At 46.2% G+C, this 57,671-nt stretch carries 36 protein-coding genes and 1 rRNA gene (1 of these 37 running past the window's edge); 16 read left to right on the top strand and 21 right to left on the bottom strand.

The window, feature by feature from the left end:
- Positions 1–1,657 carry the 5' portion of a SusC/RagA family TonB-linked outer membrane protein gene (locus FHS57_RS00190; protein WP_229601227.1) on the bottom strand. Its footprint begins 1,502 nt before the window's first position, so only the first 1,657 of its 3,159 coding nucleotides appear in the window; its start codon is at positions 1,655–1,657; its stop codon lies off the left edge, out of view.
- A 250-nt stretch (positions 1,658–1,907) separates the two neighbouring features.
- Positions 1,908–4,379: a glycoside hydrolase family 95 protein gene (locus FHS57_RS00185; protein ID WP_183970855.1), complete on the bottom strand. Its 2,472-nt coding sequence runs from the start codon at positions 4,377–4,379 to the stop codon at positions 1,908–1,910.
- A gap of 168 nt (positions 4,380–4,547) precedes the next feature.
- Between FHS57_RS00185 and FHS57_RS00180 the strand changes: the two genes are divergently transcribed.
- On the top strand, positions 4,548–5,420 hold the full coding sequence (locus FHS57_RS00180; RefSeq protein WP_183970854.1) for an AraC family transcriptional regulator: 873 nt from the start codon (positions 4,548–4,550) through the stop codon (positions 5,418–5,420).
- A gap of 49 nt (positions 5,421–5,469) precedes the next feature.
- On the opposite strand, the gene FHS57_RS00175 is transcribed toward FHS57_RS00180, so the two are convergent.
- The 6 genes from FHS57_RS00175 to FHS57_RS00150 form a co-directional block, all read right to left on the bottom strand.
- On the bottom strand, positions 5,470–6,579 hold the full coding sequence (locus FHS57_RS00175) for a porin family protein (protein WP_183970853.1): 1,110 nt from the start codon (positions 6,577–6,579) through the stop codon (positions 5,470–5,472).
- Positions 6,580–6,591: 12 nt separating this feature from the next.
- Positions 6,592–7,395 carry a hypothetical protein gene (locus FHS57_RS00170; RefSeq protein WP_183970852.1) on the bottom strand — a complete coding sequence of 268 codons (804 nt, stop codon included), beginning with the start codon at positions 7,393–7,395 and terminating at the stop codon, positions 6,592–6,594.
- A complete protein-coding gene (locus FHS57_RS00165; RefSeq protein WP_183970851.1) occupies positions 7,370–7,927 on the bottom strand; it encodes an RNA polymerase sigma factor in 558 nt (185 codons plus the stop codon). The genes FHS57_RS00170 and FHS57_RS00165 overlap by 26 nt, the downstream gene beginning before the upstream one ends.
- 99 nt (positions 7,928–8,026) lie before the next feature.
- Positions 8,027–9,478, bottom strand: a complete 1,452-nt coding sequence (locus tag FHS57_RS00160; protein ID WP_122934606.1) for a DUF1501 domain-containing protein — start codon at positions 9,476–9,478, stop codon at positions 8,027–8,029.
- A gap of 5 nt (positions 9,479–9,483) precedes the next feature.
- Complete coding sequence (locus tag FHS57_RS00155; RefSeq protein WP_183970850.1) at positions 9,484–12,738, bottom strand: DUF1553 domain-containing protein; 3,255 nt, start codon at positions 12,736–12,738, stop codon at positions 9,484–9,486.
- Positions 12,739–12,740: 2 nt separating this feature from the next.
- A complete protein-coding gene (locus FHS57_RS00150) occupies positions 12,741–14,210 on the bottom strand; it encodes a c-type cytochrome domain-containing protein (protein ID WP_229601226.1) in 1,470 nt (489 codons plus the stop codon).
- A 397-nt stretch (positions 14,211–14,607) separates the two neighbouring features.
- On the opposite strand from FHS57_RS00150, the gene FHS57_RS00145 reads away from it, so the two are divergent.
- Complete coding sequence (locus tag FHS57_RS00145; RefSeq protein ID WP_183970849.1) at positions 14,608–15,486, top strand: AraC family transcriptional regulator; 879 nt, start codon at positions 14,608–14,610, stop codon at positions 15,484–15,486.
- 245 nt (positions 15,487–15,731) lie between these two features.
- Here FHS57_RS00145 and FHS57_RS00140 read toward each other — a convergent pair whose 3' ends face one another.
- The 3 genes from FHS57_RS00140 to FHS57_RS00130 all read right to left on the bottom strand — a co-directional run bounded on the left by FHS57_RS00140 (position 15,732) and on the right by FHS57_RS00130 (position 18,921).
- Entirely contained in the window at positions 15,732–16,496 is a 765-nt protein-coding gene (locus FHS57_RS00140; RefSeq protein WP_183970848.1) for a LytR/AlgR family response regulator transcription factor, read from the bottom strand.
- Positions 16,493–17,611: a sensor histidine kinase gene (locus FHS57_RS00135; protein WP_183970847.1), complete on the bottom strand. Its 1,119-nt coding sequence runs from the start codon at positions 17,609–17,611 to the stop codon at positions 16,493–16,495. The genes FHS57_RS00140 and FHS57_RS00135 overlap by 4 nt, the downstream gene beginning before the upstream one ends.
- Before the next feature lie 104 nt (positions 17,612–17,715).
- Positions 17,716–18,921, bottom strand: coding sequence for a DUF6600 domain-containing protein (locus FHS57_RS00130; RefSeq protein WP_229601225.1), 1,206 nt, complete (start codon positions 18,919–18,921; stop codon positions 17,716–17,718).
- A 519-nt stretch (positions 18,922–19,440) separates the two neighbouring features.
- Here FHS57_RS00130 and FHS57_RS00120 point away from each other — a divergent pair.
- Positions 19,441–19,812: a BlaI/MecI/CopY family transcriptional regulator gene (locus FHS57_RS00120; RefSeq protein ID WP_183970845.1), complete on the top strand. Its 372-nt coding sequence runs from the start codon at positions 19,441–19,443 to the stop codon at positions 19,810–19,812.
- A complete protein-coding gene (locus tag FHS57_RS00115; RefSeq protein WP_183970844.1) occupies positions 19,809–21,293 on the top strand; it encodes a M56 family metallopeptidase in 1,485 nt (494 codons plus the stop codon). The genes FHS57_RS00120 and FHS57_RS00115 overlap by 4 nt, the downstream gene beginning before the upstream one ends.
- Positions 21,294–21,362: 69 nt before the next feature.
- On the opposite strand, the gene rhaT is transcribed toward FHS57_RS00115, so the two are convergent.
- Positions 21,363–22,415, bottom strand: coding sequence for an L-rhamnose/proton symporter RhaT (gene rhaT / locus FHS57_RS00110; RefSeq protein WP_183970843.1), 1,053 nt, complete (start codon positions 22,413–22,415; stop codon positions 21,363–21,365).
- Positions 22,416–22,682: 267 nt separating this feature from the next.
- Here rhaT and thrC point away from each other — a divergent pair, with 267 nt between their 5' ends.
- The 8 genes from thrC (at position 22,683) to FHS57_RS00070 (ending at position 29,517) form a co-directional block, all read left to right on the top strand.
- A complete protein-coding gene (thrC, locus tag FHS57_RS00105; RefSeq protein WP_183970842.1) occupies positions 22,683–23,984 on the top strand; it encodes a threonine synthase in 1,302 nt (433 codons plus the stop codon).
- 3 nt (positions 23,985–23,987) lie between these two features.
- Complete coding sequence (locus FHS57_RS00100; RefSeq protein ID WP_183970841.1) at positions 23,988–24,455, top strand: GNAT family N-acetyltransferase; 468 nt, start codon at positions 23,988–23,990, stop codon at positions 24,453–24,455.
- 162 nt (positions 24,456–24,617) lie between these two features.
- On the top strand, positions 24,618–25,211 hold the full coding sequence (locus tag FHS57_RS00095; protein WP_183970840.1) for a PspC domain-containing protein: 594 nt from the start codon (positions 24,618–24,620) through the stop codon (positions 25,209–25,211).
- A 57-nt stretch (positions 25,212–25,268) separates the two neighbouring features.
- Positions 25,269–25,439 carry a LiaI-LiaF-like domain-containing protein gene (locus FHS57_RS00090; protein WP_169731813.1) on the top strand — a complete coding sequence of 57 codons (171 nt, stop codon included), beginning with the start codon at positions 25,269–25,271 and terminating at the stop codon, positions 25,437–25,439.
- 12 nt (positions 25,440–25,451) lie between these two features.
- Positions 25,452–26,468: a toast rack family protein gene (locus tag FHS57_RS00085; protein ID WP_183970839.1), complete on the top strand. Its 1,017-nt coding sequence runs from the start codon at positions 25,452–25,454 to the stop codon at positions 26,466–26,468.
- Between the two features lie 145 nt (positions 26,469–26,613).
- Positions 26,614–27,732: a TlpA disulfide reductase family protein gene (locus tag FHS57_RS00080; protein WP_183970838.1), complete on the top strand. Its 1,119-nt coding sequence runs from the start codon at positions 26,614–26,616 to the stop codon at positions 27,730–27,732.
- Between the two features lie 126 nt (positions 27,733–27,858).
- Positions 27,859–28,755, top strand: coding sequence for an SMP-30/gluconolactonase/LRE family protein (locus FHS57_RS00075; protein ID WP_183970837.1), 897 nt, complete (start codon positions 27,859–27,861; stop codon positions 28,753–28,755).
- A gap of 18 nt (positions 28,756–28,773) precedes the next feature.
- The gene (locus tag FHS57_RS00070) at positions 28,774–29,517 is read left to right on the top strand and encodes a M23 family metallopeptidase (protein ID WP_183970836.1); all 744 of its coding nucleotides are present in this window, start codon (positions 28,774–28,776) and stop codon (positions 29,515–29,517) included.
- A 51-nt stretch (positions 29,518–29,568) separates the two neighbouring features.
- Here the strand turns inward: FHS57_RS00070 and FHS57_RS00065 are convergent, their stop codons facing one another.
- From FHS57_RS00065 to FHS57_RS00040, 6 genes are all read right to left on the bottom strand, one after another.
- On the bottom strand, positions 29,569–31,062 hold the full coding sequence (locus FHS57_RS00065; protein ID WP_183970835.1) for a TlpA family protein disulfide reductase: 1,494 nt from the start codon (positions 31,060–31,062) through the stop codon (positions 29,569–29,571).
- A 48-nt stretch (positions 31,063–31,110) separates the two neighbouring features.
- Positions 31,111–34,815 carry a DNA polymerase III subunit alpha gene (dnaE, locus tag FHS57_RS00060; RefSeq protein WP_183970834.1) on the bottom strand — a complete coding sequence of 1,235 codons (3,705 nt, stop codon included), beginning with the start codon at positions 34,813–34,815 and terminating at the stop codon, positions 31,111–31,113.
- Positions 34,816–34,826: 11 nt separating this feature from the next.
- Positions 34,827–35,270, bottom strand: coding sequence for a HepT-like ribonuclease domain-containing protein (locus FHS57_RS00055; RefSeq protein WP_122934001.1), 444 nt, complete (start codon positions 35,268–35,270; stop codon positions 34,827–34,829).
- The gene (locus FHS57_RS00050; RefSeq protein WP_183970833.1) at positions 35,254–35,541 is read right to left on the bottom strand and encodes a nucleotidyltransferase family protein; all 288 of its coding nucleotides are present in this window, start codon (positions 35,539–35,541) and stop codon (positions 35,254–35,256) included. The genes FHS57_RS00055 and FHS57_RS00050 overlap by 17 nt, the downstream gene beginning before the upstream one ends.
- Positions 35,542–35,679: 138 nt before the next feature.
- Positions 35,680–36,135 carry a hypothetical protein gene (locus tag FHS57_RS00045; protein ID WP_183970832.1) on the bottom strand — a complete coding sequence of 152 codons (456 nt, stop codon included), beginning with the start codon at positions 36,133–36,135 and terminating at the stop codon, positions 35,680–35,682.
- Positions 36,132–37,460: an AAA family ATPase gene (locus FHS57_RS00040; RefSeq protein WP_183970831.1), complete on the bottom strand. Its 1,329-nt coding sequence runs from the start codon at positions 37,458–37,460 to the stop codon at positions 36,132–36,134. Before FHS57_RS00040 ends, FHS57_RS00045 begins: the two co-directional genes overlap by 4 nt.
- A 263-nt stretch (positions 37,461–37,723) precedes the next feature.
- On the opposite strand from FHS57_RS00040, the gene FHS57_RS00035 reads away from it, so the two are divergent.
- The 4 genes from FHS57_RS00035 (at position 37,724) to FHS57_RS00020 (ending at position 55,953) form a co-directional block, all read left to right on the top strand.
- A complete protein-coding gene (locus FHS57_RS00035; RefSeq protein ID WP_183970830.1) occupies positions 37,724–38,713 on the top strand; it encodes a ScyD/ScyE family protein in 990 nt (329 codons plus the stop codon).
- A 22-nt stretch (positions 38,714–38,735) separates the two neighbouring features.
- On the top strand, positions 38,736–39,323 hold the full coding sequence (locus FHS57_RS00030; RefSeq protein WP_183970829.1) for a diheme cytochrome c-553: 588 nt from the start codon (positions 38,736–38,738) through the stop codon (positions 39,321–39,323).
- Positions 39,324–39,428: 105 nt separating this feature from the next.
- Positions 39,429–53,543: a BspA family leucine-rich repeat surface protein gene (locus FHS57_RS00025; RefSeq protein WP_183970828.1), complete on the top strand. Its 14,115-nt coding sequence runs from the start codon at positions 39,429–39,431 to the stop codon at positions 53,541–53,543.
- 181 nt (positions 53,544–53,724) lie between these two features.
- Positions 53,725–55,953 carry a sodium-translocating pyrophosphatase gene (locus FHS57_RS00020; RefSeq protein ID WP_183970827.1) on the top strand — a complete coding sequence of 743 codons (2,229 nt, stop codon included), beginning with the start codon at positions 53,725–53,727 and terminating at the stop codon, positions 55,951–55,953.
- Positions 55,954–56,114: 161 nt separating this feature from the next.
- On the opposite strand, the gene FHS57_RS00015 is transcribed toward FHS57_RS00020, so the two are convergent.
- The 3 genes from FHS57_RS00015 to rrf all read right to left on the bottom strand — a co-directional run.
- Complete coding sequence (locus FHS57_RS00015; protein WP_445508833.1) at positions 56,115–57,029, bottom strand: ISAon1 family transposase; 915 nt, start codon at positions 57,027–57,029, stop codon at positions 56,115–56,117.
- A gap of 10 nt (positions 57,030–57,039) precedes the next feature.
- A complete protein-coding gene (locus tag FHS57_RS00010; protein ID WP_183970825.1) occupies positions 57,040–57,402 on the bottom strand; it encodes an ISAon1 family transposase N-terminal region protein in 363 nt (120 codons plus the stop codon).
- Between the two features lie 179 nt (positions 57,403–57,581).
- A 5S ribosomal RNA gene (gene rrf / locus FHS57_RS00005) occupies positions 57,582–57,671 on the bottom strand; the annotation flags it as partial.

Below are 57,671 nucleotides of genomic sequence, written 5' to 3'. Positions count from 1 at the left end.
AAAAAGTCTTCGTAATGGCGCGGGTTTCATTTTGTCGAAGCCCGTTGAAGTCGGGGTTACCGTTGGCCACTTGCACGTAATTCCCTGACGCGTCGGGCTGGTAGGCAAACGACTGCGTTGGGTACTGACGGTTTTTGTATTGTTCATCAAAATACGTAATGGCTCCCTTACTCATCCATTTTAAGTTTTTCAAAATGCTTACTTCGGCAAACGCTTGGGCGTTGACGTTGTACGTTTTGGTGAATTGACCACCCGTTGCATACACTTCTTCTACGCTGCGGTTTCCCGTTCCGTTGGTCGTAAAATCGCGGTTAGTCGCTCTTCCACTTCCGTCGGGCAAAAACGGCATCATTGTCGGCGCTGAGGCATAGGCGAGCAGCAACAAGTTGTCGTTGGTCAACCAAGGTGCTTTTGCATCCTGAAACGACAAGTTGATGTTTGTACCCACGCGTACTCGCTTGTGCACTTGCGACGAAAAGTCAATTAACCCGTTGTATCGCTTGTACTTATACCCTTTGGTAATACTTTGTTGGTCTAAGTAATTGAAAGAAGCATTGTAAATTGTCTGTTCGTTTCCACCCGAAAACCCGATGTGGTGATTTTGAATCGGGCCTTTGCCTAGCACATGGTCCAACCAATTAAAATTGGGGTACTTGTCGCTGTTGGGGTTGTTTTTGTACAAATCAATTTGGGCTTGGGTATAAAGCGCAGGTTGTCCGCTGCGAAGGCGCGCCGAATTGTACATTTCCATGTACGTGGCAGAGTTGGTAATCAACTCAGGGTACTTCGTAGCTTCACTCACACCCATGCTTCCGTTGTATTCAATCTGGGTTTTGCCTGCTTTTCCTTTTTTGGTCGTAATCAAAATAACCCCATTGGCTGCCCTCGCTCCGTAGATAGACGCCGACGCGGCATCTTTCAAAACGGTCACGCTTTCAATGTCTTGCGGCGAAAGGTTTTTGATGGAAGCAATGACCCCATCCACCAAGACCAAAGGAGCCGACGACGCACCAAACGACCCAAATCCCCTGAGCTGGAAAGAGGCATCGTCGCGGCCTGGCTCGCCCGTACTTTGGATGATGTCCAAACCTGCTACTCGTCCTTGAAGTAAGTTTTGCATGTTAGGCACGGGGCGCTGCGTCAGTTCCACGCCCGAAACCGTGGCTACCGACCCCGACAAGTTTACTTTTTTCTGCGTGCCATAACCCACCACGACCACTTCCGAAAGAGCGGAGGCGTCGGCTTGGAGGGTTACATCATAAACGCTTCGGCTATCGGTCAATACTTCCTGCGAAATATACCCAATGTAGCTAAATACCAACGTGGCATTGTTGGCAGCTTGAACACTGTATTTGCCGTTGACGTCGGAGATGGTCCCTGTCACCGTGCCCTTTACTTTCACGCTCGTACCTGGCAGAGGCACGCCGCTGGCGTCAAAGACCGTCCCTGAGATTTGTCGGTTTTGTGCAAAAGCCCCTTGCACCATCCCTCCCAACAACATCACGAGCGCCAATACACTAGCCCTAAAGCCAATGCGCAACCGACGCGTTAGGGTAAAAAATTCTTGTTTGTTACTGTCTTGCGTTGCGTACATCACCCGTTTTTGGGGCAAAGGGGTGCCTGTACTCCTTTCAAAAGGCGTAGAATGAATTGCCATAAGTTAAAATGATTAAAGGTTAAAATTTGGTAAAAGGACAGATCTAAGGGTTGTTTTGCATAGGAAGATTCAGCGAATTGTTTAGACAAATTTAAGACCCACAGGGGAGCGAAAGAATGGAGAAAACCGTAAAATATTTGTACAAATCCGACTTATTTGCAGGCTATTTTTTGGGTTTTGGGCATAGTGATAGCAAAAGAGTTGCTATTTATTATCATAGCAACTCCTTATTTTTTTAATGCTTCGTGCATTATTTCACCGTCAGTAAATAGGTTTTATTTTTTTGCGTTTTTAACTGCAACACGTACCCATCAGCTGTCTTTACAGAAGTAGCAGTTGTTCCTTGAACGGTCACGGGTTTGTGGGTGAGCAGGCGCAATTCTTCGCCGTTGATTGACTTAACTTGGGCTTGAGTTAGGGTATTTTTGTCCCATTGCATTGACACTTCAAATCCTCCGCGCCCACGCAAACCACTGACTTTGCCCGATGGCCAACTGGTAGGTATCGCAGGCAATAAGTGCAATTTATCTTGGTGACTTTGAATGAGCATTTCGGCCATACCCGCCGTTCCTGCAAAGTTACCATCTATCTGGAAAGGTGGGTGAGCGTCGAATAAGTTAGGATACGTTCCTCCGCCACGGCTCATGATGGTTCCTGTTTCGTTGGTATATTTCAACAACTCCCGAATGAGCGTATAAGCGTGGTCACCGTCCAACAATCGGGTCCAAAAGTTAATTTTCCAGCCTTTGCTCCAGCCCGTTCCTTCGTCACCGCGTAGTTCCAAGGTCTTTCTAGCCGCGTTGAAAAAGGCAGGCGTTTCTTTCGTAATCTGACGCCCTGGGTGTAAACCAAACAAATGCGATACGTGGCGATGGTACGGGTCTGTCTCTTTGAAGTCTTTCGACCATTCCAACAATTGACCTTTGCTGCCAATCTGCAACGGCAACAGCTTATTTCGTTTGGCAATCAACAACTCTCTAAATTCTTTGTCTTGTCCAAGCACCGTTGAGGCATCAATGAGATTGGTAAACAAATCCCAGATAATCGACATGTCCATCGTAGTTCCTACCGATACCCCTTGCTGCTTGCCCGCCGCGTCAAAAAACTTATTTTCAGGCGTGGTAGAAGGGGCAGTTACGAGGTAGCCATCTTTGTTTGTCACCAACCAATCGAGGCTAAAAAGAGCGGCTTCTTTCATGACAGGGTACGCCTTTTCGGCCAAAAACTTTTTGTCGCCCGTAAACCGATAATGCTCCCACAAATGTTGACACAGCCAGTTGCCACCCATAGGCCAATTTGCCCAGACGGGGTCACCTGCCCCTACGTCGCCCACGGCATTGCTCAACGCCCAAATGTCGGAGTTATGGTTCGCTACCCATCCTTTGGCACGGTAGTAATCGTGGGCTGTTTCGTGACCTGTTTTGGCCAAATGCTGAATCCAATCAAGCAGTGGTTGGTGCATTTCCGAAAGGTTGGTCACTTCCGCAGGCCAGTAGTTCATTTCGGTATTGATATTGATGGTATAATTGGAACTCCACGGGGCACGAAGCTCTTTGTTCCAAATTCCTTGCAAGTTGGCAGGTGGCCCTCCTGGGCGCGACGACGAAATCAACAAATAGCGACCGTACTGAAAATAAAGCACTTCCAAGTCGGGATTGTAACGCCCCGCCGTATATGCCTTTAGCTGCTCGTCGGTTGGGACAGGGGTTGTATTGGCATTCAGGGTGTCTTTAATGGAAAGCTGACAACGGTTAAAATACGATTGATATTCGCTCTGATGTTGTTTCAATAAGGTCGCGTAAGGTTGCGCTAGGGCTTTGGTCAGGAAACCAGCCGCCAGTTGTTTTTCGTCTTTTCCGTCTTTGTCGGGGCATTTGTCGTAGCCGTTAAAACTGGTAGCAGCCACAATGTACAAAACTACTTCGCTGGCCTTCTCAATGTGGATACCTGCGGTGTCGGTTTTTACCGAACCATCTTTGGCAACCGCCTTGATTCGGTACTGAAAACGCATTCCATTGCAGCCTTCGGCATCTTCGTAAATGACAGGAGTACGGCCTTTGGGATTATAATAGGACGGGTCCACTTTCGCAGGGGCTTTGCCATTGACAACCAGTTCGGTGTTGCTCAACGGTTGTTTTTCAATCCGTAGTTTGGAACGCGTATTGATGTCAAGGTTGAGTTGTTTCGACTTATCAGCACTCAAACGTACCACAAACACATTGGCAGGTGCCGAAACGAAACCTTCCCGAACGTAAGTGACCCCGTCCACGGTGAAACGGGTGGTGGATATAGCTTTTGAAATGTCAAGGTCGCGGTAGTAAGCCGTTGGCGTGCCATTTGCCAAACGGTGCTTAATCATCAAATCGGCCAACGGCAAGTACGACTCCGTATAAAACCCTTGCATTTTTTTGGTGAGTTCGTTGGCTTTTGAATAATCTTCTTTTTCCAACAACGCCTCGCGAATGCCACTGAGGTATTGGTGCGCTTCGGGGTTGACGTTCTTTTTGAGTGGCCCACCCGACCACAGCGTTGATTCGTTCAACTGTATCAACTCTTCATTGACACCGCCAAACACCATCGCCCCAACGCGACCATTGCCCAATGGTAATGCTTCCACCCACCGTTCGGCGGGCTTGGCATACCATAGTTTTTGGCTCGATTGGCCAAAGGTTTGAAAATAACATAAAAAGAGGAAGGCAAAAGATTTCAATAAGTGCTTCATAATGTGTGTAGAGACTTATGGCGTTAAGGCTTTGATTAGAAATCGAACTATTGGTTTTACAAAGTACGTGTATTTCTAATCCAGTATAAATTTGGAAATTATCAAGATTATAAGTTATTTTAACTACAAAATAGACATAAACGAGTATTTTCTGCTAATTTTTCTACTATGAAACCCCAGCTTTTACAGGTTGCTATTAGCCCTAACCGCTCCTTTAGCCTTCGTCGAGATACGATTCCGAACATCAACAACCGTTGGCATTGCCATAAAGAGGTAGAATTGGTTTGGTTTCACCGAGGCAGCGGAACACAGTTTATTGGCGACAGTATCCGACGCTTTAAACCTGGCGATGTAGTACTGGTAGGGGCAAATTTGCCGCATTACTGGCACTTTGACCACGAAGAAAAAATAGAAAGCCCCAAAGGAAGTGAGTTTTATTCTTCCGTCATTCATTTTACGGAAGATTTCTGGGGAAGCCAATTTCTGCAACTTCCCGAGAATAAAATGCTTAAAAATGTGCTTGAAAAAGCCAAAAGGGGTATCTCATTTTCGGAAGAATTGAGCCAACAAATGGCACAACAAATGGAGTCCATTTTTGCCACGGAAGGCACTTACCAACTCATCGCCCTGATTCAGTGTTTGTTGCTCGCTCAGCACTGCGACGAAAATGATTTATTGTCTTCCCTTAGTTTTCAATACGACGCCTCCGACCTTGAGAATGAACGCCTTCATGGCATTTATAAATACACCCTCCAGAACTTTCACAACAAGATAAAACTGCAAGAAATTGCGTCGTTGGCTGGGCTAACACCCAACTCTTTTTGTCGGTATTTTAAGCACCGAACGGGTAAATCGTACTCTCAGTTTTTGCTCGAAATACGGGTAGGAAATGCCTGTAAGTTGCTCATTAACACGCCCATGACCATCAAGCAAATTTGTTTTGAAAGTGGTTTCAACAACTTCACTTGTTTTTATAAGCAGTTCAAGAATATTACAGGCATGAGTCCGTTTTCGTACCAAAAAGCCCACGCAGATAAGTAGAAGGGAATGACGAAGTACGAATGAGCGAATGACGCACGCTGGTTTAGGACTAACGGCCTATTTTTACCCCAAAATTGATAAATCCGAGCTTGCCACTTTGCTGATTGTAGTATTGGGCATTGCTGGTAGAGAACCTCGTCAAGCTAGGTGTAATTTGGGTAAATGAAGGCGTATAATTAAAAAAAAGCGACACGCCTCGGTAACCCACTTCTGCCATATAAGTGAAGTTTTTTAAGCCGTTTTCTTTGACAGCATAATACATATCTCTAGAAGCAATAACGGGGCCGCTAGTGGCCGTAACCCGACCTCCCAAAACTCCATCTGAATCTATGGAATACCCACCCCAGCCAATAAGCATACTGCCAGCATCCAATGGCTGTTTCATCCTACTAACATTGTAACGAACCCCTACGCCCAACGAAAATGTTTCTTTTCCTTTTTTGTTTTTGAGAAACACTTTGGGCATTAGTTGAAAATTATAACTGAACGCGCGGACATCGGTTTGTTCTGCCCTAAGCGCTAAAGTATTGGTGTAATAATCGTATTTGGCAGAAGATATTCGATTGTCGGAAAACAGTTCTGGATCCATTTTTTCAACATTAGAATATTGATACCTCAGCCCCAACGCTTCTATCCCTACTCCGTACCTAAATTTCATTCCCATTCGTTTTCCATTCCACCAATAAGCGTCGTGTACCAAACTCACCCCTACCACCGAACGGGTTCGTAACCAAAGCGAATTAAAAACCGTATATCTCTTGCTCGGTGGGTTGTCCATAAAAACTGAAGGGTCATTGAGTCTAAAGTATTCGTACCGACCAATGGGCTGGTTGAAAAAAGTGTAACTACCCATTCCCAGATGCAAATTAAAAAACGTGTTTTTCTTATACTCTTGCCAGTATTGTTGCCATTTGGGAAGTGGCTTGGCCGTTGCACGATAAGGCGCTGAACTCAGCTGAATGTGTCCCAACGTAGAGTCTTGGGTTTGGTTCAGGTCACGCAGAAGTTTGTTTAAATCCAACCGCTCAAGCTTTTGTAAGTCTGCGGGCGTTTTGCCGTAAAAAATAACGCGGCTTGCGGGGCCTGCATTCACAATGAGGGAGTCGGCAGCCCAGCTACAGTTCGCAGCAAGGAGACACATTAAGATGGTTGTTTTCATGGTTGTTATTGGTTATTTCGATTCTGGTACAACGAGGCTGTGCGCGACCAACGACCACACGCCTTTGCCTGCGCGGCGGTCCAATGCTCTTAAATCAAATTTTCGTTCTGTGCGCAAACGGCGCGTTTCTCGGCTAAAGCGTTCTAAAAAGGTGGTTCTTAGTAAATCTTGGGCGGGGGTTTTCTCGGGCAAGTCTGGTATGTCAATATCCACAATCAGCACTCGTTCCTTGGGTGTGACATTATCCCTTGAATCCCCTTCTTCTTTCTGGGAAAGGGGACTTTTGTGGGCTTCGCTCGCTTCTTTTTCAACACGGGGAAACGCTTCACCTTTCTCCAACAAGGCGAGGGGTTGGGGCTGGGGTGAAATGATTGCATCCGCTTGGACAACAACTTGCGAAAGCTTACTTGAATCTTCGGGTTCAACAGCCCACCTATCTTCTACAACGAGCATTTTTTCAACGTATCCGTAGCTTTTATTTTTCTTCACTAAAGCCTTTTCCTGTTGGGTAGCTGCTACTTTTAATGGCTCTACGAGAGGATTAGCAAGACTGCGTTGCGGAGTAACTTTGACCAAGCTTGGAGGTAGTTGAGTCGAAGAATGGGGGTTCAACAACCATTTACCCAACAATAGTATCCCAATGAAAGCGGCAGCCACCGCCGCCCATCTACTAAAAGCAAAACCACGGCGGGGCGAATTTCGCGTTTCGATGCGCTCCCACACGGCTTTTTTATCCCATTCAAAAGGGCTAACGTCCTCCGCTGTATCGTCGCTGAGCGTCTCTCGGATTTTATCGAACAATTTTTGATTGTACATAGTCTTTTTCTAGTTCAATGACCCTTTTTTGCAACAATGATTTTGCCTTACTCAATTGAGACTTGGAGGTTCCTTCCGAAATGTTCAGCATTTTGGCAATCTCGGCGTGGCTATACCCTTCGATTTCGTACAGGTTAAAAACGGTTCGGTAGCCAACAGGAAGCTGCGAGACAATTTCCCAAATCTGTGCGGCCGAAAGCCTCTCGATGGTGTTTTCGCTGACGGCTTCGATTTCAAACTCAGAATCTGACAACAAGTGAAAATTGGCGCGCTTGCGAAGCGATTTCAACGCCTCATTGACCGTGATACGTTTCAACCAAGCTTCAAAAAATGGCACACTCTGAAAAGTCGCCTTGCCTATATTTTCAAAAGCCAAGCAAAACGCTTCCGAAACTACGTCTTCGGCATCAGCCCGTTCGCGCAAATACCTGAAAGCCAAGCGATAGATGACATTACCGTACCCCTCAAAAAGCTGTTTTTGAGCCATTTTATCGCGGTGCTGGGCTTTTTGTATGGTGGCGAGTGTAATCAAATTAGGTGCGTTTTGGGCTTATAATAAGAAACGCAGGCGAAAGGTTGCCTGCGTTGTAAAAAAAAATAAAAAAACAGTCTGACGTCTCCGACGCAAGTTTTAACTCAAAATGCCCTTCACCAACTTCCCGTGCACGTCCGTAAGGCGAAAGCGACGGCCTTGGTATTTGTACGTCAACTGCTCGTGGTCAACGCCCATCAAATGCAGCAACGTCGCCTGAAAATCGTGCACGTGCACGGGGTCTTTGACGATATTGTAGCTAAAATCATCGGTTTGTCCGTACGAAAATCCTGACTTCACGCCTGCCCCTGCCATCCACATCGTAAAGCAACGCGGGTGGTGGTCGCGGCCGTAATCGTTGGCCGCTAATTTTCCTTGCGAATACACCGTTCGGCCAAATTCACCTCCCCACACAACCAAGGTATCTTCGAGCAACCCTCGGCGCTTGAGGTCAATCAACAGCCCCGCCGTGGCTTGGTCAATTTGTTTACACTGCTTCGCCATGCCTTTGGGCAACGACCCGTGGTGATCCCAACCTTGGTGATAGAGCTGCACAAAACGCACGTCTTTTTCCAACAGTTTACGCGCCAACAAACAATTGGCCGCATAGCTTCCTTTATCGCGGCTACCAGGGCCGTACAGGTCAAATACTTCGTCGGGTTCTTGGCTGGTATCCATCACTTCGGGTACGGAAGTTTGCATCCGATACGCCATTTCGTACTGCGCAATGCGGGCATTTACTTCGGGGTCGCCCCAGGTATCGTTTTGCAAGCTATTGAGTTGGCTCAAGTACCCCAACATCTGCTCGCGGTCGGTGCCGTCGTAGCCTTCAGGATTATTGAGAAACAACACGGGGTCTTTGCCCGACCGAAACTGCACGCCTTGGTATTCGGACGGCAAAAAGCCATTTCCCCACAGCCGCGCGTACAAAGGCTGGTCTTTGGACGCGTCTTTGGACACCAACACGATAAAAGCAGGTAGGTTCTGGTTTTCAGAGCCCAAGCCGTAGCTCACCCACGACCCAATCGACGGGCGTCCAGGGAGTTGATGCCCCGTTTGAAAAAACGTGATGGCGGGGTCGTGGTTGATTTGTTCGGTATAAAGCGATTTAACCAAACACAATTCGTCCACCACCTGCGCCGTGTAAGGCAGCAGCTCGCTTACCCACGTGCGCGTGCTTCCGTGCTGTTTGAATCCATACACACTCGGCGCAATCGGCAGCGACGCTTGGTTGGCGCTCATGCCCGTTAGGCGTTGCCCCTTCCGAACCGAATCGGGCAAGGCCGCCCCCAGCATCGACTGCAATTTGGGTTTGTAATCAAAGGTTTCAAACTGCGAAGGCCCGCCTGCCATAAACAAGTAAACCACCCGTTTGGCTTTGGGCAAAATCGGCGTTGCTCCAAAACTTGGCGTTCCTAACAAGCTACCCAGCGCCAACGCCCCCAATCCCGAAGCCGTTCGCTTTAAAAAATCGCGGCGGTCGAGTTGTTGGTTCAAGCCCGAAAATTCGGGGGTATGCAATCGAAAAGGTTCATCGTGATGCGGTGTCATGGGCATTAGCGTTTGGTGATGGTAGCATCGGAATTTAAAATGGTATTGGCCACGACGGCGTAGGCTGCCACTTGGGCAGGTTCGAGCGTGGTATCTATTTTTTTCAAGCCTGTTTTTAACCAACCTTTTGTTTTGGCAGGGGTTGCTTTAAAGGTCTGGTATTGAGTCGTGTATAATTTATCCAGCAACTGTACTTCCTTTTCGTTGGGCCTTTTTCCCGTCAATTGTCGGTACGCCCATTGAATCGCCTCCGCTGACTGTTTTTGACGGGCCATTTGCTCGCCCATCACCCGCGAGGCTTCCACGTAGGTGGGGTCGTTGAGCGTGACCAAGGCTTGCAAAGGCGTGTTGGTGCGTTGTCGGCGTACGATGCAGCTACTACGCGTGGGGGCATCAAACGTCCCCAAGGTCGGATTGGGCACGGAGCGTTTGACAATCACGTACAGGCTGCGGCGGTAAATGGCATCGGTCGTATCCATTTTGTAGGTCATGCTGTTGATTTCCCACAAGCCATCGGGCTGGTACGGTTTTACACTTTTACCCCCAACTTTGTTATTCAATAACCCACTAGCTACCAAGGCATTGTCGCGGAGCATTTCGGCGGTTAGGCGAGTGGCAGGGCCTCGCGCCAACAAGCGATTTTCGGGGTCGCGCTCTCGCAGGGCGGCCGTCGTGCGCGAATCTTGGCGGTACGTAGCCGACATCACCATCAATTTCACCAACCGTTTCACATCCCAGCCGTAATCCTGACGGAACGTGACCGCCAACCAATCCAGCAATTCGGGATGAGAGGGCAATTCACCTTGATTTCCAAAGTCTTCGGTGGTTTTTACTAACCCCGTCCCAAAGAAATTTTGCCAATACCGATTCACCGCCACGCGTGCCGTCAGCGGGTGATTGGGGTCAGTCAACCACTGTGCCAAGCCAAGGCGGTTTTTGGGAAGCGTGGCGGGAAAAGCCAAGACCGCCGAGGGGGTGTTGGGAAACACTTCGGGGCCAGGCGCGTCGTATTGTCCGCGTTGTAGCAAGTACGAGCGTTTGGGCGTTGGCATTTCCTGCATTACCATAATTTCGGCAATGTGGCGCGTAGAATCGCTGAAAGCCGTTCGTTGTTGTTGCAGAACTGCCCGTTCAGCAGCTACTGCTGCATCCACGGCCGACACGTAATAGTCTTTCAGCACCGCCCGTTCTTCCTGCGACAACGTGGCAATAGGTTTATCCACAATGGTTTGCCACGTAGCTTTGTTGGCCAACATCTTTATTTCAAAAGGCGTGAGGGTTCGGTTATACACCACTACGTCGTCCACTTTACCCCCTTTGAAGCCCAATCCACGCCACCAGCCACCAATTTGTAGCCCCGTTTCGTTTTTGGCATCGTAAAAAATAATGTCTTTGTACAACTGGTCCATCACCGTTTCCATCGCCAATTCGGTTCCGTCCATAAACAATTTAAAGCCATTGGCTTTGGACGAACCGTCGTAGGTCATGGTCAACTGCACCCAGCGGTCGCGCGGAATGGGTTGATTGCTTTGCCGCGTGATGGCATTGGACGGTGCCGTGTGCGCCATGCAGATTTCGAAGCGGTTGTTTTTGACGTGCAAATGAAAACCTTTGAAATTGTACAACCGCTCGGCATTGCTTTTGTGGAAAATCACGCCTTCTTTAAACTCTTTGGGAAACCACGCCCAAATCCCGACCGAAAACGGCTCTGATTTTCGGAATACACCCACGGGCCGCAAATCGGCGTACGAATCGCCGTTGAGTTCGAGTACTTGTCCACGGGCGGTTTTTGAAAAAACAGGCTTGTCGGCATCGCCCGCGTCGCGCTTCATTTTGCCCTTGTGCGAAGGATTCACGGTATTTCGTAAGGAATCTTCAAAGGTAAAAAAACCCTGTAAGCCTACCTGCGGCACGGCTTGGGTTCTGAGTTTTCGCGGCTCTTCCGTTCCCAACCACGCCTGAAAAGAAGCTTCGGAAGCATCCACAGTTTTGGCCAATTTGGCTTCCTGTTCTTTCATCGACGACTGCATAAAACGGATTAACTCCTCTTGTTTTTCGGTAGGCAACAGCAGCGTAGGCGTGGGCAAGTCGTCGTTCCAAGAAATTTGTCCCGCTTCGCGTACGTTGTTGAAAAAGCTGTAGAGTTCGTAGTAATTTTTCTGAGAAATAGGGTCGTATTTGTGGTCGTGGCAACGCGCACAACCCAGCGACAACGCCATAAACGCATCGCCCAAGGTATTGGCTCGGTCCATGACGTATTCGGTTTGAAACTCTTCTTCCACAATTCCCCCTTCCATGTTTTGTTGGTGGTTTCGATTAAAAGCCGTCGCAATCAGCATCTCGCGACTTGGGGTATTGCCCGAAGGCCCTTTCATCAAATCGCCCGCCAATTGCTGGTGGATGAAGGCATCGTAGCGCATGTTTTGGTTGAAAGCATTGATAACCCAGTCGCGGTAAGGCGACATATCGCGCAACCGATCAACGGTATAGCCATGAGAATCAGCATAGCGGGCTACGTCCAGCCAATCGGTGGCCATCCGCTCACCAAAATGCGGCGACGCCAGCAGTCTATCGACTTGTTTTTCGTAGGCATTGGGGCTTTTATCCGCCAAAAAAGCGTCGATTTCGGCAATGGTTGGTGGTAATCCTGTTACATCCAACGACAACCGCCGCAGCAATAATTCCTTGGGCGCTTCGACCGAGGGCGTCAGTCCTTCGCGCCCCAACCGTTGTCCAACAAAATAATCAATTTCATTGACGGGCGTGTAGCCGCTGAACGGCGCTGCTGTAGGCACTGCTTTTTTCTCAGGTTTCACAAACGCCCAGTGCGGCTTATACACCGCTCCCGTTTTTACCCATTTGAGTAAAACGGCCTTTTCTTCGGCCGTCAGCGTGAGGTGCGACTGCGGCGTCGGCATTTGGTAGTCAGGGTCGTTGGACAAAATGCGGTGTACCAACTCACTTTTGGCTAGATTCCCTGGCTTGACGGCTACTTTGCCAGGGTTTTCGGGCAATTGGCCATAAGCAGCTTGGGCCACGTCAAGGCGTAAACCCGCCTTTTGTTTGGCTTTGTCGGGGCCGTGGCAGGCAAAACATTTGTCCGAAAGAACAGGCTTTACGTGTTGGTTATAATCCAGTTCGGCGGGGAGTTTGTCATAGACGGCGGCCACCTCCTCGGGTACTTTTACACCGTCAATGGTTTTGGTGGGTGGAAACCAAAAAGGCACGCTGGCCAAGCAAAAAAGGAGAAACCTTATCATGACTATGATTGCGTTTTCGTGGTTTTATTGGTGTCGGGCAACGTGAATCGTTGCTGCCCATCTTCTATTTTCAACGTTGGTTTGGCGCGTTTAAGCCGTCCAATTCCTTGCGGAGTTACCTTAGTTTTCCACAAATAGACGACCTTCAATTGTGGATAAGTCGCCAATTGTTGAATACCTTCGTCGGTCACGGCCGTACCGTATAAATTTAGCTGTTCCAATTTCGGCAATTGCTTCAATTCGGCCAACGCCGCATCCGTGATTTGCGTATTTTCCAGATTGAGTCGATTGAGGTTGGTCAAAGCGCTCAGGGGTTTTAATTCTTCGTCGCGCACGGGCTGGTTAGAAAGGCGCAACCGTACCAATTGCCCTTGCACGCGGCTTAATTCTTTCAACATCGACGGCTGGTACGCTTTTACATTCACAAAATTAGCTGCTACGTAGCCAGTTCCTTGCTGTACGGGCGTCAACGTCACCTGCTGTTGCTGAAAATACGTCACCGTCGATGCAGTGGGTGCTTCGGTTGGTTTCGCCAAAATGGACGTTTCAACACTTGCGAAAGCCGACGTTTCTTTTTGCGGAGCAATCGCACTATCCACCACCAAGGTAGGTAAGGTAAGTGGCAAAATCGCCGAAGCTTCCACCTCCGAAAGTTGTTGGTTTTGAATAACCTCCACTTCTTCCTTAAACGATGCCCCTTTGGCAATCCAATGGTGCAGAATCGCTACTTCTTGGGATGTCAGTTGGCGTTTGCCTTTGGGTGGCATGTGCATTTCGTCGTCGTGCGGCAGCAGCAGGTAGCTAAACAGCTTGCTTTTTTGTGGATTTCCCGCCACCAATACTCCTCCATTTTTACCTCCTTTTTGGATAAAAGCTTCAGTATCAAGCCGCAGTCCGCCCTTCTTTTTCTTCGCCGAATGGCAACTGTAACAGTTTTTTTCTAGGATAGGCACCACTTGGTCGCGGTAAAAAAACGTGCGCCGTACTTGGGGCTGATTGGCCGCTACTGAGGAATCTTGTTTTACGACCTCAGGCACCAAGGCCACCGCCGTCGTATCGGATGCTTCAGTAGGTCGATTACCAAATGATAAATAGCCTTCGCCGTGCGTCAGGTTGCCGCCGTAATGCCCCGCAACGGTCAATACAATCACTGTTAGCGACGCCAGTAGCCAGCGGTATTTTGCAAAAGCGTACGTCAAAAAACTCAACGCCGCCGTTGCCAGCCCCGTCCATTGGTGTACCTGCACGGCCTCCGCCTCGTAGTCACCCGACTGCGCCAATAGCCAGCCAGCCCCGCACGACAACAATGCAGCAATCGCCCCCGCCAACCAAGCCAGCGAAATAGCTTCCGTTACGTCCACTTTTCGGACTTTCTGGTACAACATCAACGCAAACCCAAACAGTAAAATACCGATGGGGAGGTGCACTAAAAGTGGGTGGAAACGGCCTATGTATTCGGCAACGGTCATCATGCAAGATTTTCTGGTTTAGGATACACAAAAGTAAGGCGAAGTTTGCCTTTCAAAAATGAATAAAAGTGGCAGCTATTTGTACAAATCCGACTTTTTTTCAAGTGCTTTCGCCCATAAGTCCAGAATCAAAATTTCCAAATACCACAATCCTACTCTTTGCTAAATAAATATTCCCAATGAAATCTATTTTATGCGAATTAGAAGTTAAAATACCTGATAATTTTGGTAAATTTCAAAGACTAAATTGAACTAAAGTGTGTTTTCTTTGTAAAAATTAAAGCGCCAGACACCCATTATAACGCAGCGTTTTATAAATAAATAGATAGATAGGTTAAAATCACAAAAAGCTCATTGTTCCTTTTATACATGAGCTTTTTCTTATCTAATCCATACTGCAATGATTGACACACTCTACACCTTAAAATTTAACCTTTTGCACGTTGGCTACGCCTCACTAGGCACCGATTGGCAATTTGACGGCGTATTAAGCCCTTTTTCTCGGTTGTATTTTATTACCGAAGGCGAAGCTTGGGTTTACCATAATCAGCAAAAGTACCTGCTAAAGCCTGGGCACATGTACCTTATTCCCAAATTTTCGGTCAGTCGTTATCATTGCGACACCAACATGGAGCAATATTATATTTCCTTTTTAGATGATTCCGAATCGGGGCTTTCGGTGTTCGACATGCTGCCGTTTGTCTATGAAGCAAAAGCTTCTCATTTTGACAAGGAGCTATTCCAGCGCATATTAGATTTGCACCCAGGCCGCGCCATTCTCAAGAATGACCCTAAAACCTACGATAACCGCGCGGATTTGCTAAGTTTTAACCAAAAGTACCCTCCTACCAACGAGCACCATCTTATCGAAACGCAGGGAATTTTACTTCAATTGGTATCCCGATTTATCCGTCCTACCACTGCCTTTGGCAATACCAGCGAGAAACACCGACGAAGTGACATCGGCTTTGTGCTTCGGTTCATTCACACGCATTTGGACAAAAAACTAACAGTAGAACAACTAGCTGGTCTTCAGGGGCTTAATTGCGATTATTTTTCGCGACAATTTCAAAAAGTCTTGGGAATTCGCCCATTGGACTATATCATCAATAAACGGCTGGAGCGGGCCAAATTATTGATAACGACATCTTCGCTTTCGTTGCAAGAAATTGCCGACCGAGTAGGTGTATTTGACATCTACTACTTCTCGAAACTGTTTAAAAGTCGTTTTGGAATAGCGCCGAGCCAGTATCGGAAACAAGTCTCCGAGCTTGACTAAAAGACCTGACGGGGGAGGGTGATAAAACCAAGCACGGGGGAGGCAAAACCTCCCCCGTCGCCCACTCACTCATTCTATCTAAAAAGTCTTTAAGTGCATTTGGAAGGATGGAAAGCGCGCAAAAAAGCAAGCAAACCAAGAGCCCTAAAAATAAAATGGAGAACGCGACATAAAAAATAAAAAAGCACCAATGCCCGTTTTGGCTGCTTAAATAGGGCATCTCAAGCGCTGAAAGCGGCTTTAGTTTATTTGCCCAACCATTCCTTAAAATCGGCAATGCGGTCGCCACTCACAAAAACTTCTTGTTTAAAAGCGGGTACCAATTCTAGCTTTATTTTACCGCCCGAATACGCATGGGCAACTTGAATCGCGGATAATGAAACGAGCAGGGAGCGATTGACCCGAAAAAAATCATGCGGGTTGAGCAACTGCGTAAGTTTGTCGAGGCTGTAATCGACGCTGAGGCGAAGGTTGTCGTGCGTGGTAAGAATGGTTGCTCGGTCTTCAAACGAAAAATAAGCGATTTCGCTCGTTTGAAGGCTTCTCAATTTTGCCCCCACCGTTACCATAAAACGGTCTTTGTAAACCACTTGGTTTTGGCCAAAAAGTTGGAGCATTGCATTGAGATTTACTTCAGGAGCAAGCGGTTGTCGCAGCAGCTTAAATTTATCAATTGCGGCTTTTAGCTCCTCAAAATCAATGGGTTTCAACAAATAATCAATGCTATTGACTTTAAAAGCCCGCAAGGTATATTCGTGGTAAGCGGTGGTGAAAATGACGGGAATCGTCAGCTGAAGTTTTTCGATAATGCTAAACCCTAAATCGTCTTCCAAGTGGATGTCCAAAAATAACAAGTCGGGCTTGGGATGTTGGGGGTTTTCGAACCAATTAATCGCATTTTGCACCGAGGGGATTTGCGCCAACACCCGAATTTCGGGATCGTAACGATGCAGCAAATGAGCCAACCGCTGGGCCGTCAGTTTTTCATCTTCAATAATTAGTACGTTCATGCAAGCAATGGTATGGTAACTCTAAACATCCCGTCTTTTTGGGTGATAGAAACGGGACTTGAGGTTAGTAATTTATAACGATTGACGATATTGTTCAACCCTAAGCCCGTCGAAGGTTCGCTTTGGGGACGGGGCTGAATCGGATTAACCACGCTCAAGTACGTCTCGTCGCAGTGAATAGAAACCAGCAGCGGCTCTTCGGCCGACATTCGATTGTGTTTGACGGCGTTTTCAACCAACAATTGTAGCGTCAGCGGGGCAACCGAATACCGATTCGCGACCGATTCAGGAATGTCAATTTTCACGTTTAGTTTTTCATCAAAACGCATTTTCAACAAAAATAAATACGTTTCGATAAACTCAAGTTCTACTTTAAGGCTAATCCGTTCGTTGTCACTTTGTTCTAAAATATACCGATAGGCTTTTGACAACTGCTGCAAAAACTTCCCAGCCAATTCACTGTCAATTTCTACCAAAGAAGACAAAATACTAAAGTTGTTGAACAAAAAATGAGGACTTACTTGATTTTTCAACGCATTGAATTGCGCTTTCACGTTTTCCTTTTCCAATCGCTCGGCTTTTAATTGGATATTCTCAAGTTGTTGATAAGCCCGTCGGTTAGAGGCCAAATAAAAGGCTGATAACATCGCTAAAATGGTCAGGCCCATGTTGGCTTTTTTCTTTTGCTGCTTTGTAAAATGATGCGCCACGCTGTTTTCGGGGGAGTGGTTTGGGGCAAGGCCAAAACGTTGTTCGAGCGAATCTTCGGCAAAACTCCACAAACTCCGAAAGCCGATATTAAACATAATCGCCAACACGGTAGCCATCGAAAACATGGCCAATTGGGCAGGAATTTTGAATTCCATCAAAAACCCCCTACCAAACCAGCTAAACAACCGCTGCTGCACCCACTCAATGACGTTAATCCACAAAAAGAAAAACAGCACATTGACGGTCACTTCCATCATCCACAGCGGTAAGCGTTGTAAAATTGGGACTTGGCTAAGGTCATGAATGTTGATATAGATCCGAATTGGTAAATAAACAACCACCACACTCAACGCGAGTTGGAGTTGTTGGCGTTTGCTGAGAAAATCAGAAGGAGCTAAGTTCATCAAAGTAAAAATAAGGAATTAGCTCATAATAAGGCAACAAAAACGGGCTGAATGTCCATTTCAGCCCGTTGAATGACTCATATCAAGTTGTGAATACCTTTTACTTATTGATTTCCTCTTCTGCCGCGTTCACCTTGGTGCTCTCCCGAAGGCAACGACTGGGTTGAGCCGCGACCTTGCCATCCTCCACGGTCATTGCGGGGCGTTTCGCTCCGTTCTGTCGAACGGCTAGGGCTTTGTCCTTCGCTACGGCGTTGGGGGCTACTGTCTCTTTCTCCCCCGCCCTGCCAAGTACGCTCGGCACCACCGCGCGGTTGTTCGTAGCGTTGCTGGGGTTGTTCCTGGCGTTGTTGCGGCTGTTCGTAACGGGGTTGAGGTTGCTGATAGCGCCCTTCATCTCTGCGGCTATCGTTTCGCTGGCCTTGTGAATTTCGGTCGTCGTAACGGGGGTTATTTTGCGAACGATTCTCCCAACGTCCTTCACTTTCACCTCTCGACTGGGGCATGTTACGGTCGTTGTAACGTGGGTTATTTTGTCCCATGCGGTTGTCGTACTGCCGCTGCGGGTACGAGCGGTTATTTTGTGAATAACGGTCGTTACGGTTATAATAGTCGTTGCGGCGGTAATTGCGGTACAAGTCATCGGCCCGATAGACATACACACGGTTACGAGTTACGCGCTCTAAATCATGGCGATGCGGGCCAAACACGTACGAGCGGTTGTTGTAGCGGTAATAATTGTTGAGGTAGGATGTTCCACCCCACAAACCAGAGATGCGGTTTCGTGGTACACAGTAGCTATATACACGCGGGCTACGAATGTACATATCGGGAACAAACACCCAGTAGTTATACGGGATGTTGATGTTAATATTGATGTCCAGCCCCATACCTGGCCCCAACGGTGCCCAACCGTAGTAACCACCGCCCGAGCGCCAAGTTACCCAAGCAGGCCCCCATTCATACCCAGGAATCCACACCCAGCCATAGTAGTTATCAAACGTCCAGCGTCCGTAGTGAAACGGTGCCCAGCCCCACGGGTAATCCGACACCCACGTATTGCCGTATTCGGTCATTTCCCAGCGTCCATTGGTACCGTAGGGCTGAAAGTCAGGCTCTACGCGGGGGCGCCACACCCGTCCGTACGACGGATAGTCCATCCAGTCGCCATAAGGAGAAAGCTCGTCGTAAAACTCATCGTACGAAGGCTCGTAGTCGTAGTTTTGGGCCCAGCTTTTTTGGGAAGCGAAGAGTGTCACGGCAATACCCAAAGCCAAAAACAGAGCGCGGAAGTTATTGAAAGTCATCATTGTTTTCAATTGTTAAAGGAAGCTGTTGCTTTTGTAATGATAACGAAAAGGTACTGCATTTCATTTCAATTACCAACCCCGTTAACAATCATTAAGGAAAATGTATCCGTTGCTACAAACGTTGCGCCTCTCCGAGTTACTACAAACGTTGCGCCTCTCCGAGCTACTACAAACGTTGTGCCTCTCCGAGGCTATTTTGAAGGACTACAAACGTTACGTCTCTACCGAATTACTACAAACATTGCGCCTCTACCGAGTTACTACAAACGTTGTGCCTCTCCGAGGCTATTTTGAATGACTACAAACGTTGCGCCTCTCCGAGGCTACTTTTTAAGTAACAGAGCAAAAGTTGTGGGGCATTTTCTTTTATACAATTCGTTGACTTTGAACGGATAACGACTAACAGTTAACGGTTAACCGCACGGATTTCTTTCGCCCATCCAATTAAATTTGAAAAATTAGTTGGAAGTACAATTTTTCAATTCTACATTTGTAGAACAAAATACACATTCGTAGAATATGCAGCTTTCTAAAGCCGAAGAACAACTCATGGAATACCTCTGGCGGCAAGGCCCCATTTTCATGAAAGACCTCATTGAGGCCCATCCCGACCCAAAACCCGCCGCCACTACCATTGCCACTTTGCTCAAACGAATGCAAGACAAAGGCTTTGTGGGCTACGAAACCTTTGGAAATTCTCGACAATACCATGCACTTGTGACCAAAGAGGATTATTTCGGGAAACACGTCAAGGGATTGATTCAGCAATTTTTTGGCAACTCTGCCTCTCAGTTTGCCTCCTTTTTTACCACGGCCACCGACCTCTCCGAAACCGAACTTGAAGACTTAAAAAGCGTGATTGAACAACAAATCAAAAACAAACAACAATGATACTCTACGTGCTCAAATTCACCGTTGTGTCGGCCGTGTTGCTGATGGTTTATCATTTTTTGCTGCGTAAAGAAAAAGTCTATGTCTTTAGTCGCTTTTTCTTGGTGTTTGGGCTGGCTTTTGCTGCCCTTGTGCCCTTTGTCCCTATTCAACTTCCTTCTACGGTCGCGCCCGTACCTACCTACCTCAGCCATGAAACAGCCATTATTTCGACCAACCTTGTACCAAAAGCCGCAACAGCCCCTCCTTTTGTACAGCAGACGGTTGAAAAAACAACCACTATTTTCCCTTCTTTGGAGCAACTCATTGGGGGGCTTTATCTGCTCGTAGCCAGCTTATTACTCGTACGTTTTGTCCAAAATCTTTGGCTTATGCGAAAGAGCATTGGGCAGCATCCCGTCGTTCGGCAGGGTCAACTAAGGATAGTTCTTCTTCCCCAAGCCATCACTCCCTACAGTTTTTGGAATTACGTTTTTGTCAACGAAACCGAATACCAACAAGGAAGCATCGAACCCGAAATTTGGCAGCACGAAGAAGCGCACATTCGTCAGAAACACACTGTTGATATTCTTTGGAGCGAGTTTTTCAAAATTATTGGCTGGTTCAATCCCGCAGTTTGGTATTACCGCCACGCGATTGCCCTCAACCACGAGTTTTTGGCCGACGAATGGGTACTTCGCGCCCATCCTAATCCGCCCGTTTACCAATACTTGCTACTCCACCGCCTTTGTCACCACACGCACCTTACCTTGTCGAGTTCATTTAATTATAAAATCACCAAAACCCGTTTCGCCATGATGCAAAAAAACACAACTCCCCTCCGCGCCTTTGGCCTTAAAGCGGCTGCTTTTGCTGTAGTTTTGGGCGTAGGCATTGCTTTTGCCGACCTTAGTTGGGCGCAAACCCCTGCTCCTCCAACTATTCAACCTGCTTCTAGCGCCAAAGCCGCCTCCAACCCCGACGGAGCCTCTGCCGAAATGATTGCCGAATACCAAACACTGGTTAATAAATACCTTACAAAAGGTGTGCATAACGGCAAAGAATGGAGTCGATTGGATCGCCCCAACGAACAAGACCGCGCCCGTTTGGAAGTACTTTTTAAGTCGATGAGTGAGACGCAGCAGTTACAGCAACCATACGCCATGAACCCTCCTTTGGGGCCATTGCCAAGAATTACGCCTACCGAAAAGGAGTTTGAAGCCTACAAAAATCCGAAAATTTACGGGCTCTGGATTGATGGCAAAAAGGTACCTAATTCGGTGTTAAACAAGTACAAGGCATCGGATTTTTCGCAAGTGTTTATTAGCCGACTTTACAAAAACGCCCAAGCGACGATTGGTTACAAATACAAGTTTCAGTTGGACTTGGAAACAACGGCATACTACGAAAAAAACCGAGCAGAAACCTTGGCAGATAAGCGTTATTACTTGGGTTTTAACATGGCCAAGTGGAAGAAAGAAAATGCGGAGAAAGGCAAATGAGGATTTTGCTAAAACAAAAAGTGGCTGTCTCTTTGATTGGAGACAGCCACTTTTTGTATAAAACGAGCATTATAAGCTATTGCCAATCCCCACAATAACCACCGAAACGAGCATGGTGAGAATCCCTAGCACAATCGTGCGGAAGGTACGAGGAGAAACAGCTTTCCACTCTTTAAAGTATAAACCCCATAAGTTGGCCGTTAGGATGATGGTTGCCATGTGGAGAATCCACGAACTAGCCCCATTGCCCAGTTTGCTTTCGCCCATTCCGTAGAAGAAAAATTGCAAAAACCAGGTAGTTCCCGCCAGTGCTGAGAATACATAGTTTTTGACGAGGGGCGTGGCGGGATTGAGGTAATCGCCAAACGATTTGTTGCGACTGTTAAGAATCATACACCAAATAAAATTGGTCGTTAGTCCTCCCCAAAGTAATACCACATAAATCACGTTGTTTTGATAAAGCGGATTCATCCCCGCTGCTACGGCGGCGTCAGCCATGGGTTTTCCAGCTTCGATACCGAAATTAAAACACGCGCTCAACGTTCCCGAAATAATGGCCACAACTAGCCCTTTTCCCACGTTAAACTCCGCCACACTCTTTTGTTTTTCTTCGGTAGAAAGTTCGTTTTCTTTCATCATTCCTGCTTTTCCACAAATAAAAATGCCAAGCAAGCACACCGCAATTCCAAGCAACACCACTTGTCCGCTGCGCGAATTAATCATATCAATGATAGACACTTTCCCTTCAGTTGGATAAACTGCGTAGAAAATAGCAGGAAGCAATGACCCAAACGCCGAACAAAACCCTAAAGTCACGGAGTTGCCAAGCGACATGCCCAAATAACGAACTCCCAACCCATACGTAAGTCCGCCGATTCCCCATAAAAGTCCAAAGAAAATGGTCAGTTTAATAACATCAGAAGAGGTCGCTTTGATGATTTCGGCAAAACCTGGAATGGTTAACCAAGCGGCCAGAGGTGGCATAATGAGCCACGAGAATAGCCCCCCGATAATCCAATAACTTTCCCAAGACCATCCTTTTACTTTTTTGTAGGGCATATAAAAACTACCCGAGGCAAATCCCCCTATTGAGTGAAAAATAACGCCTAAAATAGACTCCATGAGAAAACGGTTTTTGAGTTAGTAAAGAGTTGAAAATTGTATTAATACAACAAATTGTACAAACTTAGATAGCTGCATACCCTCAACTGTCCTTGACTGTCATGTAAAAAGATTTTTTTTTCTCCGTTTTACGCACCATCTATTGTAGCTTTTTTGAAGTGCATCGAAACGCAAAAATGAGGAAGTTCTTGCATGAGGGGGATGAGCGGCGTAATTTTGGATTCTCAATTTTGTAAAAAATTAACACGCATCGCGTACTACCTTCCAATGATTTTATACAGTACCAAAAATACACAGCTCAAAGCCTCCTTAGAAGAAGCTGTTTTTCGTAGCCTTCCTGCCGATAATGGGTTGTATATGCCCGAACATATTCCCAGTATTTCACCCGCTTTTTTAGCGAATATCGAGCAACGTTCGTTCAACGAAATTGCGTTTGAAGTATCCAAAACTCTTTTGAGCGACGACATTCCCGAAGCCGATATTTTGCGCATTGTGGAGCGGGCCTTTGATTTTGATGCGCCAGTTGTCCCTATTGAAGATAAAACGTATTGTTTGGAGCTATTCCACGGGCCGTCGATGGCTTTCAAGGATTTTGGGGCGCGCTTTATGGCTTCGTTGATGTCCTACTTTTTGGTACGTTCGCAGCAAGAAATACGCATTTTAGTGGCTACTTCGGGAGATACAGGTGGCGCGGTAGCCCAAGGGTTTCATAATGTACCAGGCATCAACGTAACGATTTTGTATCCTAGCGGAAAGGTCAGCGATATTCAAGAAAAGCAATTGACCACCTTGGGCGGAAATGTAACCGCGCTAGAAGTCGATGGTACATTTGATGACTGCCAGGCGCTGGTAAAACAAGCATTTTTGGACGATGAACTCAATAAAAAGTACAACCTAGCCTCGGCCAACTCCATCAATATTTCACGCCTCATTCCGCAGTCGTTCTATTATTTCCGCGCGTATGCCCAAGTGAAACAATTAGGTTTGCCTGTGGTGTTTTCGGTACCTAGCGGAAACTTTGGCAACTTGAGCGCTGGACTTTTGGCGTATCGGATGGGTTTACCCGTGGCGCATTTTATTGCCACTACCAACCGTAACAACGTCGTTCCTAATTATTTGTCGAACGGAAATTATGCGCCTGTACCGTCGGTTGAAACCATTTCTAACGCCATGGACGTAGGCAATCCAAGCAATTTTGTGCGGATGACTCGCTTTTTTGGGGATGAATGGGCCAAAGTAAAACAAGACATTTCTGGGTTTTGGTTTAATGATGACCAAACCAAAGCCGCCATGCGCGAGGTATATGACCGCACGGGCTATTTGATGTGCCCACATACGGCCGTGGCTTATTTAGGTTTAAAAGAATACACGAACCTAACCCAAAAAGAAGTAGCGGGGGTATTTTTGTCAACGGCGCATTATGCCAAATTCTTAAACGTTGTGGAAGAAGCGTTGGGCACTGGCGACGTCGAGATTCCGACGCGTTTGTCTGATTTGCTCAGTAAAGAAAAAGTGGCTACCCCAATGACCAAACAGTTTGCTGATTTCAAAGCCTATTTGTTGGGATAAACTATGAATATCATCGTTGCTCGAACTTCTGAACACTACCTTGAGGCCGTCGAACTCTTCAAAGAGTACGCCACCAGCCTTGGCATTGATTTGCAGTTTCAGAAGTTCGACAACGAACTTCAACTCCTTCCGACCATGTATGGCCCACCTGTCGGCGAGTTGTGGTTGTTGGAAGAAGACGACAGTTTTGTAGGCTGTGCCGCCTTGCGAAAATTAGAAGAAGGCATTTGTGAATTAAAACGAATGTATATCCGCCCTACTTACCGAGGTAAGCGCTGGGGGCGGGAATTGATGGACGTTGCGCTCCAAACCGCACAATCGTTGGGCTACCATACCATGCGTTTAGACAGCCTACAACGCTTGGAAGCCGCCGTAAAACTATATACCTCCTACGGCTTTCAGCCAATCTCTCCTTATAATTTCAATCCAGAGGCGGATGTGGTCTATTTTGAGAAAAATCTCCTTTCCTAGACTTCCACCTCATCCCCAAAATTCTCCATTCATTTTGTCCTTTAACCGTTGGTCGTAAAAAATATTTTATTACCTTGCATTGCATAGTACCTTTGAATCAACAATAAAGCCCCACGGCACACAAACCAACTTTTAACAATCACTTATAAATCAACCATAGCCATGAACAATAAGCCCTTACGTCGAATACAAAGTGAAGCCGTTTTAGGCGGTGTCGCTGCTGGTCTTGCCGATTATTTCGGAATGGACAAAGCCTTGATGCGTGTCATCCTTATCGTCCTAATGATTTTTGCGAAAGGGTTCCCCATCGTATTATTATACATCATTCTGTGGGTAGCGTTGCCAGTAGGCGGCCCTTCTACTCCCGCCGCTGGGTTGGAGAATAGTTGGCAGTATCCCGACGATATGGCTCCTAAGAAAACCAGTAACCGTGGAATAGAAATCGTAGGATACGGTTTACTTTTGATTGGTGGCTTTATGCTTTTCGACCGTCTTTTCTACTGGATGCACCTACAGAAGTACATTCCAGCGGCGATTTTGATTGGCATTGGTTTGTTTTTGATTTTGAGACACAACAACTCCCAAAGCGGAACGCCAACTTCCTCGGTGGATAGCGACCGTGCTACCCCCTCGTGGACCGACTCGGCTCCTATCTCTTCGTGGCAGCCTCCTGCTTCTACCGAACCAACCACCCCAACGGTGCCATCTTCGGACGAACCAACAGAGGACAAAAGCCCCGATGAGCCCAAAGCCTAATACAGCAATACTCACTAAAAAACGTTTACTTCTTTACACCTCTAAATTTTGATTGCCATGAATTATCGAAGCACTTTCTGGGGAATTATCCTCGTATTAATCGGCGGCCTCTTACTCATGCGTGAGTTGTTTGATTGGTTTGATTTCGAGCGTTATTTTTTACCTGTTGTGTTGATTGTCGGAGGAGCGTTGCTCATCTTTAAAGATAAAATCAAAAATCTTTCCTAACCTCACTTCGCCATGAAACAATCCTCTAATACCCTCGTTTGGGGTTCTATACTTCTGGCCTTTGGGTTGGTGCTTTTGGCCAAAACCCTCGGTTGGTTTCACATTGACTGGGGCTTTACGCTTCGCTTTTGGCCTGTTTTATTGATATTGGCTGGAGGAGTTTTGTTACTCAAACAATCTTGGTCTGGGGTCGTAACCGCCATTTTGATTGCCTTAGCGATTCCATCGGCCATCATTAATGGCGCCAATAAAAAGTTTCACGACTGGGACGACCGTGGTTTTGAGTTCAACATCGACGATTTTGATGACGATGATGATGACCAACATAACCACCGCAAGGACTACGAAGAACGCTCCGATACCTACTCAAAAGACGGGAAAACCCACTTTTCTGAGCCATTTACCGAAAATATTGCCGATGCAACTTTGAAATTTGGCGCTGGTGCAGGTGAATTTACCATTGAAGGCACTACCTCTCAACTGGTAGAAGCAGATGCTGAAACGGAGTTTGGGAACTATATCATGACGGCAAAACGAAACGAAAGCACCAAAACAAGCGTGGTGGACTTTGAAATGGAAAGCAAAGACAGCACAGGTCGCAAGAAAATCCGTATTCGTGATTTTGACAATATGGATAACCGCGTAGAGATGCGTTTGAGCGATAAACCTACTTGGACCTTCGATTTGGGGCTTGGTGCTGGAAAAGGGAATTTCGACTTGTCGGCCTATCGGGTAAAAAAAGTAAAACTCGGTGCAGGTGCTGCCGAAGTTGACCTCAAACTCGGCGAAAACGTAGAAAACGACGCCCAAATCGACATTGAAGCTGGCGTAGCCTCCATTGAAATTAACATCCCCGAATCGGTAGGTTGTGAATTTAAAATCGACGGAGCGCTCAACTCAAAAGACCTCGACAATTTTGAAAAAATCAGCAGCGGTTTGTATCGCACTTCTAACTATAACTCGGCGAAGAAAAAAATCAAAATTTCGTACGAGGGTGGTATCTCTTCTTTGGAAGTGAATCGCTACTAGATAAAACCAATAACTTGAAAAATAAATAGTTTCAAAAATGCTGCTGGTCAGAATGACTGGCAGCATTTTTGTTTTTTGTACCTTTGTAACACACGCAACAAAAGCGGCCTTTTTTCGTTCACTATTGGCAAACATTCGCACAACAATGAAACAACTACTGACTGCCTCGGCATTATTGGCAAGCATAACCCTCTTTGCACAAAGCACGCCTAAAGATTTTACCATATCGGGCACGGCTAAAACATTGCAACCCAAGGAAAAAGTGTATCTCGAAATCCCTGGAACTCAGCCGTTGGTTGTACTAGACTCAGTGACGGTGGGTAACGATAAGCGTTTTACGTTTAAGCGTAAAGAGCTTGACGAAGGGACTGTTTATCAGGTGAACATCGCTAAAAAACAACGCTTCATTGTGCTCATTGAAGGCGGTGAAAATATTGAAGTTACTGCGGATGGAACGGAAAATGGCGCTGCGCAAATCAAAGGTTCGGCCAACAACGATTACTACCAAAAGTTGTTGGGACTCTATAAGGTAATGTCAGAAAAATCGGCCAAATGGCAAGATGAATACGCCAAAGCGGAACAAAAGAAAGACAGCAAGAAAATAGCCGAAATTCAGCAAGCATTTGAAGCAGAAAGCAAGGACTTTACGGCCAAAGTGAAGGCTATGATTCCAGAAATGGGAACTTCGTTGTCGGCGTTGTTTGCGACCAATTTCCTCAACCCAGAGGTAGAAATGAGTACTATTTTCGACCTAGCTCAGAAGTTTGAGAAAGAGCGCCCTAACATGAAGCAAGGGCAAATTTTTGTCGGTAATGCCAAACGTATGCGCGGAATTCAGATTGGTGACAGTGCCCCTGAAATTACCCTCAACACAACAGGCGACAAACCCCTTAGCCTTTCATCCCTTCGTGGAAAAGTAGTTTTGATTGACTTTTGGGCGTCGTGGTGCGGGCCTTGCCGCCAAGAAAACCCTAATGTGGTGAAAGCCTACAATCGCTTCAAAGACAAAGGCTTCGAGATTTTTAGCGTGTCGCTCGACAAAGACAAAACCGCGTGGGTTAAAGCCATTGAAAAAGACGGTTTGTTGTGGCCAAGTCACGTATCTGATTTGAAGTATTGGCAATCGGCTGCTGCCCAAACATACGGGGTGAACGGTATCCCTGCAACGTTTTTGTTGGACAAAGACGGAAAAATTATCGGTAAAAACCTTCGCGGCGAGGCACTTGAGAAAAAATTGGAAGAAGTGTTGAAAGTAAATAATTAGACTTCTTCTCGCTTTTTACTGCTAGAAAAATAAACCATGAAAACTTTTCAGGTGTTCGTCACTTGGAAAGTTTTTTTATTTTGAGTCAAACCTTAATCTTTACAGTATTCTAAAACCAGCGAAACCATGCGCCATTTTTACCTCTCAACTATTCTTACTGCGTTATCTGGACTCGGAGCCCTTGCCCAAACCTCCGACTTTACCCGTGAACATGAGTTTACCAACAACTGCGAAGGGCCATCGGTAGATGGCGAAGGCAATGTCTATGCCGTCAACTATGCCATGGATGGCACCATTGCCCAAATCCCCAAACGCAACAAAACGTCGATTTTTTTGACCTTACCCAAAGGAAGCACAGGAAATGGGATACGTTTTGGCAATGCCAACACTTTTTATGTCGCCGATTTTACAGGCCATAATGTACTGAAAGTCAATCTAGAAACAAAGCAAGTGAGTGTTCACTGCCACGAACCAAGCATGAATCAACCCAATGATTTAGCGATTACGAGCAAAGGGCACATTTTTTGTTCGGACCCCAACTGGAAAGCTGGAACGGGGCAAGTCTGGCACGTGTCGCCCGAAGGAAAAGCCAAAATTGTCGCTCCCTCAATGGGAACAACCAACGGCATTGATGTGAGTCCTGACGAACGGACATTGTACGTCAATGAAAGCGTGCAACGTAACGTCTGGGCTTTCGATATTGGCGCAGATGGAAGCTTGTCGAACAAACGGTTGTTGATACAATTTGCCGACGGAGGAATGGACGGGATGCGCTGCGACGCCAACGGAAACCTGTATATCACACGTCATGGCAAGGGAGAAGTAGCTGTTGTAGCACCCGATGGAAAAATCGTTAAGACCATCAAAACCAAAGGCAAAAGTGTGTCTAATATTTGTTTTGGAGGCAAAAAAGGGCGAACTTGCTACATCACTTTACAAGACAGAGGCTGTATGGAAACCTTTACCGCCGATGCTCCTGGTAGAGAGTGGACAATGATGCAAGCTTTTTTAGGAAAGAAATAACCCCATTAATACGTTTAGATGCAGAAGTTTAACGCTCTTATCATTCTGATTTTAGGCTTACTGGCAGCTCGTTCGGATGCCCCGCGCGAACAAATGATAACGTTGGGAATGGCTTTTCAAGATTTGAATACGCAGATTCGTGAACAAACCCTGACGCCTGATTCGGCTCAATTGCGCTTTCAGGCCATTTTGCGAGAATTGCGCCAAGTAACTCAGCCGTATCGTCAGCAAAACTGCACGGATTCGGTTCGATTTGTGTTTCCTTTGCGCGATTACGATGCCAACAACATCGGAGGACATGGGTCGGGTTTTCGCCCAAAAGGCTTTAATTTATTTGACCATAAAGTGCAAGGAAGCCACCCTGCTCACGATATTTTTGTGTATGACCGCAACCAAGATAGCGTTGATGACCAGACAGATAAACCCGTGGATGTGTTGGCGATGCGCCCTGGCATTGTAGTAGCAACCGAAACGAATTGGTCACCCGAAAGCTTGTACCGAGGCGGCAATTTTGTGTGGATTTATGACCCTTGCCTCGACGGGTTGTTTTATTATGCCCACCATAGCAAAGTAATGGTCGAAGCAGGCGACGAAATAACACTTGGACAAAAAATAGCGGAAGTAGGTCGTACGGGGCTCAATGCCGCCAAGGCACGCTCAGGGACCCACCTCCACATGATGTATCTTCAACTGACTCCCGAAGCGCTTCCTCATCCTATAAACACCTACGATTGGTTAGCGAGCGCTGAAATAATACGATAAAAAAAATCGCCGCATGGTTACCCATAGCGGCGATTCTCTTCACGAAACCAATCACTTCTTTACCAATCCACTTAACTCTTTTTGAAGCGTTTTGTTATCAGGAAATTCTTGCGGAATCCAGCGTTCTACAATCTTTCCTTGCGCATCTATCAATACGAATGGATACCCCATGGTGGTTGCGTAGGTTTCTTTTAATTTTTGTGCGTCTTCGTCGGAAGCCCAAAGATGGACAACACTCGGACGGTTCTCGGTCAACGATTGCCAAAGCTCAAAAGACGTATTGGGCGTAACGTTGAGATAAACAAACGTTAAACGACCCTTATACGCTTCTTCGAGCGGCTTAAAAATAAGCTCGTGTTGTTTGAGATTAAAGCAAAACGCAATACAAATGGGCTTTCCTTGCAGACTTTGGAGGGTTACTTCTTTGCCATCGCGGTCTTTGAGTAAAAAGTTGGGGGCGCCCTTTCCTACGTACATGCCTTCTTTGGCCGTAATGCTTTGTTTGAAATACGGAATGAGCTCGGAAGATGGGTACGCACGTTCAAATTTTTCCAATAAACTATGAGCCGCAGTCATGTCGCTTCTAAACGCCACCGCATAGTCAACCCAATGCGTGAGCAAGTAAGCGCGTTGTTTGGGATAGGCTCGTAGCTGTTCGTCGCTTTCTTGGTAAGCTAGTTGTAAGGCTTCTCCCGACAAAATGTAGCGTTGTGCCGAATCTGTTGGGTACTTTTTGGTAATTGGAATCAGGATATGATTGACCAATTCGCGGCGGTACGGCTCACTCATAAGGGCGGCATCGGGCAAGATTTTAAAGTTTTGAAGCGTAAAATTTTCTACCTCTTGGCGCTGCGTACCTTTGAGTTGAACTCCCTGACTTTCACGGATTTTTTTATCCAATACCAACTGACGGGTTAAATACGCTTCGGTGTTGATGGTCGCCGTGATATACGCATCAAACGCTTCGCTGATGGGTTGTTGGCTTTTCAATGTTTGAAAACGCTGCAAACGAGCTTGTTGCAGGCTATCCACCTTTGGCAAGATGATGCTGTTGTCGTTTTTGGTAGGTTTGTAGCCAAATACGGGCAAGTATTCGTATAAGTTTTCTTTGAAATAATCCCGCAAAAACTCTTGGTAGTAGGCATTTGTCCCCTCAAAAGTCAACGATTTGTTGGGATGAATCGTCACCGTCAGCTTATCGTTGGGACTGACAAACAATACCCAATTAAAGCTTTGACTAACAGGCTGGTAGGCCGAAGCCCCCGCAGAAGTAGGAACAATTTGAAGCCGTACCAACTGAGGTTCGGTCAGCGCCACTTCCGCATTGGCGACTTTTTGATTGGTAATTTCAAAATAACCAATATTTAGAAACTCAACGTCGGCCAAACCAATGGCTGGCGAAGGCTGGAATTTTACTTTTTCCGTCACCAGCGACACCGAAAAGTTGGTGGCCTCAGGAGCCATTTTGAGGGTAATTTGGGCATTTTGTGCCTTCAGGACTTGTGCAAACAAAAGCGCAAAAAGGCCGTAGAGAGGATATTTCATAATGCGTTATTTTCTAGTAAACGAAAAACGGCGGAACTAATTGTCGATTTAATTGACCGAAAAATTCACCCCTCCCATGGATTCTATCAGTTTAAAGAACTCGTTGGTAGGTGCAACTCGGTGCGTTCGTGATTGAAGTTTCACCTCCGTCCGACTTTGATGATCCACCACCGACACCGTGAGCGCACAGTGGCCAGGGTAGGCTTGAACGGCTTCGTTGAGTTTGGTAACGAGTACCCCATCCAACATGTCCAAATCAAGTTGTAGCTTGATTTCTTTGGTGAGTTTTTCACGAACTTCATTCAAAAGCTGCATCGACGTGATTTTAAACTCGTATTGATCTTCTTGTTTCCAGCGGTTTTGAATTTTCCCTTTGACAAACAAAAAGTGCCCCATTTGGACGTAAGCCGAAAATTTCACAAAATCTTCGCCAAAAAGCGCCATTTCCATCGAACCCGCGTAATCTTCGAGCTTGAAGATACAAAACGGGTTTCCTGTTTTGGTGGTTCTGACTTGGCTACTACTCACAATACCCGCCACCGTAATGTCTTTGCCAAACAAGAGCGGGCGGCCGCCGATCTCTACGTTGGCAACGGCAGGTATATCTCCTTCCTCGGTATCGCTGGTTTCTGTCACTTCAGAAGTGAGCATCACTTTATCGAGGGTACAAGTACAGAAGTTGGTCAACTCCAATCGATACATATCAAGCGGGTGACCCGAAATGTAGAAACCAACTACGTCTTTTTCAAAACGTAACCGCTCTATGTCACTCCACTGCTCTACAATAGGCGCTTTGGGTTTGGCAATATCGGCGCCACTACCGCCAAAACCACCAAATAACGACGCCTGCGCGTTGGATTTATCGGCTTGAACGGCGTTGGCGTATTTGATTAATTTTTCGATTAAGTTTTGTTGTTCACCATCAGCGGCTGTAAAATACTGAGCACGGTGGTATTCCTCAAACAAGTCAAACGCCCCCGCATAGGCCAATGATTCGATGGTTTTCTTGTTGACAGTTCGTAAGTTAACCCGAGTCATAAAGTCAAAAAGGTCTTTGAAAGGGCCGTTATTGGTTCTTTCTTCGATGATGCTTTCTACGGCGGCGTCACCTGTTCCTTTAATCCCTCCCAATCCAAAACGAATTTCGCCGCGTTTGTTTACCCCAAAACGCCGTTCCGATTCGTTGACGTCGGGGCCCAACACAGGAATTCCGAGGGCTTTACATTCTTCGAGGAAGAACGTGATTTTTTCAATGTTTCCCAGCGAACTTGTCAAGACGGCCGCCATGTATTCGGCGGGATAATGGGCTTTGAGATACGCCGTTTGGTAGGCCACAAAAGCATAGCAAGTAGAGTGCGATTTGTTAAAGGCATACGAGGCAAAAGCTTCCCAGTCCGTCCAGACCTTATCGAGTTTTTTCTCATCAAGGTTGTTTTTCTTTCCTCCCTCAATAAATTTACTCTTCATCTTGTTTAGTACCTCAATCTGCTTTTTCCCCATGGCCTTCCGCAGTACGTCGGCATCACCCTTACTAAAACCTGCTAACTTCTGGGAAAGCAACATAATCTGCTCTTGATACGTTGCAATACCCTGTGTTTCAGCCAAATACTCCTCCATTTCGGGGAGGTCGTATTCTACTTTTTCACGGCCGTGTTTACGGTTGATGAAGTTAGGAATGTACGCAATCGGGCCTGGACGATACAGGGCGTTCATGGCGATAAGGTCTTCAAAACGGTCAGGCTTGAGTTCGCGCATGTACTTTTTCATCCCGTCTGATTCAAACTGAAAGACGGCGTTGGTCTCACCACGTTGGAAAAGCTCAAACACCTTGATGTCATCGAGCGGAATGTAATCAATATCAATTTTTACCCCGTGGTTGGCCTCAATCATCCGAAGAGCTTCCTTGATGATGGTCAAGTTTCGCAGCCCCAAGAAGTCCATCTTGATAACCCCCGCATCTTCAATAATTTTCCCTTCGTACTGCGTAATCAACAAGCTCGATTCTTTAGAGGTACTCACAGGAATCAAATCCGTCAGGTCGGATGGGGCAATGATAATCCCTGCCGCGTGAATACCCACGTTCCGAACGGTTCCCTCTAATTTTTGAGCTTCTTTGAGAACTTTGGCCGTGAGGTCATTGCCTTTCAGCATTTCACGGAGGCGTTTTAAGTTTTCGACCTCGTCGGGTGTCACAACATCCGCCATTTTTTCGAGAGGTACTTTAAACACCTTGTCCAAGTTCATGTTGTACGTCGGCTTATCAGGCACGAGTTTCACCACGGCATTGGCCTCTTGCAATGGCAAATCCATCACCCGCGCCACGTCCTTAATCGACGATTTGGCGGCCATTGTACCGTAGGTAATGATTTGAGCTACCTGATTTTTACCGTATTTCTGCACCACGTAATCAATCACCCGTTGGCGGCCTTCGTCGTCGAAGTCCGTATCAATATCGGGCATGGAGATACGGTCGGGATTCAAAAAACGCTCAAAAAGGAGGTCGTACTTAATGGGGTCAATGTTGGTGATTCCGATGGCATACGCTACGGCGCTTCCTGCTGCCGATCCCCGCCCTGGCCCAATGAGTACACCCATGTCGCGCCCCGCTTGGATAAAGTCGGCAACGATGAGAAAGTAGCCAGGAAAACCCATGTTTTTGATGGTATTCAGTTCAAAGTTGAGTCGTTCCTCTACTTCTGGCGTAATTTCCTTGTATTTTTTTCGAGCCCCTTCAAACGTCCAATGCTTGAGGTATTCCCACTGATTAAGTACATCGGCGGTGAGTTCTTTCATTTTACCATTGAACTCAATCATTTGCGAAATACTGTGTTTCTTAAACTCTTCAGGAATGGGGAAGTTGGGCAATAAAATATCTCGATTGAGCTTTAACAACTCTACTTTATCAACGATTTCTTGCGTATTGTCCAGCGATTCGGGCAAGTCACTGAACGTTTTGAGCATTTCGTCTTTGGTTTTGAAATAAAACTCATCGTTGAAAAACGCAAAGCGCGTGCCCTTAGGCATTGGATTTTCGTCGTCAAAGTCCTTGTTGGTAGGCGTAGATTGTTTGTCACCCGTATTGACACACAACAAAATATCGTGGGCGTTGGCGTCATCTTGCTCTACGTAATGGCTATCATTGGAACATATCACCTTGACGTTGAACTCTTTTGCGTATTTGAGCAGTGCATCGTTGGCAATAATTTGGTCGCGGATACCATGTCGTTGGATTTCGACATAGTAGTCATCGCCAAACAAATCGAGCCACCACTTAAACTCTTGGCGACCCGCCTCTTCCCCTTTTTTGATGATAGCCTGTGGTACACTTGCTCCGATGCAACAAGTCGTGGCGATGAGTCCTTTGTGGTACTTGACCAGCAGTTCTTTATCGATGCGTGGGTATTTGCCGTACATGCCTTCGATGAAGCCCAGCGAGCATAGTTTAGCCAAGTTGCGATAGCCTTCGGCGTTTTTGGCCAACAATAATTGATGGCGGCGAACGTCCTTTTGTTCTTTAGTAAACTGTTTTTTGTGGCGGTCTTCTACCAAATAAAACTCACAGCCTACGATGGGTTTAATGCCTTGTTTATGTCCTTCGGCCACAAACTCAAATACGCCAAACATGTTGCCGTGGTCGGTAATGGCGATGGCGGGCATGTCGTCGGCTTTGGCCTTTTTAAACAGCTTTTTTATATCTGCCGCCCCGTCGAGTAGGGAATATTGGGTGTGGCAGTGAAGGTGGGAGAATTGCATAATTGGGGAGATTATTCAATATTTTTATAGTCAATGTGAGTATAGTATTCACTATTTTGAGCAAGTTTGTATTCTTCTCTATCAAAATTACCATCTAACATTTCCACACGTATAATTTGTTCTAATTGGCGTTTCAATGTAGGCAACTCGTTTTGAAGAATGTCAAATGCAATAAATCGGTCAATACCAATATAGTCGTGAGCTACACGATTACGAAAACTCTTTATCTGAAGCCATGCTAAATCAGAATGTTTTATTTTAAGAATGTTACTTACTCGATTGGACTGCTCTCCAATATTAATAAGTAACATAAGAGAAGCATTGAAATTTTGTTGATCATTAGCTCGAAAAAACTCAATAGCTTTATCGAAATTAGCAATGTACAGCTGTATTTTTCCAATTGATTCAAGCATTCTGAGCAAATAAACCAAATCATTTTTAATGTCTTGTTGCATAGATTAAGTCTTTTTTTGCACGATAAAGAATAATCGGGTCGGCGTATTTTTCAAACATAATATCTACTTTAATAGCTAAATCAGCTTCAATTTTTTCCTTGAATTGAATCCATTTTTTGAAGTCACTTGGGTCGCCATCTATCAATAAGTCTAAGTCATTTGCATCCTCTTCACGTGCTACTGAGCCAAAAATGCCAATTTTTTCCAAATTATAGGTTTGGAAAAACAGTGAGTTTTCTAAATACTGAATGATGGTTGTCAGAGATTGCATAGTAGAACTGAATTTCCTATCCAAAGTTACGCTTTTCTGCTAGAAAGCAGAAGGGGATAGCCGCTAAAATTGCTGTGGAGTGAGGAAGCCTGTTGGGCAAAACAAGAGCAAGAGTAGAATAAGCAGAGAAAGACTGCGTTAAAATTCATATCGGGAGCCAGTACTGTGTTTTAATTCCAGACCGATGCTGCGTTTGAATTTTTCCTTCAATCGATTCATTTCTTGCGTATCTTTTCCACCAACAATAAACCCTCTGATGTGTTTCTGTGGAATCTGCCCCACTTTCTTTTTTATAAACTCAATCGCTTGACAAATTTGCTCGAAAGCATAGGATGCTTCTTTGGCATTACCTTTTAATTCTACAAAGAGGTATTCGAGCTCGTCATTTTCTCTCACCTCTACAAACAAATAATCACACTGTTTTTGATGAGCAACCGCAGGAATCAAACATTTGTCTAATTTGATACGACACACCTTTGGATGCTTTTTTGAATTGATGACAAATGTTTTCCCCTGTTCGGAAGCGCTTTTGTCTGATGAATAACATTCTTGATTCCCTCCTAATTTTTGGTAGATGTCTTTACAATCACTCACGGGTATTGGATAGTTAGGAGTTCATCAAATTCGTTGCTAATTTGTGAGGATACATCATCAAATAGTACAGCATCCACGCCCTTGAATTCGTCATTGAGGGCATCTATGATCTCACCGTTTACGAGATTATATGCCGAAAAATCTTCAAACTTTACCCATGCACTACGGTCTATCAATTGCTCGGCAGCAGTATTGTCCAATTCAGCAGCTTTTAAGAGGTTATCCAAAACGCGTAAAATAAAAGTACTGTGGGTAGTAATAAGCAGCTGATTTTCAGGATTTTTATTGGCAAGTATGGCTAAGGCTTCGATTAATTCTTTTTGGGCCGAGGCAAAAAGGTGAGACTCTGGTTCTTCGATAACCCTAAAAACAGGGTCGCCATAAAGTACATTGATGAAAATATCTTGCAGTGTCCGAATGCTTTCTTGCTGGCCCGAAGAAGCGTTTTGCAAGAAAATAGACTGATTGTTTCCTAGAACTAGCTTTTCCCCTTCTTGGTCGTTGATATAGTTGCCTTTTAAAATTTTTTGAATTTTGTTAAGAATTTTCTGTGCATCAGTGGTGTCAAGAGTAGGGTTAAGGTCGAGCTCGTCTTGCATAAACCCAGCGAAATTTCCTGATTGCTGAAATTTGTTCCTCAAGAAGCGATTGTATTGGATAAATTTTAACAATATGATGTCGTTTTCGGACGTATAGCGATGCGCTTCAGCCTCATTATAGGCAAATTGATTACTGTCTAACTTCGCATAAATTTCTAGCAAATGATTTCCTAAAGACACGACAGCGTTTCTACTAGCTGGTAAGTATAAATTTAATTGGGTACTTCCAAAAAGGGTATTTACAATTTTGGCAATAGCGTTAATAAATCGCTCTCTCTCTTTTCTCTCCAGTTCACTAAAGGCATTTTCTAACCGCTTGAGCTCTTTATTGAGCGCGACTACTTTCTGTAATTTTGGGAGCCAATGGGCAAAATCTATTTCTAAACTCCCTGCTTCGCTGTTACGAATGGCTATTACCTCTCCATTTGCGTATGTATAGGTAATTTCAAAAGAAGTAAGCCGTCGAGACGAGCCAAAGAGCTTAGTAAAACGGGAATGGATTTGTCCTTGTATAACGAGTTTGAAATTACTTTCAACGACCAAGAAATCACTAGTAAACAATAGAGTAATTTCCTCTCGAATGGTCTTAAAAAAATAGACAAGCTTCCCTATCGTACTTTTCCCACTCGCCTGCTCTCCCATCAAAACCGTCATTCGTTTTATCTTAATGGGAACTGCCTTTTGGTTAACAATGGCCTTAAAATTTTTTATCAGTAGTTGTTCCATGCGCAATAACTGCTTTTCTAAAATCCTGGGGGTTTCCCAACTCAAAATTAACACAATCCCGCTTTAAATGGGCAAAAAACAGCGTTTTGTCAAAAATGAGCAAAAGAAAGTCAAAAATGAGTTAATAAAAATTGAAATTTTTTACATCAAAATTTTTCAAATGTCAAAAATGAGACAAAGAATGTTCATTTTGAGCTAACACCCACAGTCCGTTCGATACGATATTTGTACAGCTTATTTATTCACTCATAACTCATTCTTTTATGAAAACTTCCCGCACATTTTGGTTATCTCTTTCGACTGTCGTATTGGTTGGTTGGCTTGTGGCTTGTAATGAAAAAGAAGAAGTCGTGCCCGAACCAGAGCAATTGACGGCGGCCAACTTTGCAGATCAATTACGCGCTCCCATCGGGCTTACCCTCGACACCAAAGGGCAGCTTTGGGTCACCGAAGCTGGTACGGGTAAAAACGACGGAAGCATCGTCATGATTACTCCACAAGGAACAAAAACGACGGCCATGACGGGCTTCCCTTCGGTCATTGCCAACGGGGCAATTGAAGGCATGAGCCACCCTCTTTTCCACGACGGAAAATTGTACGTGCTTCACGGTGTCAGTGGAATGCTTTATACCATTGACGTTGCTTCTTTCAAAGCAGGCGATGCTCCTCTTAATATTTCTACTGCCCAAAAGGAGGATTTAGGCACCTACATCCGTACCCTCAAACTTACCGACCCTATCAATTCCAACGTGTTTGATTTGGTCGTTGGCCCCGATGGCAATCTATACATCGCCGACGCAGGTGCCAATGCCATCTTTAAACGCGACAAGGCCACGGGGAAATTGAGCTTGTTTGCCAAAATCCCCGATGCAGGAACCAAAATAGAAGCCGTTCCGACGGGAATTGTATTTGATGGCACGCGTTTCTTAGTGACAACGCTCAGCGGATTTCCGTTTGCTCCAGGTAACGCTAAAATGTACCAAATAACGACCGACGGTACCGTAAGTGAGTACAAAACAGGTTTTACGACTTTGTCGCATTTGACGCTTTCTAAAAACAACAAGCCATTGGCGATTCAGATGGCGGAGTTTGGCGCAACGGGCTTTCAACCGCTTTCGGGTAAAGTGGTCAACGAAGAAGGCAAAGTATTACTCCCAAGCATCATGATGCCAACCGACATCGAACGCAGCGGAAACCGCGAATTTTACCTTTTGAGCTACGCCCTTGGAACCATTCAAAAACTAACATACTAATTAACCTTTTTTCCCTACAACAATGAAAAACTATCCTATTTACGCATTTGCCCTACTCGTTTTCTTTATTGCAGCTTGTCAACCTTCGCAAGAGTCGAAGGACACGGCCAAGGCTGAACTGGAACTATCGGACTCGGCGCTTATCAAGCGTGGTGAGTACTTGGTTGGCATCATGGGCTGCCAAGACTGCCATTCGCCCAAGCAGCTGGGTCCGAAAGGGCCAGAAGAAGTACCAGGTCGCCACTTGTCGGGCTACCCCGCTGACCGTCCCATCGCAAAAGTAACCCCTGACGCGTTGAAAAGTGGTTGGATGCTACTTGGCGGCGACGGTACGTCGGCCGTTGGCCCTTGGGGAATGAGCTTTGCGGCCAATTTGACCTCCGATACCACAGGAATTGGCTCTTGGTCGTTTGAGCAGTTCAAGATTGCCCTCACGCAAGGCAAATCAAAAGGGATTGCGACCGCGCGCCCCTTGTTGCCTCCGATGCCTTGGCCCAACTACGTGAACATGGCCGAAGAAGACCTGCAAGCGGTATTTGCCTACTTGAAGAGCACGCCACCCGTCAACAACATCGTACCGATGCCTATTGCACCTGATAAGTTGCAGTAACTAACCCATCCTTGACGTAATTCTCTCGCTTTAAGCCCTCCTTTTTAGGAGGGCTTGGCGATAGCCTTGTCTCATTCACTCTGAACACACTTAAATTTTTCTACCATGAAAACGTGTTTACAACCATTTACCCTAATACGGCTTATTTTTTTTGCCATACTCAGCTTTTTTACCCAAGCGGCAAAGGCTCAGTACGTAAACGTAGATATTGTACCAGATAACACTGGAAAAGTAACAGGTATTGGTATCAACCTCAACTGTTCTAGCTATTGCTCTGGGTATTCTCAGGGGCAGGCAAATATCTTTTTTACTCCCGCCCCTGAGCACGCACTGACAAATGTAGTTGGATACAGAATTACCAACAGCAGTGGAAATCAATCCCAAATTAACACAACCAATGGAAGTCTGGGCACACAAGACTGGTATTATGGCGGCCAGCTTACTGCCACCTTTTATGCTGCTCCGTCAGAGATAGACGTCCGAGGAAACGATATATCTATTCCCAGCGGTGACGTCACCCCCACAGTAAATGATAATACCCATTTTGGGGTACAATTAGCTCCCAGTGGATCACATACACGGTTGTTCAGAATTTATAATACAGGTATTGGTGCTTTAGGGCTCTCTGGAAATCCTAGAGTGAGTATCACAGGGGCAAATGCGAGCGATTTTCAGGTAACCACCCAACCGAGTTCAGACATAGTGGGAGGAAACTCTTCTATTTTCTTTATTATAACCTTTACACCCTCAGGTTTAGGAACACGTACGGCAACGGTTACGATAAACAATAGTGATAGCAACGAAGGCACTTATACATTTAATATTGCTGGAATAGGGGTAAATAACTTACCAAATATAAACATAGTAGGAAAAGGGCAAGATATTCCGCATACCTACAATGGCCCTTCAACAGATAATGATACAGATTTTGGTTCAAGAAATATAGGAGCGGGGCCAGTTGTTAAAACATTTACCATCGAAAATACAGGTACAGGTACATTAGACTTGAGTACGGGCACTGTCGTTCTATTTGATGGAACAGGAGCCGCCGACTTCTCCCTTGCTTCTCCCCCCTCCTCTTCGTCCATTGCTCCAAACGGTTCTACCACATTTCAAGTAGCCTTTAACCCTTCTGTTGTTGGATCCAGAAATGCTACTGTTTATGTCAATAGCTTTGCTCCTACCGAGCATCCATATTATTTTAGTATCAGAGGAACGGGGTTAGAAGGCTGCACCCAAGTCGCCTCTGCTACGCAATCAATGAGTTGGAACGGCTCAGTGAGCAACGACTGGACGAACCCCTGCAACTGGACTCCCAACGGTGTACCGACGCAGACCAATCCAGTTTCAATTCAATCGGGTGGGACAGTGGTTATCCCTTCGGGAACAACGGCCACCGCCAAGTCAATAACGCTCAATGGAAGCTTTTCAAACAGGCCATCATTGACCATTAATCAGAACGCCGCACTGCGCATGGGCAGCACCGAAAGTACTGTAACCAAATTTGAGATGGTGCAATATGCCACTGTGACCAACAATGGCTTACTCATCCTTGAAACAAGCGGCGGTAGTGGTGTCAACAGTACATTTGAAATGGGTTTTGATGACAACGTTTTCCATAACTACGGATCCGTTGTAATTAATTCTACCAACTCAACCCCTATTCAAATTGGTAATACTGGTTCCAATGGTCCTAGTGCTACTTTCAACAACTACGCCTGTGCTAGCTTTGCCAATTACAGCGGGGGAATGCTTCTCAATACTGTTGGTAGCTCCTTTTTTAACAATGCTGGGATGTTCAGAACGGTAGGGAATTTAGGGGCAGTAGGAACTTTTACCAATCAAAGCGGTGGGGTTGCGTTCATTGGAGGCACGCTCACTCATAATCAAATTACCTCAAATACTGGTTCGGTACGGGTAAATAGAAATGCTTCTGCCACAACAATGTTCACCTATACTGGCACTTACGCAGGTACCATTGAGATTTTTACTGATGCAGGACTTTCTAATTCAGCAGGTACGTACAATCAGGCGAACAACACCTTTACCCCAGCCAATACCCTTCCCGCAGGAAGTGTCCCCATCTTTATAAAAATAACATCGACAGCCAATAGTTGCAGCTACGTAGTGCCTAATACCTTTCAAAACGGCTGTGCCCAAGTCGCTACATCTACAGAGAATATGGGCTGGAACGGCTCGGTCAACTCCGACTGGACAAACCCATGTAATTGGACTCCCAACGGCGTACCAGGTGCAGGCAATGTAGTTCTTATTCCTACTGCCACTGTGTATCCGACCATTTCGACGGGCATCAATGCCACTGCTAAACAAGTATATATGACAGGGAATGCTAGTTTAACAGTAGGGACAGGGGCTAGTTTAACCGTTCAAAATAATGCTGTTGCGCTGTATTTACAAGATAATGCTCAGTTCATTAATAGAGGTACTACCACCATAACCAATACCAACGCCACTGCACAAAATCAAGGCGCCATTCAGTTAGCAGTCTCAACCACGGCTTTAGAAAACTATGGAACCTTAAATGCAAATGGTAACCAAAATTATGGAATGTATGCTGTTGGTACTTTCAACAACAAAACGGGTGCGACCCTTACTGCTTCAGGGTATAGAGGGGGTTATGTAGCAGCTGGCGGTAAAATCATCAACGAAAGCAATGCTACGATTAATGCCACGGGTAGCAATATTGGCTTGGTATTAGATGGACAAAATACAACCAGTAGTAACAGCGGTACTATCAACAGTAGTAAGATAGAAATTATCAATGCCACTACGTTTACTAATCAGAATTGTGGCGTCATCAAAATCACTGGCAACCTCGACATGTCAGGGAACTCGGTCTTTAACAATTACGGATATACCCTTGTCGGATCCGATTTAGGCCATTACGTAGCCACCACCAATAATTATGGCGTACTGAAATACAATAGCTTAACGGGAGGTGTGAACAATACGACCAACTCCGTTGTGGTCAACAATACAACCCCTATTTTTACCTTTGGGGCAACGTATAACGGCACAGTAAATGGTATTTTTACGAATGAAGCTGCGACCTCAGGTAACTCTGCAGGTACTTACACCCAAAATACCAATACCTTCACCCCATCGTCGAGCTTGCCTACAGGTTCACAAACCCTCTATGCTAAAATCACCCCCAATACAGGCGGATGTTTTTATGTAGTTCCGTTTACCTTTAACAATGCTGGCCAGCCTGATTATACCATCAGTACATCGGGTAATAACCTTGTCATCACAGACCTAACAGGAACGGGCGAAACGTTGGACATTACTCCAAATAGTACGAATATCCGTTTTAATGTAACAGGGAAAACATTCAGTCTAAACAATGGCCCTACGACCAACTTCCCTGCGGATGTACCTTTGAGTAGTTTAGCAAGCATCACAGTAAACACTGCTGACGGCAACGACATCATCAACATCGGCGCTCTCGGCAACAATCTCCCTTCACTAACCATCCACGGCGGCACGGGCGACGACCAAGTCAATTTTAACGAAGACATCACTTTTGCAACCAATGCCAACTTGGATGTGGATTTGCAGAACGATGACGGTAGCCCAGGAGTGGATGGCGTCACGTTTGCGATTAATACTAACATTGTGCTTCAAGGAACAGGAGCAGCGACTCTCAGAGTAAGCAAAAATGTCGTTTTCAATAACGGAAGCACACTCGGAACCAATAATGGTAACCTCACCGTAGAAGCAAACCAACAAACAAGTCCTACCGCTGGTAATTTCATCGGTGTATCTATGGGCAGTAGCACTCAATTGCAAGTCCTAGGTTCGGGTACCCTGACGGTCAAAGGAAAAGGAGGAAATGACGCATCGGGTAGTCAGGCAGGTATTCTTTTAAACTTTGGAGGAGTCATCTATGGAGGTAGCAATACCGTTTCGGTCATTGGTAACGGCGGTGCTTCGAGTGGAATCGGCAATTACGGTATTTTCATCCAAGGAAGTTCGGCTAAAATAACCTCTTTGGGCGGAGCCGTAACCGTAGAGGGTACAGGTGGTGGAACAGGGAGCAGTATTGGCAATGACGGGATAAGACTGGCTACTTCTGGTGAAATTACCTCTGCGGGAACGGGTGCGGTGACAGTCACTGGGCGAGGGGGTACAGCTCCAACGGGAATCAATAATGTAGGGGTAAATATACAAGCTTCGGCTAAAATCACTTCAGTAGGCGGGGCTGTTACGGTCAATGCCTACGGCGGAGGCAGTGGAGCTAGCCAATTGAACTATGGACTTTTTATGAGCCAAAGTGGCGAAATATCAGCTGGAGGTACTGGCACGGTAACTATCACGGGAGAAGGCGGAACTGCTACTGGTAGTTCAAACCACGGGATAGCATTGGAAGGCTTGATTAAGTCTGCGGGAGGAAATATTGCGCTTACAGGTAAACCAGGAGGCGGAAGTACGTTGACGTACGGTATCTATATGTCAAAGCAAAGCGGGGCTCCAGTCTCTAGCATTACTACGGAAGTTAGTGGCGGTAACATTGCAATTACTACCAATAGTTTACGAATAGTAGATTCACCTGATATCCGCACTAATTCGTCAGGCCGTGTAACCCTCAAGCCCTTCACGGCAGGTACAGCGATTGAGTTTTCTCTTGCCCCTGATGCCACCAATGGCCCCCTTATTTTATCGGATCTTGAACTTGATAGAATCAGCACGGGTACGCTTGTCGTCGGTGATGCGACGATGGGCGATATTACCGTTGGGACTGGAATTACTCGCCCAACACTTACCAACATGGAACTCATCAGCGGCGGCGATGTCATCATCAGTGGAGGAAGTATCAATACCAACGGCGGTACGCTCTTGCTCGACCCAGGCACGTCACCTAAAGTCATCAAACCTACCTTTAACGGAACGGATGTGACAGTGTTTACGCTGACGGTGGGGGGCGATTTAGACATTCCCATCAACGGTACGACGGCAGGAGACGGTACGGGCAGTACCTACAGCCAACTCAAGGTAGTGGGCGGGGTGAATTTGTCGGGGACCAACTTGGTGTTGAGTGGCACGCCTGCACTGGTAGGAGGAGAGACGTTTGTGATTGTGGACAACGACGGTACGGAAGCTGTCGGTGGTACCTTCAGTAATTTTGCTCAAGGCGCAACGCTTAGTAATTTTCTGGGAAGTGGTCGAAGTGCGACGATTAGTTACACGGGAGGAACCGATAACAATGATGTGGTGATTACGGTGGCAGCCCCTGCCGTACCCGACATCAACCTCAAAGGCAACAGTCAAAATATCGCAAGGGGTGACAATACACCCATCATTACTGATCACACAGATTTTGGCCCCGTCTCAGTGCCAAGCGGCTCCGTAACACGCACCTTTACCATCGAAAATACGGGAGCGGGAGCCTTGACGTTGGGAACAATTACGGGTGGAACCACCGATTTTGTCATCACGCAACCTTCGTTGACGAGTATTCCTGCCAATGGTTCAACCACCTTTACGGTGACGTTTGACCCTACCACAGCGGGTAAACGTACAGCCACCATCAGCATTCCGAGCAACGACCCCGACGAAAACCCTTACACCTTCGCCATCGAAGGCTACGGTGGAACGCCTTTTATCACAACTTGGAAAACTGATAACTCAGGTACTTCAAGCAGTACCTCCATTAGAATACCGACCACGGGTACGGGCTATAGCTACGACGTGGACTGGAATAACGACGGTATCTATGATGAGTTGGGGCTGACGGGCAACGTTACCCACGACTACGGTACGGCAGGTACATATACAGTGGCTATCAGAGGGACTTTTCCGCGAATTTATTTTAATGATGCAGGTGATAAGGCAAAGTTGTTGGCGGTAACTCAATGGGGAAGCGGTGCCTGGACAAGCATGGAAAGGGCGTTTGCGGGATGTATAAACCTAGAGGTTTCGGCTACAGATATTCCTGATTTAGCCAATGTTACTTCTACCCGGCACATGTTTTCTGGTTGCCAAAAATTAACAGGGCCAAACAACATAGGTAGCTGGAATGTAGGCTCTGTCACTGACATGGGATACATGTTTGCTGGATGTCTTCTTTTCAACCAAGCTATTAATGGTTGGGATGTGAGAGCCGTAACTACCATGAGATCTTTGTTTTTCGGAGCTACCTCCTTTAATCAACCGCTCAACGGCTGGCAAGTAGGTGCCGTGACCACGATGGAAGAGATGTTCAGCAATGCAGACGCATTTAACGGGAATATCGCGAACTGGGATGTAAGAAATGTTACCACGTTTAGACGGATGTTTTTTATGGCACCCCGTTTCAATCAAAATATTGGAAGTTGGCAACCGACGAAGGCACTTTCGACCTCACAAATGTTCTACGGAGCCACCGATTTTAATGGAAATATTGGCGGGTGGGATGTGCAGATGGTCAACGATATGTCTGGAATGTTCTACGGAGCCAGTCACTTTAATCAAGACATCGGTAATTGGCAAGTAGGTGCTGTTACTGACATGAGCACAATGTTTAGAGCTGCGGTTGCCTTCAATCAAGATATAAGCCGTTGGAATGTAAGTAAAGTTTTGGACATGAGTATGATGTTTTACGGTACAACTGCTTTCAATCAAAACATAAGTGGTTGGAACGTAAGCACAGTTACGAATATGGGCTTGATGTTTCACGAAACGTCTGCTTTTAATCAGGACTTGAGCTCGTGGGACATCAGAGCTGTCACTACCCTGTACGGGATGTTTGACCATGCGACGGCCTTTAACCAAAGTCTATCTTCGTGGGGAGCCAAACTTAATACAGGCGTTGACTTACGATTTTTTCTTGATAACTGCGGGATGAGTGTTGCGAACTATGATGCTACCCTCACTGGGTTTAGTCAAAGTACACTCACAAGCAAAGAAATGGGTGCCGCAGGTTTAAAATACTGTGCTGCCGCCGCCGCGCGCGCTACGTTGGTGGGAGCGACTGGAAGTGGTGGAAAAGGGTGGGTCATTACGGGCGATGCGCTCTCTTCAACGTGTACGCCCGACATCAACCTCAAAGGCAACAACGTCAGCATCGTAAGTGGTGACAATACACCCATCATTACTGATCACACAGATTTTGGCCCAGTCTCAGTGCCAAGTGGCTCGGTGACTCGTACGTTCACCATCGAAAATACGGGGGCAGTGGCCTTGACGTTGGGAACAATCACGGGAGGAACCACCGATTTTACCATCACGCAACCTTCCTTGACGAGTATTCCTGCCAATAGTTCAACCACCTTTACGGTGACGTTTGACCCTACAACAACGGGTAAACGCACGACAACTATCAGCATTCCGAGCAACGACTCTGGCTCGCCTTATACCTTTGCCATTGAAGGTTACGGTGGAAAGCCTTTTATTACGACGTGGCAAACTGATAAAGACAATCCAGCGCAGACCTCTATCACTATTCCAACTACAGGCACGGGCTATAGCTACGACGTGGATTGGAACAATGATGGTATTTATGATGAGTTTGGGCTGACGGGTAATGTCACCCACGATTATGGTACGGCTAATACCTACACGGTAGCTATTAGAGGCGCTTTCCCGCGAATATTCTTCGATAATGATGGAGCCAATAATAAGAAACTTTTGTCCGTCAATCAGTGGGGAGATATTGACTGGAAAAGTTTTGAAAGAGCATTTTTAGGATGTGATAACTTACAGATAAATGCCAGTGATAAGCCCGACTTGAATGATGTCACTAACATGAGCCGTACGTTTTTGGCGATATCCGCTATCAACCAAGACATCAGTGCTTGGGATGTGAGTAGTGTCGAGAATATGTCATTGATGTTCAGTGGCGTTAGCTCCTTCAACCAAAACATTAGCAATTGGAACGTAAGTAAGGTGACAAACATGGCTAGGATGTTTTCCGCGACAGCTTTCAATCAAAACATCAGTGGTTGGGATGTGAGTAAGGTGACAAATATGACTGGGATGTTTTTGGGGGCAACGGCTTTTGATCAAAACTTGGCGGCTTGGGGAACCAAATTCAATGCCAGTGTTGATTTAACAGAGATGCTGAGTAGTTGCGGCATGAATGTTGCCAACTACGACGCTACGCTAATTGGCTTCAATCAGGGCACAGTGACAGGTCGAAATTTGGGAGCAACAGGTTTGCAATATTGTACTGCTCAATCGGCTCGTACGAACCTAACTACCAACAAAGGCTGGACTATCGCGGGGGATGCTCTTTCTTCTACGTGTGCGCCAGAGATTAACCTCAAAGGCAATAGCATCAGCATTGTAAGTGGTGATAACTCACCAATTATCACCGACCATACGGATTTTGGGCCTGTCTCGGTACCAAGTGGCTCGGTGATGCGTACGTTCACCATCGAAAATACGGGAGCGGGAGCTTTGACATTGGGAACAATTACGGGTGGAACCACCGATTTTGTCATCACCCAGCCTTCTTTAACGACTGTTGCTGTAGGTAGTTCAACGACCTTTACGGTAACTTTTGACCCTACAACGGCGGGTAAACGCACGGCAACTATCAGCATTCCGAGCAACGACCCCGACGAAAACCCTTACACCTTTGCCATTGAAGGTTACGGTGGAAAGCCTTTTGTCACGACGTGGAAAACTGACAACTCAGGTACTTCTAGCGCTACTTCCATCACCATCCCGACCTTAGGTACAGGCTACAATTACGACGTGGACTGGAACAACGACGGTATTTATGATGAGTTAGGAGTAACGGGGAGCGTTACCCATAATTACGGTACGGCAGGTACTTACACAGTAGCTATTCGAGGGGATTTCCCAAGGATTCATTTTAACTCCGTAGGCGATGCTTCTAAATTACTGACGATTAGTCAATGGGGGGACATTGCTTGGACATCTATGAGCAGTGCTTTCAATGGTTGTAATAACCTGAGCGTTACCGCGACAGATGTCCCCAATTTATCTGGCGTAACGTCGCTTTCATCCATGTTTGCTAATTGTACGATTCTCAATGGCCCCGCAAATATCAGTACGTGGAATACAAGCACCATAACGGGGATGTCACGTATGTTCCAAGAAGCGACTTCGTTTAACCAAGATATTAGCAATTGGGACGTGAGTAATGTCACTAACATGTCGTTAATGTTTCAAAATGCGACGGCTTTCAATCAAAGCTTGGCGGCTTGGGGAACCAAATTCAATGCCAGCGTTAATCTAGGCAACTTCCTAGACAACTGTGGAATGAACGAGGTCAACTACGATGCTACGTTGATTGGCTTCAATCAGGGGACAGTGACGGGTCGGAGTTTGGGCGCACTAGGGCTAAAATATTGTACTGCTCAATCGGCGCGTAACAATTTGATTACCAACAAAGGCTGGACTATCACGGGTGATGCTCAAAATATTGCCTGTACCTCTCCCGACTACACCATTACGACCACAAGCGGAAACATAGTCATTACCGATGCCAAAGGCACGGGCGCAACGTTGGAGGTAAGTGAAAACAGCGGTAAAATCCGCTTTAACGTCACGGGTAAAACGTATAACATTGACGGCGGTACCACTACGGCCTTTACGACGCCAGCGGAAGTAGTTCTTTCGGGTAAAAATAGTATTACTGTCAACACGGCTGGCGGCAACGACATCATCAACGTTGGGGCATTTACAACCCAATTGCCCACATTGACCATCAACGGTGGCACGGGAGACGACGAAGTCAATTTGAATGGTAACATCACGTTTGTCAGCAATGCTAACTTGGATTTAGACTTGCAAAATGATGACGCTACCGCGCCTGGAACGGATGCTTTGAGTATCGCTGCTAATGCGATTGTCACCCTCTCTGGCACAGGCACGGCCACGGTGAAAGTAAGCAAAAATGCAACCATCAATTCAGGGGGTAGTTTGCAGACTCAAAACGGAAATTTAGTCGTGGAAGCCAACCAACAGACAACGCCTTCATCGGGCGATTTTGCTGGTGTTGATGTCAATGGCGGCTCGCTAAAAGTAACAGGCAGTGGCCAAACAGCCATCAAAGGAAAAAGTGGGGTTGCTGGCTACAAAGCAGGGGTTTCAGTAAGCAATGGTGGTATCATTGAAGGAGGAACCGCCGCGCTTTCGGTAACGGGAACAGGTGGTACTGCCGCTTATAATGAAAACATTGGCGTGTTGGTCACTGGTACAAATTCTAAAATTACTTCTTTGGGAGGGAATGTGAGTGTTGTAGGCCAAGGAGATGGCATGCCAGGCGGGTATAACCAACACGGTGTTGCAGTCAAATCCTCGGGGATGATTACCGCAGGTGGAACGGGTACGGTGACCGTACAAGGCACAGGAGCTAGTCAGACAGACGGTTACACCTTTGGGGTACACCTTAATGCAGGTACCATCACTTCTTCAGGAGGAAATGTAAGCGTAACAGGTCAAGGTGGGGGCAGCAACACCGCTAACCATGGTATCTATCTTGAAAGTTCAGGATTAATTTCTGCGGGTGGGGTGGGAACAGTAACGGTTCAAGGCAGTGGCGGAAGCGGCACGAATGGCTACCATCAAGGCGTTTTTCTAAAATCGAGTGCGATTACTTCTACCAATGGCCACATTAGTGTCACTGGCCAAGCAGGGGGCGCAAGCACCAGTAGCGCCAATACAGGTGTTTTACTGGATGCTACTAGCCGTATTGCGGCGGGAGGAACTGGGAATGTCACGGTACAGGGTACTGGCAGTAGCTCGGCAAGCACCGCTTCGTTTAATTATGGTCTTCAGCTTTCTGGTTCCAATAGCCAAATTAGTACCAATAACGGTAATATCCGACTCATTGGTCAGGGCGGGCAAGGGGCCAATGGTTCATTCAATAATTCTACGGGCAATACGGGCATTGGGCTAAGTGGAAAAGTTCTTGCGGGGGGTACAGGTACTATTTACATAGAAGGTACGGGTGCAAACCAGTCATTTAGCGATGGGGTAGAGGTTGATAATTTGGTCACAACCAATGATGGCACCATTACGATTATTGGCGTAGGGGGAGCTGATGCTACAGCATCCAATGGAAGTGTAGGGGTTGACTTAAATGGCACCGTTACGGCGGGGAATGGGAAAGCAATCAACATTCAAGGAACGGCTGGAAGCTCAACTGGCCCCTATAATCAAGGGGTTTATATTCGCAGGACTGTCAATAGCACCTCAGGAGGTGCCATCACCATAACTGGCATTGAAGGCGGTAGCGGCGTGGGTATTGAGATTGAATCACTTTCTGGTGGACAAATTACAACAGCGAGCATGGGAGGAAACATTTCGCTGATTACCAACAGTATTGACATTAAAAATACGGCGGTCATCAGTACCAACTCGGCCAGCAGTGTGATACTTCGTCCTTACACCAATGGCGTCAATATCGACTTGGGAGCAGCGACAAATTTGCTAGGCGGACCTTTGAGCCTTTCCGACGACGAACTTGACCGCATCACGGCGGGCACGCTCCAAATTGGTGATGCCAACAGCGGTGCCATTACCATCAGTGCGCCCATCAGCCGCGCCGCCGCCACCAATGTCAACCTCACGACGGCAGGGGCGGTTAATTTGAACGCTTCAGCTTTGGCAATCAACGGGGGCAACCTTGCCATCAACGCAGCGGGAGGCATCAACCCAACAGTTGCGGGAACGGATGTCAACGTCGGAACCGTGTCGTTTGCCTCGGGCAATGACTTGGCCATTGCCATCAACGGAACTACGGCCGATACCGACTATCGTCAGCTCAACGTAGCAGGTTCGGTCAACCTGTCGGGACTTGATTTAGTACTCAGCGGTAGCCACGTGCCCGTGTTGGGACAAACGTTTGTGATAGTCAACAACGACGGTAGTGATGCCATTCAAGGTACGTTCAACGGCTTGCCTGAAGGCTCAACGATTGCACCATTCTTGGGAGGTCAGTTAAACGCCCGCATCAGTTATGTAGGTGGCGATGGCAACGATGCGGTATTGACCGTCATTGCTTCGGTGGAACTTCCAGCGAATACTGCCAACGTAACCATTTGCAAAAATGCGACGGCGTCGTTGACGGCGTCGTGCAAAGTAGGTCAAGTAACGTGGTACAACGCGGCAGGTACCACTCAATTATTTGTGGGCTCACCGTTGGTGACGCCAGCGCTTACGGCAAGTACGAGCTACAAAGTTCGTTGCGAATTAGCACCTCAATTGAGCGGATTTGTGGATGTGATGGTAACAGTAGTGGTTCCGCCAACGATTACCCTAACTACCCTTCAACAAACCCTAAACGAAGGTAACAACCCAGTTTTGTGCGACACAGATGCCAATCCTGTTAATGGTTTACAGTTTAATGTTACGGGTTTGTGTGTTTCAGGTTCACCCGTTTGGCGCGTTCAAGTTGGTAGTGGTGCATGGAGCAACTGGTCGGCGACAGCCCCAGTTTCCCAGTCCTCCAATAACCAACCCCACCGCTACCAAGCAGCTTGCGACGCCAATTGCGCTTCGACCTATTCGGGAGTCATTGAATTGACAATTAATAACCGTGCCTCTGTTCCGCAAAATGTGTCGCTGTTGGTGGATGGCGTAACAGTTGCCGTGGGCGAGACGAAAGAAGTGTGTAGTTTGGTGAATATGCCTCTTACATTTAACGCCAATTGTGCCACGGGTGAAGTGATACTTTATTCCGTTGACGGTGGCGAATACAGCGCGGGCGTACCTGTAGGCTTGGTGGATAATCAGTACCACAATTACCGCGTACGTTGCCGCAAATCGGACGGAACTCCATCGTGTGTGGAGTCAGAGTCGGGGGTGATGCGCTTAAAACTGGTTACCATTCCATCGGCACCGACGGTATCATTGCCATCGACAAGCAGTTGTAACCCATCGGCGAGTTTCAGCGGCCAATCAACGTGTGGAAGTTTGCGCACAGTTTGGTACAATGCGACCACGAACGTGGCATTGCCAAGCCTTCCTTCAACCGTTCCAAGTCAAACGACGTCGTACTACGCTCGTTGCCAAACGGAAAATGGGTGTGTGAGTGACAAAAGTAACGTAGTGACGTTCACTTTAACGCCAACGCAAGTAGCGCCCGTGATTACGGCAAGTCAAGAGATTGTGTGTACGGGTACAACGGTCACGATTTCGGCCAACTGCCCCGCAGGAAGTCAGACGTTCTGGAACACGGGTGTCACTGCACCAAGTTTTGAGGTTGCTTTCAGCAACGTAACGAAGCAAACGTATTGGGCAAAGTGTCTCTTCGACGGCGGTTGTCAGAGTTCGGAAAGTATTCGCAAGGATATTTACTGGAATGCGTTTGTGGTGACGTTGATAAACATTGGTGAATCAAAATCGGCAGTAAAACCAGCGAACGATAAGTCGTTGTGGAGTAGTCAATTCATCACCCGCGACGGTGGTCCCGAATTGGATCAAAGTACGCAAGTAAATCCGACGTTATTTTACGTAGAAAACGCGAACAAAATGGCACCTCGCTACTGGACTATCAACGTAGAAGCCTGCGGATTAAGTACCGATGGTTCGTTGACCTTTGACATGTTGGCAACACCCGAAATGGGCGTGATTCGTTCTTTCAACACGCACGAGAACAACGCACCGTATTTTATGTACGCCAACCGTGAAGGCTGGACGGAGCTATACGCTCAAAACCACCCCGCGTACGGTTTTTACCAAGACAATGGTGTGGGTGGTAACGTCTATGACACTGGTTTACCAAAAGGATTGTACAAATTAGGCATTCGTTACTGGGACCAAAAGGGTTGGGGCAGCATCTACCCTGCAACGCGTCAACCGCAAGGCAATGTGCTGGCGTATCAAGAATATTGGTTCCGTATCCAATCGAAAGATGGGGTAGGCGTAGGAGCAGCGAGGACAGCGGAGAGCGAAGAGGCAAATGGCAAAGGGCAAGGAGCAAGAGGCGAAGGGCAAGAGGCAAATGGCAAATGGCAAGGGTCGGATAACGGAAAACAGATAACGGATAACGGATCTTTCGCCACCGTTCTCCCCAACCCTGTCACCAACATCCTTCGCTTAAAAGTGCAAGATGGCAAAGCGCAAACGGTGCAAGCGGCTTTAACCGATGCTTCGGGTAGAGAGATAGTACGCCGTCAATTTGTACCCGAAACCAATACGCACCAGGAAGAGTTTGGCGTGAGCGAATTACCTGCGGGGATGTATTTCTTGAAGGTGACGACTCCTGAAAAACAAGCAACGCTGAAAGTTGTAAAAGTAAATTAAGGTTCGTTTATCAATTTTTGGCCCTGTTTTAGTGACACTCACTTAAAATAGGGCCAAAAATTGTACAATAACGATATAAAATCAGCAATTAACTAAGATTTGGGTTGGGTAAATGAATCACGTTCTGCTATATTTGCCCGACATTTTATATAAATATTCAACTAAATCTTTTAACCTACGCATGAATAGTATCGTTTACCTTGTCCCAGCTTTTGGGGCTATTGGGCTTCTGTACACCGCTTGGCGTTTCAACTGGGTTGCCAACCAACCTGCTGGCGACGACAACATGAAAAAGCTATCAGGCTATATTGCCGATGGCGCCATCGCTTTCTTGAAAGCTGAATGGAAAATTTTGGCCTACTTTGCCATTCCTACCGCCTTAATTTTGGCGTATCTGGGTAGCCAAACCGAAGCCAATGGCATCGAAATACACTCGTCTCCACTTATCGCTGTCGCGTTCTTGATTGGAGCAGTGTTCTCAGCTACTGCGGGGTACATCGGTATGAAAGTGGCTACCAAAGCCAACGTTCGCACCGCCCAAGCAGCCCGCACTTCACTCGCCAAGGCTCTTAACGTATCTTTTACTGGTGGCTCCGTTATGGGTATGGGCGTGGCAGGTTTGGCCGTATTGGGTCTAAGTGGCCTATTCATTGTTTTTTATCAAATGTTTGCGGCAGGCCAGCCACTTACTTCGGTCGAAATGAAAAAAGTAATCGAAGTCTTAGCTGGTTTCTCGTTGGGCGCTGAATCTATCGCGTTGTTTGCGCGGGTAGGTGGTGGTATTTATACCAAAGCTGCCGACGTAGGCGCTGACCTTGTAGGAAAAGTGGAAGCAGGTATTCCTGAAGACGACGTTCGTAACCCAGCAACTATCGCTGACAACGTAGGTGACAACGTGGGTGACGTAGCAGGTATGGGTGCTGACTTGTTCGGTTCGTACGTAGCAACAATTTTGGCTACCATGGTTTTAGGACAAGAAATCAACGTTACTGATAACTACGGCGGCTTCTCCCCTGTTCTTCTTCCTATGTTGATTGCAGGTGTAGGTTTATTAGCCTCTTTGGTTTCTACATTTTTTGTACGTATAAGCAATGAAAACGCATCCGTTCAAAATGCTTTAAACATTGGCAACTGGGCATCAATTGGTATCACATTTGTAGCTTCGTATTTCCTTGTAAAAAATATTTTACCAGAAAGTCTGGTTCTTCGTGGCTTTGAATTTACTTCTGATGGTGTATTTTATTCAATTGTAGTAGGCTTAATCGTAGGCGCATTGATGTCGTATATTACCGAATATTATACGGCTATGGGCAAACGTCCTGTTAATTCAATTATCGAAAAATCAGGTACAGGACACGCTACCAACATCATTGGTGGTTTGGCAGTAGGTATGGAGTCAACCGTTTTACCTATCATTGTGTTAGCTGCGGGTATTATTTTGTCTTACAAATTCGCTGGTTTATACGGTGTGTCTATTGCAGCAGCAGGTATGATGGCAACCACAGCGATGCAATTAGCAATCGACGCCTTTGGACCTATTGCTGACAACGCGGGGGGGATTGCTGAAATGTCGCAGCTGCCTTCAGAAGTACGCGAACGCACGGATAACTTGGATGCCGTAGGTAATACAACCGCTGCTACAGGGAAAGGCTTTGCGATTGCTTCTGCAGCCTTGACTTCGTTGGCATTGTTTGCTGCTTTTGTAGGAATTGCAGGCATTTCCCAAATTGATATTTACAAAGCCGACGTACTAGCAGGCTTGTTTGTAGGCGGCATGATTCCGTTCATTTTCAGTGCATTGGCGATCTCCGCTGTAGGTAAGGCCGCCATGGAAATGGTAAATGAAGTTCGCCGTCAGTTCCGCGAAATTCCTGGCATTATGGAATACAAAACAGAGCCAGAGTACGAAAAATGCGTGGCTATTTCAACTGAAGCTTCAATTAGACAAATGATTTTACCAGGAGCAATTGCTTTGATTACTCCCGTGCTTGTAGGTTTCACTATGGGGCCTGAAGTATTAGGAGGTTTATTGGCAGGTGTGACAGTTTCAGGCGTATTGATGGGAATGTTCCAATCGAACGCAGGTGGTGCCTGGGATAATGCAAAAAAATCGTTTGAAAAAGGGGTAGTAATCAACGGAGAAACTTTCTATAAAAAGTCAGAACCTCACAAAGCGTCGGTGACTGGGGACACTGTAGGTGATCCATTCAAAGATACTTCTGGCCCTTCGATGAACATCTTAATCAAGTTAATGTCTATCGTATCATTGGTCATTGCTCCATACATTGCCGTGAATGGCGGTCACGAGCATAGTGCAACGAAAGAAACGAACAAAGTAAGTTCAGTACAAACCACAAAAGTAAGCACATTCACCAAAGCATCGGCTCTTGGTCAAATTGCTTCAAAATAGTTAGAGTACAAGTACTCCCGTAATTAAAAATAGCCGCCTCAAAAGCAATTTTTGGGCGGCTATTTTTATATTCCCAATAGTGGTTTTATAGTTTTTTGGGGATTAAGTACAAAAGTTGTGGAGCACCTTACACTAAGCATATAACTGTGTTAGGAAGAATTCTACATTTCTTCCCCTCTGAAGTGACTTCTGAACGCTTTTATTTTGGCGTTAAAAGACTCGGCCGAAGCATTGGTACTTCTATTATCAAAATAGTTTAAAATCGTTTCGTAATGATTTTGGATGGAACGCGCCACGGTGTTGAAGGCTTTGAATCCGGACTGACGCACTTTTTCATGCCATTTGGCCAGTCGGGCCAATCCATACAGTTTATCGTGGGTATTCTCAAAAATATGGCTCAAGGCCATGGTCAACTCATAAGCTTTTTTCAAATCAGGATAGCGCTCAAAAAGTAGTGTTGCCCTTTGTTTTTGATTCTCTGTCCAATCTTTCTCCTTTTTGTAGAGCACATACCTGCTACGAGCTAATAATTGTTTAAGGGTGTCTCCATTGGAAAGTACTTCCGGTTGATAGTCTGTTTGAGTGGCTTTTGCCTGCTCAATAGCCTCATTTTCTGCCTCAATGGCTTGCCAACGATACTTGATTCTGATCTCCTGTAAAGCCTCCGAAGCCAATTTTTGTACATGGAAACGGTCAGTGACTTGGGTAGCCAAAGGGAAACAGCGCTTGGCGATCAATGCCATATTCCCTGCCATATCTAATGTAATTTCAGTCACCTTTTTACGCGTTTTCAAGGGAATTTTCCGAAGAATCTCAATCACCGTTTCAGCCTTTGTACCCGCAATAATACCCACAATACTTCCTTTTCGCCCCTTGGCAGCTTTATTAGTAAGAATCGTATACAACTCCCCATCCGATAGGGAAGTCTCATCAATGGAAAGATGCGTACCCATGTTTTGAACATACAGCAGCCATTGTTTAGCATGAGCCTTTTGAGCCCATTGCTTAAATCCACTCTGAGATTCTTTGTAGTGACGCAATAGATTTTTTCCATTGACCCCGTAAAAACGCCCAATGGTATGGGTGTCATTCGGGGTCGTATCGATGTATCTGTTTTAAAAAAGCCGCAAATTCCTGTGTCATTCGCGTGCCTTGAGCTACTTGATTCCAATCCCGTTGTTGAACTTTTCCTGTAATGGTATTCAGCCAGCGACGGCGCTTGATATGAAGAAATACCCGTTTATCTCGAATGGGAAAGTCTTGAATCGTAATCTCAGGTAAATAGCCTTTCGATAATAAATTCTTATTGGAAAGATATTGGGCTTCATAGTTCTTCTCTTGGAGATAAAGATGAAGCACAGTCGATACCGATTCAACTTTGAGTAATTCGTAGTAAGTTAAAATAAAGTCAGGTAAGAGGTACTCTACTAAAGCAAGGTAACTTTCCAAAACAAATAGATTTGATTAAAGGCACAAACCTAAAAAAATCCAACGCTCTCCACAACTTTTGGAATTGATCCAAAAAATACAACACTTTCCACAACTTTTGGGATTGCCCCACTAGTGGGGAGTAAATTGTATGACAAAAAAAGAGGAGCTCGTTTCTGAGCTCCTCTCGGATTTTAATATTGTGGCGGCTACCTACTTTCCCACATTTTATTGCAGTATCATCGGCGGAGTGGGGCTTAACTTCTCTGTTCGGAATGGGAAGAGGTGAA

The organism is Runella defluvii, assembly GCF_014195535.1.
Lineage (GTDB): Bacteria > Bacteroidota > Bacteroidia > Cytophagales > Spirosomataceae > Runella > Runella defluvii.
The sequence above is the reverse complement of the archived record's forward strand: the minus strand, read 5'-3'. Positions and strand labels throughout refer to the sequence as shown.

Coding starts and splice junctions, on each gene's coding strand:
- FHS57_RS00185 (WP_183970855.1), bottom strand. CDS start 4,379: ATGAAGCACTTATTGAAATCTTTTGCCTTCCTCTTTTTATGTTATTTT.
- FHS57_RS00180 (WP_183970854.1), top strand. CDS start 4,548: ATGAAACCCCAGCTTTTACAGGTTGCTATTAGCCCTAACCGCTCCTTT.
- FHS57_RS00175 (WP_183970853.1), bottom strand. CDS start 6,579: ATGAAAACAACCATCTTAATGTGTCTCCTTGCTGCGAACTGTAGCTGG.
- FHS57_RS00170 (WP_183970852.1), bottom strand. CDS start 7,395: ATGTACAATCAAAAATTGTTCGATAAAATCCGAGAGACGCTCAGCGAC.
- FHS57_RS00160 (WP_122934606.1), bottom strand. CDS start 9,478: ATGACACCGCATCACGATGAACCTTTTCGATTGCATACCCCCGAATTT.
- FHS57_RS00155 (WP_183970850.1), bottom strand. CDS start 12,738: ATGATAAGGTTTCTCCTTTTTTGCTTGGCCAGCGTGCCTTTTTGGTTT.
- FHS57_RS00150 (WP_229601226.1), bottom strand. CDS start 14,210: ATGATGACCGTTGCCGAATACATAGGCCGTTTCCACCCACTTTTAGTG.
- FHS57_RS00145 (WP_183970849.1), top strand. CDS start 14,608: ATGATTGACACACTCTACACCTTAAAATTTAACCTTTTGCACGTTGGC.
- FHS57_RS00140 (WP_183970848.1), bottom strand. CDS start 16,496: ATGAACGTACTAATTATTGAAGATGAAAAACTGACGGCCCAGCGGTTG.
- FHS57_RS00135 (WP_183970847.1), bottom strand. CDS start 17,611: ATGAACTTAGCTCCTTCTGATTTTCTCAGCAAACGCCAACAACTCCAA.
- FHS57_RS00130 (WP_229601225.1), bottom strand. CDS start 18,921: ATGATGACTTTCAATAACTTCCGCGCTCTGTTTTTGGCTTTGGGTATT.
- FHS57_RS00120 (WP_183970845.1), top strand. CDS start 19,441: ATGCAGCTTTCTAAAGCCGAAGAACAACTCATGGAATACCTCTGGCGG.
- FHS57_RS00115 (WP_183970844.1), top strand. CDS start 19,809: ATGATACTCTACGTGCTCAAATTCACCGTTGTGTCGGCCGTGTTGCTG.
- rhaT (WP_183970843.1), bottom strand. CDS start 22,415: ATGGAGTCTATTTTAGGCGTTATTTTTCACTCAATAGGGGGATTTGCC.
- thrC (WP_183970842.1), top strand. CDS start 22,683: ATGATTTTATACAGTACCAAAAATACACAGCTCAAAGCCTCCTTAGAA.
- FHS57_RS00100 (WP_183970841.1), top strand. CDS start 23,988: ATGAATATCATCGTTGCTCGAACTTCTGAACACTACCTTGAGGCCGTC.
- FHS57_RS00095 (WP_183970840.1), top strand. CDS start 24,618: ATGAACAATAAGCCCTTACGTCGAATACAAAGTGAAGCCGTTTTAGGC.
- FHS57_RS00090 (WP_169731813.1), top strand. CDS start 25,269: ATGAATTATCGAAGCACTTTCTGGGGAATTATCCTCGTATTAATCGGC.
- FHS57_RS00085 (WP_183970839.1), top strand. CDS start 25,452: ATGAAACAATCCTCTAATACCCTCGTTTGGGGTTCTATACTTCTGGCC.
- FHS57_RS00080 (WP_183970838.1), top strand. CDS start 26,614: ATGAAACAACTACTGACTGCCTCGGCATTATTGGCAAGCATAACCCTC.
- FHS57_RS00075 (WP_183970837.1), top strand. CDS start 27,859: ATGCGCCATTTTTACCTCTCAACTATTCTTACTGCGTTATCTGGACTC.
- FHS57_RS00070 (WP_183970836.1), top strand. CDS start 28,774: ATGCAGAAGTTTAACGCTCTTATCATTCTGATTTTAGGCTTACTGGCA.
- FHS57_RS00065 (WP_183970835.1), bottom strand. CDS start 31,062: ATGAAATATCCTCTCTACGGCCTTTTTGCGCTTTTGTTTGCACAAGTC.
- dnaE (WP_183970834.1), bottom strand. CDS start 34,815: ATGCAATTCTCCCACCTTCACTGCCACACCCAATATTCCCTACTCGAC.
- FHS57_RS00055 (WP_122934001.1), bottom strand. CDS start 35,270: ATGCAACAAGACATTAAAAATGATTTGGTTTATTTGCTCAGAATGCTT.
- FHS57_RS00050 (WP_183970833.1), bottom strand. CDS start 35,541: ATGCAATCTCTGACAACCATCATTCAGTATTTAGAAAACTCACTGTTT.
- FHS57_RS00040 (WP_183970831.1), bottom strand. CDS start 37,460: ATGGAACAACTACTGATAAAAAATTTTAAGGCCATTGTTAACCAAAAG.
- FHS57_RS00035 (WP_183970830.1), top strand. CDS start 37,724: ATGAAAACTTCCCGCACATTTTGGTTATCTCTTTCGACTGTCGTATTG.
- FHS57_RS00030 (WP_183970829.1), top strand. CDS start 38,736: ATGAAAAACTATCCTATTTACGCATTTGCCCTACTCGTTTTCTTTATT.
- FHS57_RS00025 (WP_183970828.1), top strand. CDS start 39,429: ATGAAAACGTGTTTACAACCATTTACCCTAATACGGCTTATTTTTTTT.
- FHS57_RS00020 (WP_183970827.1), top strand. CDS start 53,725: ATGAATAGTATCGTTTACCTTGTCCCAGCTTTTGGGGCTATTGGGCTT.